At 73.1% G+C, this 57,049-nt stretch carries 51 protein-coding genes and 1 other RNA gene (2 of these 52 cut by a window edge); 22 read left to right on the top strand and 30 right to left on the bottom strand.

The genetic code is table 11. The features are described from left to right. The 7 genes from HA039_RS24460 to HA039_RS24490 all read right to left on the bottom strand — a co-directional run. Positions 1-674: the 5' portion of a DedA family protein gene (locus HA039_RS24460; RefSeq protein WP_167033434.1), read on the bottom strand. 46 nt of this gene lie to the left of the window's left edge; 674 of the gene's 720 nt are visible here — the first part of the coding sequence; its start codon is at positions 672-674; the stop codon falls past the left edge of the window. A gap of 321 nt (positions 675-995) precedes the next feature. Next, positions 996-1,451 carry a DoxX family protein gene (locus tag HA039_RS24465; RefSeq protein WP_167033437.1) on the bottom strand — a complete coding sequence of 152 codons (456 nt, stop codon included), beginning with the start codon at positions 1,449-1,451 and terminating at the stop codon, positions 996-998. Positions 1,452-1,511: 60 nt separating this feature from the next. Continuing rightward, positions 1,512-3,635 (bottom strand): FAD/NAD(P)-binding protein, encoded by a 2,124-nt coding sequence (locus HA039_RS24470; protein WP_208298699.1) that lies wholly within the window; start codon positions 3,633-3,635, stop codon positions 1,512-1,514. Between the two features lie 246 nt (positions 3,636-3,881). Beyond that, the gene (locus HA039_RS24475; protein WP_167033439.1) at positions 3,882-5,576 is read right to left on the bottom strand and encodes an alkaline phosphatase D family protein; all 1,695 of its coding nucleotides are present in this window, start codon (positions 5,574-5,576) and stop codon (positions 3,882-3,884) included. Positions 5,577-5,726: 150 nt separating this feature from the next. Then, positions 5,727-6,380 carry an HNH endonuclease family protein gene (locus HA039_RS24480; protein WP_167033441.1) on the bottom strand — a complete coding sequence of 218 codons (654 nt, stop codon included), beginning with the start codon at positions 6,378-6,380 and terminating at the stop codon, positions 5,727-5,729. Between the two features lie 286 nt (positions 6,381-6,666). Continuing rightward, positions 6,667-7,344, bottom strand: coding sequence for an HAD-IA family hydrolase (locus tag HA039_RS24485; RefSeq protein WP_167033443.1), 678 nt, complete (start codon positions 7,342-7,344; stop codon positions 6,667-6,669). Positions 7,345-7,442: 98 nt separating this feature from the next. Then, positions 7,443-8,429 (bottom strand): peptidoglycan-binding protein, encoded by a 987-nt coding sequence (locus HA039_RS24490; protein WP_167033445.1) that lies wholly within the window; start codon positions 8,427-8,429, stop codon positions 7,443-7,445. A 642-nt stretch (positions 8,430-9,071) separates the two neighbouring features. On the opposite strand from HA039_RS24490, the gene HA039_RS24495 reads away from it, so the two are divergent. Next, on the top strand, positions 9,072-11,120 hold the full coding sequence (locus HA039_RS24495) for an MFS transporter (RefSeq protein WP_208298700.1): 2,049 nt from the start codon (positions 9,072-9,074) through the stop codon (positions 11,118-11,120). Positions 11,121-11,205: 85 nt separating this feature from the next. Here the strand turns inward: HA039_RS24495 and HA039_RS24500 are convergent, their stop codons facing one another. Then, on the bottom strand, positions 11,206-11,706 hold the full coding sequence (locus HA039_RS24500; RefSeq protein WP_167033449.1) for a GNAT family N-acetyltransferase: 501 nt from the start codon (positions 11,704-11,706) through the stop codon (positions 11,206-11,208). A 113-nt stretch (positions 11,707-11,819) separates the two neighbouring features. Between HA039_RS24500 and HA039_RS24505 the strand changes: the two genes are divergently transcribed. The 3 genes from HA039_RS24505 to HA039_RS24515 all read left to right on the top strand — a co-directional run bounded on the left by HA039_RS24505 (position 11,820) and on the right by HA039_RS24515 (position 15,630). After that, complete coding sequence (locus HA039_RS24505) at positions 11,820-12,440, top strand: hypothetical protein (protein WP_167033451.1); 621 nt, start codon at positions 11,820-11,822, stop codon at positions 12,438-12,440. Continuing rightward, complete coding sequence (locus HA039_RS24510; RefSeq protein WP_167033453.1) at positions 12,440-13,117, top strand: hypothetical protein; 678 nt, start codon at positions 12,440-12,442, stop codon at positions 13,115-13,117. Before HA039_RS24505 ends, HA039_RS24510 begins: the two co-directional genes overlap by 1 nt. Positions 13,118-13,473: 356 nt before the next feature. Then, complete coding sequence (locus tag HA039_RS24515) at positions 13,474-15,630, top strand: bifunctional glycosyltransferase 87/phosphatase PAP2 family protein (protein ID WP_208298701.1); 2,157 nt, start codon at positions 13,474-13,476, stop codon at positions 15,628-15,630. Between the two features lie 61 nt (positions 15,631-15,691). On the opposite strand, the gene HA039_RS24520 is transcribed toward HA039_RS24515, so the two are convergent. Then, the gene (locus HA039_RS24520; protein ID WP_167033455.1) at positions 15,692-17,155 is read right to left on the bottom strand and encodes an SCO2321 family membrane protein; all 1,464 of its coding nucleotides are present in this window, start codon (positions 17,153-17,155) and stop codon (positions 15,692-15,694) included. Positions 17,156-17,614: 459 nt separating this feature from the next. Between HA039_RS24520 and HA039_RS24525 the strand changes: the two genes are divergently transcribed. The 5 genes from HA039_RS24525 (at position 17,615) to HA039_RS24545 (ending at position 24,744) form a co-directional block, all read left to right on the top strand. Then, positions 17,615-20,056: an endonuclease/exonuclease/phosphatase family protein gene (locus tag HA039_RS24525; RefSeq protein WP_167033457.1), complete on the top strand. Its 2,442-nt coding sequence runs from the start codon at positions 17,615-17,617 to the stop codon at positions 20,054-20,056. Positions 20,057-20,308: 252 nt separating this feature from the next. After that, positions 20,309-21,295: an alpha/beta hydrolase gene (locus tag HA039_RS24530; protein ID WP_167033459.1), complete on the top strand. Its 987-nt coding sequence runs from the start codon at positions 20,309-20,311 to the stop codon at positions 21,293-21,295. Positions 21,296-21,515: 220 nt separating this feature from the next. After that, a complete protein-coding gene (locus HA039_RS24535; protein WP_208298702.1) occupies positions 21,516-22,907 on the top strand; it encodes a glycosyltransferase family 4 protein in 1,392 nt (463 codons plus the stop codon). Next, positions 22,901-23,650 (top strand): class I SAM-dependent methyltransferase, encoded by a 750-nt coding sequence (locus tag HA039_RS24540; RefSeq protein WP_167033463.1) that lies wholly within the window; start codon positions 22,901-22,903, stop codon positions 23,648-23,650. Before HA039_RS24535 ends, HA039_RS24540 begins: the two co-directional genes overlap by 7 nt. 2 nt (positions 23,651-23,652) lie before the next feature. Continuing rightward, complete coding sequence (locus HA039_RS24545; RefSeq protein WP_425086424.1) at positions 23,653-24,744, top strand: prenyltransferase/squalene oxidase repeat-containing protein; 1,092 nt, start codon at positions 23,653-23,655, stop codon at positions 24,742-24,744. Between the two features lie 26 nt (positions 24,745-24,770). Here HA039_RS24545 and HA039_RS24550 read toward each other — a convergent pair whose 3' ends face one another. Continuing rightward, on the bottom strand, positions 24,771-25,064 hold the full coding sequence (locus HA039_RS24550; protein ID WP_167033467.1) for a hypothetical protein: 294 nt from the start codon (positions 25,062-25,064) through the stop codon (positions 24,771-24,773). Positions 25,065-25,138: 74 nt separating this feature from the next. Between HA039_RS24550 and HA039_RS24555 the strand changes: the two genes are divergently transcribed. Beyond that, positions 25,139-25,969, top strand: a complete 831-nt coding sequence (locus tag HA039_RS24555) for a maleylpyruvate isomerase family mycothiol-dependent enzyme (RefSeq protein ID WP_167033469.1) — start codon at positions 25,139-25,141, stop codon at positions 25,967-25,969. A gap of 88 nt (positions 25,970-26,057) precedes the next feature. On the opposite strand, the gene HA039_RS24560 is transcribed toward HA039_RS24555, so the two are convergent. From HA039_RS24560 to HA039_RS24575, 4 genes are all read right to left on the bottom strand, one after another. Beyond that, positions 26,058-26,975, bottom strand: coding sequence for a DUF5336 domain-containing protein (locus HA039_RS24560; RefSeq protein WP_167033472.1), 918 nt, complete (start codon positions 26,973-26,975; stop codon positions 26,058-26,060). 197 nt (positions 26,976-27,172) lie between these two features. After that, the gene (locus HA039_RS24565) at positions 27,173-28,123 is read right to left on the bottom strand and encodes an N-acetylmuramoyl-L-alanine amidase (protein WP_167033474.1); all 951 of its coding nucleotides are present in this window, start codon (positions 28,121-28,123) and stop codon (positions 27,173-27,175) included. A gap of 22 nt (positions 28,124-28,145) precedes the next feature. Continuing rightward, complete coding sequence (locus HA039_RS24570; protein WP_167033476.1) at positions 28,146-28,805, bottom strand: class I SAM-dependent methyltransferase; 660 nt, start codon at positions 28,803-28,805, stop codon at positions 28,146-28,148. A 113-nt stretch (positions 28,806-28,918) separates the two neighbouring features. Beyond that, positions 28,919-30,691, bottom strand: a complete 1,773-nt coding sequence (locus HA039_RS24575) for an MFS transporter (protein WP_167033479.1) — start codon at positions 30,689-30,691, stop codon at positions 28,919-28,921. A 283-nt stretch (positions 30,692-30,974) separates the two neighbouring features. On the opposite strand from HA039_RS24575, the gene HA039_RS24580 reads away from it, so the two are divergent. Next, entirely contained in the window at positions 30,975-32,405 is a 1,431-nt protein-coding gene (locus tag HA039_RS24580) for an MFS transporter (RefSeq protein WP_167033481.1), read from the top strand. 18 nt (positions 32,406-32,423) lie between these two features. On the opposite strand, the gene HA039_RS24585 is transcribed toward HA039_RS24580, so the two are convergent. The 6 genes from HA039_RS24585 to HA039_RS24610 form a co-directional block, all read right to left on the bottom strand. Further along, complete coding sequence (locus HA039_RS24585) at positions 32,424-33,056, bottom strand: response regulator transcription factor (RefSeq protein WP_167037543.1); 633 nt, start codon at positions 33,054-33,056, stop codon at positions 32,424-32,426. A gap of 99 nt (positions 33,057-33,155) precedes the next feature. Continuing rightward, entirely contained in the window at positions 33,156-34,493 is a 1,338-nt protein-coding gene (locus tag HA039_RS24590) for a sensor histidine kinase (RefSeq protein ID WP_167033483.1), read from the bottom strand. Beyond that, the gene (locus tag HA039_RS24595) at positions 34,490-35,218 is read right to left on the bottom strand and encodes an ABC transporter permease (RefSeq protein ID WP_167033485.1); all 729 of its coding nucleotides are present in this window, start codon (positions 35,216-35,218) and stop codon (positions 34,490-34,492) included. The genes HA039_RS24590 and HA039_RS24595 overlap by 4 nt, the downstream gene beginning before the upstream one ends. Then, entirely contained in the window at positions 35,218-36,147 is a 930-nt protein-coding gene (locus HA039_RS24600) for an ABC transporter ATP-binding protein (RefSeq protein WP_167037546.1), read from the bottom strand. Before HA039_RS24600 ends, HA039_RS24595 begins: the two co-directional genes overlap by 1 nt. 187 nt (positions 36,148-36,334) lie before the next feature. Continuing rightward, a complete protein-coding gene (locus HA039_RS24605) occupies positions 36,335-36,514 on the bottom strand; it encodes a hypothetical protein (protein WP_167033487.1) in 180 nt (59 codons plus the stop codon). A 199-nt stretch (positions 36,515-36,713) separates the two neighbouring features. Continuing rightward, the gene (locus tag HA039_RS24610; RefSeq protein WP_208298703.1) at positions 36,714-37,895 is read right to left on the bottom strand and encodes a hypothetical protein; all 1,182 of its coding nucleotides are present in this window, start codon (positions 37,893-37,895) and stop codon (positions 36,714-36,716) included. Positions 37,896-38,149: 254 nt separating this feature from the next. Here HA039_RS24610 and HA039_RS24615 point away from each other — a divergent pair, with 254 nt between their 5' ends. The 4 genes from HA039_RS24615 (at position 38,150) to HA039_RS24630 (ending at position 42,256) form a co-directional block, all read left to right on the top strand. Next, positions 38,150-39,208 (top strand): ABC transporter substrate-binding protein, encoded by a 1,059-nt coding sequence (locus tag HA039_RS24615; protein WP_167033491.1) that lies wholly within the window; start codon positions 38,150-38,152, stop codon positions 39,206-39,208. A gap of 220 nt (positions 39,209-39,428) precedes the next feature. Further along, a complete protein-coding gene (locus HA039_RS24620) occupies positions 39,429-40,265 on the top strand; it encodes a Nif3-like dinuclear metal center hexameric protein (protein WP_167033493.1) in 837 nt (278 codons plus the stop codon). Next, positions 40,262-41,005, top strand: coding sequence for a zinc ribbon domain-containing protein (locus tag HA039_RS24625; protein WP_243870250.1), 744 nt, complete (start codon positions 40,262-40,264; stop codon positions 41,003-41,005). Before HA039_RS24620 ends, HA039_RS24625 begins: the two co-directional genes overlap by 4 nt. 3 nt (positions 41,006-41,008) lie before the next feature. After that, a complete protein-coding gene (locus tag HA039_RS24630) occupies positions 41,009-42,256 on the top strand; it encodes a bifunctional RNase H/acid phosphatase (protein WP_167033495.1) in 1,248 nt (415 codons plus the stop codon). A 310-nt stretch (positions 42,257-42,566) separates the two neighbouring features. On the opposite strand, the gene eda is transcribed toward HA039_RS24630, so the two are convergent. The 4 genes from eda to HA039_RS24650 form a co-directional block, all read right to left on the bottom strand. After that, the gene (gene eda / locus HA039_RS24635; protein ID WP_167033497.1) at positions 42,567-43,199 is read right to left on the bottom strand and encodes a bifunctional 4-hydroxy-2-oxoglutarate aldolase/2-dehydro-3-deoxy-phosphogluconate aldolase; all 633 of its coding nucleotides are present in this window, start codon (positions 43,197-43,199) and stop codon (positions 42,567-42,569) included. 90 nt (positions 43,200-43,289) lie between these two features. Next, positions 43,290-44,135, bottom strand: coding sequence for a peroxide stress protein YaaA (gene yaaA, locus HA039_RS24640; RefSeq protein ID WP_167033498.1), 846 nt, complete (start codon positions 44,133-44,135; stop codon positions 43,290-43,292). Between the two features lie 94 nt (positions 44,136-44,229). Next, positions 44,230-44,802: a hypothetical protein gene (locus tag HA039_RS24645; protein WP_341830037.1), complete on the bottom strand. Its 573-nt coding sequence runs from the start codon at positions 44,800-44,802 to the stop codon at positions 44,230-44,232. Positions 44,803-44,909: 107 nt separating this feature from the next. Then, the gene (locus HA039_RS24650) at positions 44,910-45,710 is read right to left on the bottom strand and encodes a MerR family transcriptional regulator (RefSeq protein ID WP_167033502.1); all 801 of its coding nucleotides are present in this window, start codon (positions 45,708-45,710) and stop codon (positions 44,910-44,912) included. A gap of 85 nt (positions 45,711-45,795) precedes the next feature. On the opposite strand from HA039_RS24650, the gene rnpB reads away from it, so the two are divergent. The 3 genes from rnpB to HA039_RS24665 all read left to right on the top strand — a co-directional run bounded on the left by rnpB (position 45,796) and on the right by HA039_RS24665 (position 47,559). Then, an RNA gene (gene rnpB, locus HA039_RS24655) (RNase P RNA component class A) lies at positions 45,796-46,199 on the top strand. 234 nt (positions 46,200-46,433) lie between these two features. Further along, positions 46,434-46,883: a hypothetical protein gene (locus HA039_RS24660; RefSeq protein WP_167033504.1), complete on the top strand. Its 450-nt coding sequence runs from the start codon at positions 46,434-46,436 to the stop codon at positions 46,881-46,883. Between the two features lie 40 nt (positions 46,884-46,923). Further along, the gene (locus tag HA039_RS24665) at positions 46,924-47,559 is read left to right on the top strand and encodes a TOPRIM nucleotidyl transferase/hydrolase domain-containing protein (RefSeq protein WP_167033506.1); all 636 of its coding nucleotides are present in this window, start codon (positions 46,924-46,926) and stop codon (positions 47,557-47,559) included. On the opposite strand, the gene HA039_RS24670 is transcribed toward HA039_RS24665, so the two are convergent. After that, entirely contained in the window at positions 47,537-47,911 is a 375-nt protein-coding gene (locus tag HA039_RS24670; RefSeq protein ID WP_167033508.1) for a cupin domain-containing protein, read from the bottom strand. The two genes, HA039_RS24665 and HA039_RS24670, sit on opposite strands and share 23 nt — an antisense overlap. Positions 47,912-47,994: 83 nt before the next feature. Here HA039_RS24670 and HA039_RS24675 point away from each other — a divergent pair, with 83 nt between their 5' ends. After that, complete coding sequence (locus HA039_RS24675) at positions 47,995-48,510, top strand: MarR family winged helix-turn-helix transcriptional regulator (RefSeq protein WP_167033510.1); 516 nt, start codon at positions 47,995-47,997, stop codon at positions 48,508-48,510. Between the two features lie 7 nt (positions 48,511-48,517). On the opposite strand, the gene HA039_RS24680 is transcribed toward HA039_RS24675, so the two are convergent. After that, positions 48,518-49,357: an ABC transporter ATP-binding protein gene (locus HA039_RS24680; protein ID WP_208298704.1), complete on the bottom strand. Its 840-nt coding sequence runs from the start codon at positions 49,355-49,357 to the stop codon at positions 48,518-48,520. Further along, the gene (locus HA039_RS24685; protein WP_167033512.1) at positions 49,354-50,025 is read right to left on the bottom strand and encodes a FadR/GntR family transcriptional regulator; all 672 of its coding nucleotides are present in this window, start codon (positions 50,023-50,025) and stop codon (positions 49,354-49,356) included. Before HA039_RS24685 ends, HA039_RS24680 begins: the two co-directional genes overlap by 4 nt. 827 nt (positions 50,026-50,852) lie before the next feature. Between HA039_RS24685 and HA039_RS24690 the strand changes: the two genes are divergently transcribed. Next, positions 50,853-52,742: an FHA domain-containing protein gene (locus HA039_RS24690; RefSeq protein ID WP_167033514.1), complete on the top strand. Its 1,890-nt coding sequence runs from the start codon at positions 50,853-50,855 to the stop codon at positions 52,740-52,742. 107 nt (positions 52,743-52,849) lie between these two features. On the opposite strand, the gene HA039_RS24695 is transcribed toward HA039_RS24690, so the two are convergent. Continuing rightward, positions 52,850-53,956 carry a monodechloroaminopyrrolnitrin synthase PrnB family protein gene (locus HA039_RS24695; RefSeq protein WP_167033516.1) on the bottom strand — a complete coding sequence of 369 codons (1,107 nt, stop codon included), beginning with the start codon at positions 53,954-53,956 and terminating at the stop codon, positions 52,850-52,852. A gap of 314 nt (positions 53,957-54,270) precedes the next feature. Between HA039_RS24695 and HA039_RS24700 the strand changes: the two genes are divergently transcribed. Beyond that, the gene (locus tag HA039_RS24700; RefSeq protein WP_167033518.1) at positions 54,271-54,717 is read left to right on the top strand and encodes an SRPBCC family protein; all 447 of its coding nucleotides are present in this window, start codon (positions 54,271-54,273) and stop codon (positions 54,715-54,717) included. A gap of 194 nt (positions 54,718-54,911) precedes the next feature. Beyond that, the gene (locus HA039_RS24705) at positions 54,912-55,556 is read left to right on the top strand and encodes a COG4315 family predicted lipoprotein (RefSeq protein WP_167033520.1); all 645 of its coding nucleotides are present in this window, start codon (positions 54,912-54,914) and stop codon (positions 55,554-55,556) included. Here HA039_RS24705 and HA039_RS24710 read toward each other — a convergent pair. Continuing rightward, a complete protein-coding gene (locus HA039_RS24710; RefSeq protein ID WP_167033522.1) occupies positions 55,550-56,440 on the bottom strand; it encodes a PhzF family phenazine biosynthesis protein in 891 nt (296 codons plus the stop codon). The two genes, HA039_RS24705 and HA039_RS24710, sit on opposite strands and share 7 nt — an antisense overlap. A gap of 157 nt (positions 56,441-56,597) precedes the next feature. Next, positions 56,598-57,049 carry the 3' portion of an SDR family oxidoreductase gene (locus HA039_RS24715; RefSeq protein WP_243869724.1) on the bottom strand. Its footprint extends 325 nt past the window's final position, so only the last 452 of its 777 coding nucleotides appear in the window; the start codon falls outside the window, past its right edge; the stop codon is at positions 56,598-56,600.

Below are 57,049 nucleotides of genomic sequence, written 5' to 3' on the forward strand. Positions count from 1 at the left end.
GCCGGTACGTGCGCGGCCTCCGCCGAGCCCGCCCGAGCCGCCGCCTCCTGCGCGGGCCGCCGCATCAGGTACGCGGCCAGCGAGCCCGCCGCGAACAGCGCCAGGACGGACAGCGCCGCGCCCACCCAGCTCGCACCCAGCCACTGGCCGCCGAAGTAGCCGAGGCCCACGCTGTACCCGGTCCACGCGACGGCCGCCAGCGCCGACCAGGGCAGGAACTCCTTCACCTTGCCGTGCGCCGCGCCCGCGCCGAGGGACACCACCGAGCGGCCCGCCGGGGCGAAGCGCGCGATGACGACCAGGGCGCCGCCGCCCGCCTTGAGCGCGCCGCCGAGACGTTCCTGGGCGGTGGTCAGCCGGCGGGAGCGCGCGATGGCCCGGTCCAGCCGGTCGCCGCCGCGCCAGGCGAGCCGGAAGGCCGCCAGGTCACCGAGGACGGACGCGCCGGCCGCGCAGCACATCAGGAGCAGGAGCGAGGGCACCTCGCGCGGTACGCGGGCCACCTGGTCGGCCGCGTTCACGACGGTGCTCGTCCCGGCGGCCGCCGCCGTGGCGGCCGTGATCACCAGCACGCCGCTCGGCAGGACGGGCAGGAACACGTCCAGCAGCACGGAGAGAGCCACGACGGCGTAGATCCATGGGCTGCCCGTCAGCGACCCCAAACTGTCCAACACTTTTCCGACTCCCCGCCCGATCCCGTGAACAACGCCGCGTAGTCGCAGGAGTGCGGACAGGAGCAGCTTGCCAGCCATACAGCGTACGCCTGAAGGGTACGGGCAGACGCGCCGGGGTGCCCGGAATTTCCAGCCTTTCCCGGGACCGTGCCCTTACGGGGTTGACGGCCCGTCGAGAGGGCCGGTGCCGAGCGTGACGGCGCCCGGAGCCCGGCCGAGGGCCGGACGTCCGGGCGCCGTCTCACGATCTCGACAGCACGTCTCGACAGGACGTGACGGGACGTGGTGGTGCGTGGTGCGTGGTACGGGGTGGTACGGGGATCAGGCGGCCACGGGCGCCGGCTGTTCCTTCCGCTCCTCACCCGACCCGCGGCTCGCGCCGCCGGACCGGCCGGACGTGAAGAGCTGGTCCAGGGCGAAGGCGCCCGGGCCGGTGAAGACGATCAGGAGGAAGGCCCAGCAGAATATGGCCGCGCCCTCGCCCTGGTTCTGGATGGGGAGGAGCGCCTCGGGCTGGTGCACGGTGAAGTACGCGTACGCCATCGAGCCCGACGAGATGAAGGCGGCGGTCCTGGTGCCGGCGCCGAGCAGGACGAGCGCGCCGCCGACGAGTTCGATGACGGCGGCGTACCACCCGGGCCAGGTCCCGGCCGGGGTGCCGTCGTTGCCGAAGAGTCCGAAGAGCGAGGACGCTCCGTGGAACGCGAAGAGGAGTCCGACGACCACCCGGAAGAGTCCGAGCGCGTAGGGCTGGGCGTGGTTGAGGCGAGCATTCATGGGGGGTTACTCCTTCGATCATTGGTCTGGACCGATGAGGCTCCCTCACGTTAGGTATCCCTAATCAATGCTTGCAAGTTCAACATTCGACGGGCGATCAATTCGCGCCGCGTCCTGTTTCACGCCCCTGACCAGGATGTCCAAGGTGGCACGTGCCACCGCGTCGGTCTCCGAGAGCATCACGGAGTCGACACCCGGCCGGGCGCCCGCGGCCGTCACCCAGTGCACTCCCTCGGTGGGCACGCCGAGCGCGAACCGCCGCGGATGCGGCTCGCCCTGACGGTCGATCAGGTGATACGGGCGGCGTGTTACATCCAGGCCACCCGTCTCGTAACCACCGACGGTGTGCGGCCGGCACTGACCCGTCTTCAGCAGTCGCGAGAGCAACGGGTCGCAGCCGCGCCGCAGGTCCGGTTCGGGGAGCCGGGCCTCCACGAGGGTCGTCGCCCGTACGGCCGATCCCGGCACCTCGGGGGACTCGGCCACGAACACCCCGTCCTGCACGCGTACGTTCATCCGCGGCCCGATCACGTCGAGCACGCCCGCCTCGATCAGGGCGGTCATCTCCTCGACGCGGCGGCGGGGCGGGCCGATGGAGAGGAAGGCGTTCAACGGCGTGTACCAGCGGTCGAGATGGTCGCGCCGCGACGAACCGGACAGGCCCGCGTGGTCCACGATCAGCCGCAGTTCGTTCCGCAGGTCGCGCAGGACGTCGAGGGCCGCCTTGACCGGACCCGCGACGTTGCCGAGCGCGGCCTCCGCGGCGTCCCGGCGCAGATGGGTCAGCAGCCAGGCGCGGTGATCGGCCGGGTCGAGGAAGACCCGGTCGCCGTACGGGCGGGAGATCCGGTCCCAGGACCAGCGGTCCGCCGCGTCGAACCCGGCGTCGTCCAGGACGGCGGACTCCTGCGGGCTGCCGTGCGGCGCCGCGAGGAAGCGGTCCAGGAACGCGGTCAGGGGGGAGGGCGGGGAGAGGGGCAGGGACGAGGACCGGGACACGGGCTGGGGCGGGGACGGGGGCAGCGGGAGGGAGTTGACCGGGGCCTGGCCCGCGGCGGTGGCCAGGACCGTGGCGTAGAAGACGGCCTCCACCTCCTTGGCGATCAGCGGCCATATCTCGGTCAGGAAGTCCGGCCGGTCGCCGTCGTCCGCGCGCTTGCGGAACGCCGCGATCACGTCCGGCGTCAGGACGAGCGGGCGGTGCCGCTCGGAGGGTCCCTTCGCGTTGTCCCCGCGTGCCTGGTACGGGATGCCGCGCCGCGATCCCGCGTACAACTCGGGCTCCCGGCCCGACGGGTGGTATACGAGAACGCCCTCGGTGTCGCGAGCAAAGATCCCGCCACGGCCCGCCGTCAGGAGCGCCATGTGGTCGAAGAAGTTGAGACCGAGCCCGCGCAGGAGCACCGGTTCGCTGGGAGCGATCCCAGAAAGGTCGACGTCGGCGGGGTTGGAGGGCGGGACGTAGCGCAGACGGTGACGCTCCGCATACTCGGCGAGTACGGCTTGGGTCTGACCGAAAATCACCGGTAGGTGACCCTGCGCGAGCACCACGGCGGAGAGCCCGGAGAGCGTGGTTCCGTCGTCGAGCGTGAGGATCTGGCGGGGGCGGCGGAGGGCGGGGCGCCCCGGGCCGGCCGGGGCGGCCACGCGCCCGGCCGGAGCCCCGAGACCGTCGCCCGGGTCCGTCAGGCCGTTGCCCGGATCCGTGAGGTCGCCACCCAGGTCCGTGAGGTCGTCGTCGAGGCGGATCGCGCGTGCCCGGTGCACGACCACGGTCACGTTCTCCGGGGCGCGGTCCGCCGTCCGCCGGAACGCCCACTCCAGGTAGCGGCCGTACGAGGCCCGGCTCGGGTAGTCGTCGGGGCCGAGCGCCTCACCGGGCCGGTCCACGGCCCACTCGTACAGACTCGGCCCCGGCCTGATCGGCCCCTCGCACGCCACGGTCGCGTCGGTGAACACGGTGACCTGCGAGGCGACCGTGTTCATCAGCAGCTCGGCGGGCTGGTCGGTGCGCCAGACGCGGCCGGCGCCCGGCGGTTCCGGGTCGACCACGTGCACCGTCAGCGGGACGTCCGGGGCGAGTTCGGGCACGGACGCGCAGAGTCTTTCGAGGACCGAGGTGCCGCGGGGGCCGGCGCCGACGACGGCGAGGGAGTGGGGCAGGGGCTGCCGTACATCGGACAAGCTGTGGCTCCCGGGACATGGGGGGTGGTGGAAGGTGAAGGCCGCCACTGGAAGCGGATCGTCCGCTCATCATGCCGCTGGTGTACCGGGAGTCGAACCCTTGGGCGGGGGATCACCCTCTGTGGGAAGGATCACGGACGGGTTGAGGCAAGGAAATCAAGGGGGTTCGGGGAAGGGTTTGTGCGGATCGCCCATTCGGCGCCCGGGGGAGGGGTGCGAGCCGTCACCCCGGGCGCCCGCGCCGTGTCAGGGAGCCAGCGTCCGTTCCTGTACGGTCACCAGCTCCGCGCCCGACTCGCGGACGAGCGCGTGATCCAGCCGCAGGCCGGCCGACCGGCCGCGCAGGGTCAGCGTCATCAGCTGGTTGCCGAACCAGGGCCCGCCCGTCCTGCGCCACGTGACGGCCGAACGGCCGACCCGGCCGTGCCGCTTGAGCGCGCGCCCGAGCCCCCGGCCCACCCGGCTCCAGCCGAACCGGAAACCGATCTTCATCGACGCGGGGATGGAGTTGTGCACCGGCGAGCAGGTCAACTGGACGACGTGCGCGTCGGGTTGGTTCGTTCCGTCCGTCCAACGCGGTTCCGCGACGTACGCGTGGTGCACGTCCCCCGACAGCACGCACAGGGTCGCCGGCGCCCCGGGACCGCCGCCGGCCTCCGCGATCAACGCGGCCAGCCTCTCGAACGACTTGGGGAAGGCCGCCCAGTGCTCCAGGTCGGCGGCCCGGCGCAGCCATTCGCCGAACCGCGCCCACCGCGGCCCCCGTTCGCCGCCGCACAGCGCGGAGTCCCAGGACTCGACGTCGTGGATGAAGGGCGGGAGCAGCCAGGGCAGGGACGTACCGAGGAGCAGGTGGTCGTACGATCCCCGCTCGTCCAGGACCTGTTCGCGGACCCACCGCTCCTCGCCCTCGTCGAGCATCGCGCGCTCGCGCTCCTCCAGGACGCGCGCGGCCCGGGAGTCGACCATGACCAGGCGCGTACGGCCGAAGTCGCGGCGGTAGCTCCAGCGCACGCACGCCGGATCGCGGTCGGCCTCGGCGGCGAACTCCCGCAGCCGGTCCGTACCGTCCGAGCGCGCGCGGACCTCCGCGTACACCTCGTCCGTCTCCAGCTCGTCGGGGGAGAGGTTGCCGAGGTGCTGGTAGACCCAGTACGACATCAGCCCGCTGAGTACGCGCTCCTGCCACCAGGGCTTCGCGCGCATGTCGGCGACCCAGGCGTCGCTGGTGTTCCAGTCGTCGATCAGGTCGTGGTCGTCGAAGATCATGCAGCTCGGGACCGTGGAGAGCAGCCAGCGGACGTCGGGGTCGCCCCAGGACTCGTCGTACAGGTGGCTGTACTCCTCGTAGTCCGCGACCTGTTCGCCCGGCGGTTCCTTCAGGTCCCGGCGTTTCGCCAGCCAGCTCTGGGTCGCCTTCGAGGTCTCGTCGGCGTAGACCTGGTCACCGATGAGGAGCAGGACGTCGGGGCGTTCGTGGCCGCGGCCGCCCGAACCGGTGGGGACGGTGTCGCCGGTCGCGGTGGTCTCGGCGGCGATGCGCAGGGCGAGGGTGTCGAGGGCGTCCGGCCCGACCGGGTCGGGCTCGCCGCGCGGCGGGGACGCCCAGCGGCAGGAGCCGAACGAGACCTGGAGGTCCGTGGCGCCCGCGAGGGGGCTGCGGATCACGCTCGGCGGGAAGCGGGACTCCTCCGGCGGCCAGACGCGGTGGTCGTCGAGCACGACGTCGTAGGGGGTGGCGGTGCCGGGGGTCAGCCCGGTCACCGGGATCAGGGCGTAGTGGTGCCCGGCGACGGTGAACGTACGGGAGGTGCCGTACGCCCCGTCCTCGCACCGCACTTCGGCGGTGCAGGGCCGGTCGGTCTCGACCCAGACGGTCGCGGTGCCGCGGCCGTCCCAGTCGACGTACCGCAGCAGTGGTCCCAGGCGCAGCCCGGTCATGTGTGCCCTCCTCCGTCGTTCCGTACGGTACGGAACGACGGAGGGACGTGGCGAGTGGGGCGGGTGATCGGGTGCGGATCGGGGTGCGGGCAGGGGAACGTTATCTCCTCGGCCCGTCCGGTCCGTCCGGTCCGCCCGGTTTCCGTCCGGTCAGCAGCCGTTCAGTACCGACTGGAGCGCGCTCTTCTCCGCCGAGTCGACGGACAGCTTCCAGTAGTACTTCACCTGCACCCAGGCACGGACGTACGTGCAGCGGTACGAGGTGACGGACGGCAGCCAGGTGGCCGGGTCCTGGTCGCCCTTGGCCTGGTTGACGTTGTCCGTGACCGCGATGAGCTGGGGCCGCGTCAGGTCGTTGGCGAAGGACTGCCGCTGGGCGGTGGTCCAGCTGCTCGCGCCCGAACGCCAGGCCTCGGCCAGCGGCACCATGTGGTCGATGTCCACGTCGGCGGCGGCGGTCCAGGTGGCGCCGTCGTACACCGAGAACCACCGGCCGCTGGTGGCGGCGCAGCTGGAGTCCTGGACGACGTTCGTGCCGTCGCGCTTGAGCACGACCTCGCGGGTGTTGCAGGCGCCGGACTGGGTGATCCAGTGCGGGAACAGGTCACGGCTGTAACCGCTGGAGGAACCTTCCGCCTTCACCGTCAGCTGCGTGAGGTACGTCCGCGCGGTGGCGGCGCTGACCGGCGTGGGCAGGGCGGCCTGGGCGGTGGGGGCGGTGAGCAGCGTGGCGGCGGCGGCGAGGGCGCCGGAAACGGCGAGGACGGCTGCGCGGCGTATTCGACGCGCGTAGACACCAGACATGCGAACTCCCTTGAGGTGGGGGTGCGGAGAAGGCTGTACGACCGCCCGCCATCGTCGCGGTGGTGGGTTTCCTGGGGGTGGGCGTCAGGTAACAGCGTGACGACATGTGCACGTCATATCAAGAGGTGGACGCGCGTCGATCGGGAGTCGCGTGGGGGTTGTCGCGTGACGGTGGGGGGCGTGCGGGGGGCGCGGGGCGTCGCGGTGTCACGTTCCGTCAGGCCGTGGTGTGTGGGTGGATCCGGCGTTAGATGTGGTTTGGCCGTGGATCCGGTGTTACGTACCGTCAGGCCGTGACGTGCAGGCGGATCCGGCCGTCCGGGAGGGGCTCGACGCGGACGTGCGTGAGGTCCTGCGCGTGGGCCGTCGGGGCGTGCGGGAGTGCGCGGGGGCCGATGCCCACCACGCTCATGCCGGCCGCGCGGGCCGCGGTGATGCCCGCTTCCGAGTCCTCGAACGCCACGCAGTCCGCCGGGGCCAGGCCCAGGGCCGCCGCGCCCATGAGGAAGCCCTCGGGGTGGGGCTTGCTGCTGGTGACCGACTCGGCGGTGACGCGGAGTTCGGGTATCGGGAGGGCGGCGGCCTTCATGCGGGTCGTGGCGAGGTTCTCGTCCGCCGAGGTGACCAGGGCGTGGGGCAGGTCCGCGAGGGACGCCATGAAGGCGGGGGCGCCGGGGACGGGGATGACGCCGTCCGTGTCGGCGGTCTCCTGGGCGAGCATCGCGCGGTTGTCGGCGAGGTTCTGCTCCACCGGGCGGTCCGGGAGCAGGACGGCCATGCTCGCGTGCCCCTGGCGTCCGTGGACGATCTTGAGCGCCTCGTCCGGGTCCAGGCCGTGCTCGACCGCCCAGCGCCGCCACCAGCGCTCCACCACGGCGTCGGAGTTGACGAGGGTGCCGTCCATGTCCAGGAGGAGGCCGCGGGTCGTCAGGACGGTCGTGGTGGGCGTGGTGCTGGCCGGCATCGGGGTGCTCCAGGGGGCGGGGGAAGAGTCAAGCGGCCCCGGCCGCCGGTCAGGGAGTACGTCCGGAGCCGCTTTGTTTAGTCATTGTACAAAGTCGGTCAGTGGCGTCGGCCGGGGCCCTGGTGATCACGTCCCTGTCCGTCGCCCTGGCCCTGTCCCGACCCGTTCCCCGTCGCCGGTTCCGCTTCCAGGGACCGGCGGGTGTCGGGGCCGTACACGCCTCGCGGGTCGCCGCCGATCTTCCGGTAGATCTGGTACGCCGCGACCGCCACCTGCACGCGCTGGTCGAACTGGCCGTCCGGGGTGCCCTGGTAGAGCCGTATCCCGGCCAGGCGCTGCTGGAGGTCCGCCACCGCGGGCCCGGAGTCGCCGAGGCGCAGCCCGTTCGCGGCGAGGCCGGAGGGCGGCGCGAAGCCTTCCGGCGGTGCGTCGGCGGGGCGCTCGGTGGCGGGCGGGGCCGTCTCGGGGCGTTCCGACGGTACGGCCTCCGGCGGCGCGGAGGCCTCGGTCGAGGCGCCCGACTGCGCCGATGCCGGCGATTCCGACGCGTCCGGGGACGGGGAGGCGCCGGCCGTCCCGCGTGTCGCGTCGGGGGAGGCGGTACGGGAGGCCCCGGCCGGGTCGCCGGACAACGCGACGTCGGGGCCGGCGGCCGTCGGCCGGGAGCCTGCGAGGCCCTCGTCCAGGTGCGCGGAGTCGGCGTCCTCGCCGGAGAACAGCCCCCCGGCGAACGCCGCGGTCCCGAGCACCGCGACGGCGGCCGCGCCCAGCGCCACGGCCTTGAGGGGGCGGCGGCGACGGGGGTGGCGCGCGGCGCGGCGTGCGGCGGGCGGCCCTGCCGGGGGCTCGGCGCCGCTCGCCCCGGACGCGGACGGTGACTCCGCCGCGGCCAGGGGCGGGAGGGGGCCGGCGGTGACGAACGGTTCACGCGTCTCGTCGTTCCCGGTCGGGAGGGTCACGTACGGCCGGATGCGCCGCTCGTCGAAGACCTCGGCCGCGGCGATCTCCTGACTCCGCCCGGCCCGATGGGCCCGCGCGACCCGCCCGGCACAGAAACACCCGGGCCCACCGCCGACAGCGGTCACGGCCCCACACTCAGGACACACCCGCGCCCCACCCTGCCGCACCTGAGCACCCCCCTCCACCCAAGGAGCAACCCCCGGTTCCTGACCCCCCAGCCTTGCCGCACCGCCCTGGCCTACCCCAGCGCCCTGATCACCGGCCCGCCCCGACGCGTTGTCCGGGCTCGTGGCTGTCGCCGGGCCTGTCCCCGCACCCGGGCCTGCCCCGGCACCTTGGTCGGCGGTGCGCCCCTGCACGGCGTCCGGTTCCGTGGCTGTCGCCGCGCCCACGCCCGCCTCGGCGCCCAGTCCCGCGCCCGGCGCGGCCCCCGCCGCCGGGTCGGCGGCATGAGCGACCCCCGCCCGCGCGGCCGACTCCACCGCCGCCCCCGCAGCGTGAGCACCCCCCGCCCCCGCGGCCCGAGCGCCCTCCGCGTCCGCCGGCCTTGTCGGTGCCGGGCCGTCGTCGTGGCCGTGGCCGTTCCGGTTGTTGTTCACAGTCGGATCCCTCCCCTTGGAGCGGCGATTATGCAGGCCCCCTCCCACCGCCCCGTCGGCGGCCGGGCGACGCGCCGGGGGGTTGGGCGGGCATAACGGGACGCAGCGGACAGGATGGGGGGCCGGGCGGGGGTGAAGCGGTGGGGGCGGAGACGAAGGAGGCGATCCATGGCTCAGGACGCGAGCGAGCGGGCCGTGAGTCCGGCGCCCGGCGAGGGGCAGAGTCCGCGGACCGTACTGGCCGCCATCAGCGCCCTCCTGATGGGCCTTCTGCTCGCCGCCCTCGACCAGACCATCGTCTCCACCGCCCTGCCCACCATCGTCAGCGAGCTGGGCGGCCTCGACCACCTGTCCTGGGTCGTCACCGCCTACCTGCTCGCCTCCACCGCCGCCACCCCCCTCTGGGGCAAGCTCGGCGACCAGTACGGCCGCAAGAAGCTCTTCCAGACCGCCATCGTCATCTTCCTCATCGGGTCGATCCTGTGCGGCATCGCGCAGAACCTGCCCGAACTCATCGCCTTCCGCGCCCTCCAGGGCCTCGGCGGCGGCGGGCTGATCGTGCTCTCCATGGCGATCGTCGGCGACATCGTCTTGCCGCGCGAACGCGGCAAGTACCAGGGCCTGTTCGGCGCCGTCTTCGGTACGACCAGCGTCCTCGGCCCGCTCCTCGGCGGGTTCTTCACCCAGCACCTCAGCTGGCGCTGGGTCTTCTACATCAACGTCCCGATCGGGATCGTCGCGCTGCTCGTCATCTCCGCCGTCCTGCACATCCCGGTACGCCGGACCAAGCACACGATCGACTACCTCGGCACCCTCCTCATCGCGTCCGTCGCCACCAGCCTCGTCCTCGTCGCCTCCCTCGGCGGCTCCACCTGGGCCTGGGGCTCCCCGCAGATCATCACGCTCGCCGCCGTCGGCCTCGTCCTGCTCGCCGTCTTCCTCCGCGTCGAGGGGCGCGCCGCCGAACCCGTCCTGCCGCTGCGCCTCTTCCGTATCAGGACCTTCACGCTCGTCGCGGTCATCAGCTTCGTCGTCGGCTTCGCCATGTTCGGCGCGCTGACCTTCCTCCCGACGTTCCTCCAGGTCGTCCAGGGCGTCAGCCCCACCCTCTCCGGCGTGCACATGCTGCCCCTCGTGGCCGGGCTGCTCATCACCTCCACCGGATCCGGCCAGATCGTCAGCCGCACCGGCCACTGGAAGGCCTTCCCGATCCTCGGCACCGCCGTCACCGCCGTCGGCCTCCTCCTGCTCCACCAGCTGAAGCAGGACAGCGGCACCGCCGAGATGAGCGCCTACTTCTTTGTCTTCGGCGCGGGCCTCGGCCTGGTCATGCAGGTCCTGGTCGTCGTCGTGCAGAACTCCGTCAGCTACCAGGACCTCGGCGTCGCCACCTCCGGCGCCACCTTCTTCCGCTCCATCGGGTCCTCCTTCGGCGTCGCCATCTTCGGCACGATCTTCACCAACCTCCTGCACAGCAAGCTCCAGGACACCCTCGCCGGCCGCCCGCTGCCCCCCGGCGTCAGCGCCGACGGGCTCGCCGAGGACCCCCGCGCCGTCGGCCGCCTCCCCGCCGCGCTGCGCCCCGACGTCCTGGACGCGTACGCCACCTCCATCACCGACGTGTTCCTGTACGCCGTGCCGGTCGTCCTCCTCGCCTTCGCCGTCGCGTGCTTCCTCAAGGAGGACAAGCTGCGCGGCTCGGTGACCGCGCCGGAGGCCAGCCAGACCCTGTCCGCCAACCCCGTCGAACGCTCCTCCCGCGACGAGGTCGCCCGCGCCCTGTCCGTCCTCGGGACGCGGGAGGGCCGCCGCAGGATCTACGAGGACATCACCGCGAAGGCCGGGTACGACCTCCTCCCGGCGGCGAGCTGGCTGCTGCTGCGGATCCGCCGCCGGGGCGCCGTCGAGCCCGGGCCGCTCGCCGCCTCCGTCCCCCTGCCGGTCACGGTGGTCACCGACGCGGCCCGCCAGCTGGAGGAACGCGCCCTCGTCCGCCGCGAGGGCGTCCAACTGACGCTCACCGCGAAGGGGGCCCACGCGGGCGAGGTCCTCGCGGACGCCCGCCTGGAGTCGCTGGCGGAGCTGCTGGGCGACTGGTGGACCCCCGAACGGCCCACGGACCTGGTCCAGTTGCTACAGGAGCTCACGGCGGAGCTGTGCGGCTCCGACGGCGAACGCCCGCGCGGCCCGGACGCGCCCCGCGACCACGCCGCCTGAACGGACCCGTGGGCGAGGGCGGTCGCCGGACGGGCGCGGCCCTCCCGGGTCAGCCGGTGACCCGGTCAGCCGGCCGGTGACCCGGTCAGCCGGTGAGCTGCTTGCCGTACCAGATCTCGCTGTACGGTCCCGGCTCCCCGTACGCCGCGATCTCCCCGTACCCGTGCTTCCCGTACAGCCCCCGCGCCTCCACCAGGTCGAGCCGGGTGTCGAGCACGACCCGCCGCGCCCCGAGCCGCCGCGCGGCCGCCTCCAGGGCCGCGAGCAGCGCGCCGCCCCCGCCGGTGCCGCGGGCGGCCGGGCTCACGTACACCCGGGTCAGTTCGGCGGCCGGGAGGCGCGCGGGCCCGCCCGGCAGCAGCATCAGTCCGCCGCAGGCCGCCGCCTCGCCGCCGTACCGGCCCACCACGAACTCCCCGGTGGGCGGCACGAGCAGGTCCGGCGGGTCGTCGGCGAGCCCCGCGTCGACCTCCGCCTCCGTCGCCGGGCGGTGCCAGTAGCGGCCCGCCACCTCGGCGTAGTAGGCGCGGCGCAGGCGGGTCGCCTCCGCGGTGGCGAACGACTCGGGACGTACGGACCAGTTCATGGTCCTTTCCCTACCGGGGACCCGGACCGTTTGGCCAACGGATTACGGGCAACCCGAATGCCAGAAGTACTTGTTCACGAGCCGGGACGAGTAGAGAGACAGGAAGGCAAGCCATGTCCACAGTCCTGATCGTCATCGGTCTGATCGTGGTCTTCGTGATCATTGTCGGCGCCGTCCTGTACGCCGGACCCGGCAAGAAGGGCGGCCGGGGCGGGCTCAAGCGCCGGTTCGGCCCGGAGTACGACCGCGCCGTGGCGCGGCACGACGGGGACACCAAGGCCGCGGAGCACGAACTGGCCGAGCGGGTCAGCCGCCACGGCGACCTGCGGACCCAGCCCCTCTCCGCCGAGCAGCGCGAGCAGTACGTGGCCGGCTGGAGCGGACTCCAGGAGCGTTTTGTCGACGCCCCCCAGGAGGCCGTCGCCCAGGCCGACCAACTGCTGGCCCGGCTCGCGGCGGAGCGCGGCTACCCCGACACGGCCTACGACGACCAGCTCGACGCCCTCTCCGTCCACCACGCGCACGAGGTGGACGGCTACCGCAGGGTCCACCACGTGGCCTCCGACGCCGGGAGCGGCGCGAGCACGGAAGAACTGCGCGAGGCCATGGTCGGCGCGCGGCAGCTCTTCGAACAGCTGATCCTGGCCCGCCCCGGGGAGAGCGGTGGCGACCGCCACGGGAGCGCCGGCCGGAACCGGAACCTTTCGCTGCGACCCAAAGGGAGTGGTGCGTGATGACGTACGACCCGAGCAAGCCCGCTAAGACGACCGACACGACCGATACGACCGCCACGGGCGACACGACCGACGCCACCGGCGACCACGGCAACCGCTCCGACCGCCCCGACCGGGTCGGCGCCCCGGACCGTACGAGCACCCCGGACCGCACGGGCGCCACCGACCGTACGAGCGGGACCGACCGTACGAGCACCCCGGACCGCACCACCGGAGCCGAGCGGCCCACCGGCCCTCCCGCCACCCCCGAGGTGCGCGAAGGCCGCGAGGTGAAGAGCCCCGTCCGTACCCCGGAGGCACCGACCCGTACCACCGGGGACACCGCCACGGACCGCACGGCCACCGGCACCCCGGCCGGTAAGACCCCCAGCGCCGCGAAGACGGATCACTCGAAGGCGCGATTCTTCCCGCAGGACGAGAGCGACAAGCTGACCCAGCGTCTCCAGGACGCGCTCAGCTCCTTCGTCGACGGGCCGAGGCGCTCCGTCGAGGAGGCCGCGGGTGTGCTGGAGGAGACCGCCGAACGGCTCGGCAAGGCCCTCGCGGAGCGCCCCCGTTCCTTGCGCGCCGACTGGGACACCCCCGGTCAGGACAAGGACGGCGGCACGGACACCGAGGACCTGCGGCTCGCTCTCCAGAGCTACCGCGAGGTGACGGAACGGCTGTTGCGCATCTGACGCGCGGCTGAGGCACGCCCCCCCGGGGCGCGGCCCGACAGACCAGGAGGCGGCGGGCAAGGGACGGCCCGCCGCCTCCCTTCCGTGTGTCCGCGTACCGCTCGCGGGCGCGTCGTGGTTCGGGCCGGGGCGCGCCGGGGTGCAGGATTCCCTTCTGGAGTGATCCGGATCAGGCCGGGTCCGCGTCTCCGCCGAGGACATGAGCCCGCTCGCGGGCGCCTCAGGCATGCGCTCGCGCGTGCGCCCATGCGTGCCCCGGGCCGGGGCGCGGGCGGGGGCATCGGGACAAAAAAGGGATGACGGTCAGGCGAAGAGGGGGTTGCCTGAGTCTTCCCGGAAGGGTGGTGCGAGGCTCTATGCCCCAGGGATGGCGTTTTCGGACGGAGGGTCGGCGCGGCGTGGCGAATGCGGAGCACAGCGTGAACGGCGGCGTGGCGGCGGGCTCGGCGGGGGCGAGGCTCGGCACCGTACGCGCCGTGCTGTGGCTGATCGCCGCCGTGCTCGCGGTGAGACAGACGGCGGCGGTCCTCAGACGCCCGCCCGGTGAACGGCTGACCGATCTGGAGACGTGGGTCGGTGACAACGGCGTCCTGCACGTGACGGGTTCGCTGTACGACACCAAGGCCTTCACCGGCACCCCGTTCTCCGGGCTGGTGCTCAAGCCGCTGACCCGCGCGGCGCAGGAGAGCCTCGGGATCGCCTGGACGCTCGGCACGCTGCTGCTCGTCGTCGCGCTCGGCCTCGTCGTCGCCCGCGCCCTGCCGGGCCGCGCCTCCCGCCGTACGGACCTGCTCGCCGCGCCCCTCGCGATCAGCCTGCTCATGCTGTCCCTGCCCGTGCGCAACAGTTTCAGCCTCGGCCAGACCAGCATCCTGCCCGTGCTGCTCGTCCTGCTCGGCTGCTTCGTCGTCCGCGGCGAGCGGGGCTCCGGGGTCCTCATCGGCATCGGGGCGGCCCTCCAGCCGACCGTGCTGCTCTTCGCGCCGCTGCTCTGGTTCACCGGCCGCAGACGGGCCGCCGTGACGTCGGTGTCCACCTTCGGGCTCTTCACGGCCCTGGCCTGGGTCGTCATGCCGGCCGACTCGTGGACGTACTGGATACACCATGTGGCGGGCGCCGGCCTCGGCGAGAGCGCCGACAGCCTCGCCAACCAGTCCCTGCACGGCGCGCTCCTGCGCGCGGGCCTCGAAGGGCCCCTGGAGATCGTCCTCTTCCTCCTGCTCGCCGCCGGGGTGGTCTTCCTGGGCCTGCGGCGCGCGGTGCGCTACGCGCGCGACGGACAGCTGTTGCTCGCCGTCGCGCTGACCGGCTGCGCGGCCGTCGCGATCTCCCCGACCGCGTGGCAGCACCAGTTGCTCTGGGTGCTGCTGGCCGTGGTCGGCCGGGTGGGCACGAAGGCCAGGGACCGGTTCGTGTGGCCGGCGGTGGTGGTCCTGGTGATGACGCTGCCGGGGAAGATGCTGCTGCCGAACATGGCGGTGCTCCACCCCGTACGGGACAACGCGCTGCTGATCGTGGCACTCGCGGCGGCCTGCGGGGTGCCCTTCCTGTCCCGTACGTCCCCGTACTTCGCCCGGCCCGTGCCGACCGAGTACGCGCGGCCGGTACCCTCGCGCTGGAAGCGCGTCCCGTTCGCGCCGTTCTGGCGGCGGGTGGTGAACCGCCCGAACCTGCTGCTGGAACTGCTGGTCATCCGGGTCGGCTACTCGGTCTACGCGAAGATCCGGCTCGCCGCGACCGGGGGCCGGGCGACGGCCGAGGAGCACGGCAGGCAGGTCCACTCCATCGAGCGGGCGCTCGGCATCGACATCGAGCACTGGGCCAACCGCGCGACGGTGAAGGCGGGGTGGGCCGAGGACTTCTTCAACTTCTACTACTCGACCTTCCACTTCATCGTGCCGCTGACGATCCTCGGCATCCTGTACGTCCGCCGCCCCGCGCAGTACCGCTGGGCGCGCTCGTCGCTGGGCTTCGCCACGATCCTGGCGCTGGTCGGCTTCTGGTTCTACCCGCTGGCCCCGCCCCGGCTGATGCCGGGCATGGGCTTCATCGACACCGTGCACGGCCCGCAGGACCTCGCGAGCCCGGACTACGGCGCGCTGACGAAGCTGACCAACCAGTATGCCGCGATGCCCTCGCTGCACTTCGGCTGGTCGCTGTGGTGCGGGTTGATCATCCTGATCCTGGCCCCGAAGTGGATCAAGCCGCTGGGGCTGCTGCACCCGCTGTTCACGGTCTCGGCGATCATCGGGACCGCCAACCACTGGGTGCTGGACGCGGTGGGCGGCGCGACGGTGGTCGGTACGGGCTTCGCGCTGACGTATCTGCTGTCGGGGCGCCGCGAGTTGCTGCCGAAGGCGGTGGGGGCGGTGAAGCCGGACCCGTTCCCGGCGGGGGAGCCGGTCGGGAAGCCGGTGAAGTCCGTGGAGGCGGCCGGTGCGGCCGGGGCGCCGGCTCCGGACCACCCCGGAGCCCCCGACCCCGCCGGCGCGGCGCGCGAACCGTCGCCCTGAGGTCTCTGCTGAATCCTGGCGGACAGGCCCGACCCTGACGACCCGGTCGGGTCGGGGCCGGTCAGAGTTCCTGGTGCTGGCCGGTCCTGCCGCGGGTGCTCAGCAGGTAGCCGATCGCGATCCCGGCCGCCAGGCCGATGCCGATGACCCACACGATGCCGAACCCGGTGCCGCCGAGACCGCCGTTCCGGATCTCGGCCACCGGCTGGGCGGTGATGCTCGGTACGGGGGTGGGCGCCGGCCCGGTGGCGTTCAGCAGCCGTACCAGGTCGAGCCCGCCGAAGTCCCTCGGGTCCGTGCCCGTCGTGTGGGCGGCGAAGATCAGCTGGGCGTAGGCGGCGGGGCCGTTCTCGGCCGCCCAGGGGCCGGCGTTCTTCTTGAGCCACTCCAGCGCGCCCGCCGCCTGGTTCGCGTACCCGGACGACGCCAGCGCCGCGACCGCGTCGGCGGTGCTCCCCGGGTCGGCCAGCGGCGTGCTGTCCGACGTGCCCGGCACCGGCGGCCGGTCGAGGTGTCCGGTCGCCGCCAGCGCGGACGCCAGGTAGGCGGCGCCGTTGCGGGCCGCGCGCTCCGGGGTGAGGCGGCCCGTCCTCCGGCAGGCCGGCGCGGGGCCCGCCTTCACCGGCGCGACCACCATGCGCTTGCCGACCCCGGCGAGCACGGCCGCGGCCGTGGCGTCGTTGTCGGCGACCGGCCGGGCCGTACCGGAGCCCTGTCCCTCGGGGGCCCGCTGGTAGGCGAAGCCGCCGGTGGCGCCCGTCCCCGCGCCGCCCTTGCCACCCTTGCCGCACGGCACCGCGAGGCCGAGCAGGGCGTCGTAGGCGTGGTGGCCCTCGGGGGACCGGAACGAGCTGGGCCGGATGCCGGTGGCGCTCAGGGCGCCGATCACCAGCGAGGTGGAGTTCGCGTCACTGGGGCCGCCGGGCCTGTGGCCCCAGCCGCCGTCCGCGTTCTGCACCCCGCGCAGCCAGTTGAGGGCGCTCAGCATGACGGGCCGCTGCCCGCCGAGGGTGGAGAGCGCCTGCACCGCCGCCGCGGTGGCGTTCGGGTCGGTGGCCGTGTCCGCGTCGCACGGGGCGGCGGGGTCGGCGCGGTACGTGGGGAACGCGCCGCTCGCGCACTGCTGGCCCTTCAGCCACAGGATGGCGCTCTTGGCAGGCCGTTGACCCGCCGCGTACTGCCCCAGCATCGCCAGCGACTGGCGCCACACCCCGTCCCGCGCCGGGTCCTCGGTGCCGTACAGGCCCGGCGGAAGCGAGCTGGGCCGCGGCGCGGACAGGCCGGCGTGCGCGGCGGGGGCGGCGGGCGTCGAGGTGGAGGACGTGGTCGGCGCGCCGTTCGCGGGCGGGGCGGAGGGGGCCGGGGTCGCGGAGGGGGACGGCGGGGAGGAGGGCGCCGGGGTCGCGGACGGCGCGTCCGGGGACGGGGCCCGTACATCTCCGCCCGCGACGGCCGTCTGAGCGAGAGTCACGCACAGCACGGCGGATGCGGCGAGTACGGCCGCACTGCGGCGAACGGTGGTCATGGCGGGCTGGGCCTCTCCTGCGGGAGCCGGGCTCAGGCACACTCAGGCACCAGGCTCCGGCCCCGTAAACCTCGACGATGCCGGCCACCGGCGGTTTCCGGTGGCGCGAGCCGGTCTCGACCGTGGGCGGGACATCCGGCTACCGCCGGTATTGCCCCGGCTTCTCCCCGTACGGACAGATGACGACTCGCACACTGTACCGGCCCCGGCCCAACTCCCCCCGGGCGGAGGGCCCTCGTGGCGCGCCTCCCGCGAGGCGTTCCGGCCGGGCGCGGGCCCCGGGGATCGTGCGCGCCGCGCACGGACGCGCCCTTCCGGATCGCCCGGCAATCAGGTTAAATCCGGCGAACACTAGGGAAACACTTGGCCTTTGGGCGGAAAGGGCTCTTGTTGCGAGCATATCTACGCGCGTATCTTGAGCCGACTTTCAGCCTTCTCACAGCAGAGAAAGGGCTCCCCGTGCCCTCATCCATACCCCCGGCCCTGCGCGGCCGGCGGGCCCGACTGGTCGCTCTGACGGTTCCCGTCGGCCTGGTCGGTTCGCTCATCGCGCTCCCGTTCACCGCCGAGGCCAGCCCCTCACCGGACGCCGTGATCTCGGAGGTCTTCGGCGGCGGTGGGAACAGCGGCGCCAGCCTGACCAACGACTTCATCGAGCTGGGCAACGCCGGTGACGGTCCCTTCGACCTGACCGGCTGGTCCGTCCAGTACCTCAGCGGCGCGCCCACCAGCGCGTCCAAGTGGCAGGCCACGCCGCTGACCGGGGCCGTCCCCGCCGGTGGCAGCTACCTGATCCAGGAGGCCAAGGGCGCCGGCGGCGACACCGCCCTGCCGACCGCCGACGCCACCGGGACCATCGCGCTGTCCGCGACCAGCGGCACGGTCGCGCTCGTGCACTCCACCACCCCGCTGACCTGCGTGACCGCCGCCGACTGCGCGGCGGACGCCGGCATCAAGGACCTGGTCGGCTTCGGTACGGCGACGGTACGGGAGACCTCTCCGGCCACCGGCGCCGGCAACACCACCTCGGTCAGCAGGAACGCCACGCTGACCGACACGGACAACAACGCGGCCGACCTGACCGGTTCCGCGCCGAGCCCCCGTAACAGCGCGGGCACCGGCGGCGGCGACGGCGGCGGCGACCCGACGCCCACGCCGAGCCCCAGTGACACCACGCCCGGCGACCTCCGCATCCACGACATCCAGGGCGCCACCCGGATCTCCCCGCAGGCCGGGGCGACCGTCGGCAACGTGCCCGGTGTGGTCACCGCCGTGCGCGCCACCGGCTCGTCGCGCGGCTTCTGGTACCAGGACCCGCAGCCCGACAAGGACGCGGCGACCAGCGAGGCCGTCTTCGTCTTCACCGGCTCGGTCACCCCGCAGGTGAAGCCCGGCGACTCGGTCCTCGTCAGCGGCAAGGTCAGCGAGTACTACCCGGGCGGCGCGGCCGCCGGCGGCCAGTCCGTCACCGAGCTGACCGCGCCCAAGACCGTCGTGCTGTCCTCCGGCAACCCGCTGCCCGCCGCCGAGGCCATCGACGCGCGCACGATTCCGGAGACGTACGCCCCCGACGCGAAGGGCGGCAACATCGAGCCGCTCACGCTGCTGCCGCGCAAGTACGCCCTGGACTGGTTCGAGTCCCGGGAGGGCATGCTCGTCCGGGTCGGCGACAGCCGCATCGTGGGCGCGTCCAACCAGTACGGCGAGACCTGGATCACCACCAAGCCCCGCCAGAACCCGACCGAGCGCGGCGGCACGCTGTACAGCGCGTACGACGAGCAGAACTCGGGCCGCCTGCTGGTGGCCTCGCTGACCGGCACGAGCCTCACGGCCAACGTCGGCGACACGCTCAAGGGCGTCACCTCGGGGCCGATCGACTACAGCAACTTCGGCGGGTACTCGCTCCAGGCGACCACGCTCGGCACCACGAAGTCCGCGGGGCTCCGCCAGGAGGTCGCGAAGAAGGCCAAGTCCGACGAGCTGGCCGTGGCCACGTACAACGTCGAGAACCTCGACCCGAGCGACCCGCAGGCCAAGTTCGACCGGCTGGCCGTCGGCATCGTCAAGAACCTCGCCACGCCGGACATCGTCAGCCTGGAGGAGATCCAGGACAACAACGGCGCGACGGACGACGGGACGCTGAGCGCGGACAAGACGCTCGCGCAGTTCACGGCGGCGATCCAGGCGGCGGGCGGTCCCGCGTACTCGTGGCGGTCCGTCGACCCGCAGGACAAGACGGACGGCGGGGAGCCCGGCGGCAACATCCGCAACGTGTTCCTCTTCAACCCCAAGCGCGTGAGCTTCGTCGACCACCCGGGCGGCGACGCGACGACGGCCACGAAGGTCGTCCCGGCGGGCAAGCACGGCAAGGACATCACGCTGTCCGTGTCGCCGGGCCGCATCAACCCGACGTCGGACGCGTGGCTGAACAGCCGGAAGCCGCTGGTCGGGGAGTTCACCTTCCGCGGCGACCAGTACTTCGTCATCGGCAACCACTTCAACTCCAAGGGCGGGGACCAGCCGGTGTACGGCCGCTTCCAGCCGCCGACGCTGAGCTCGGAGACGCAGCGGCTCTCCCAGGCGAAGGAGGTCAACACCTTCGTGTCCGGCCTGCTGGCCAAGGACCGCAAGGCGAAGGTCGTCGTCCTCGGTGACCTGAACGACTACCCGTTCTCGGCGCCGGTCGAGGCGCTCACCCACGGGCGGGTGCTGACGGACCTGATGTCGACGCTGCCCCGGGACGAGCGGTACAGCTACGTGTACGACGGCAACTCGCAGACGCTGGACCACATCCTGGTGAGCCCCGGCGTCGGGAAGCTCTCGTACGACGTGGTGCACCTGAACGCGGAGTTCTCCGACCAGGCGAGCGACCACGACCCCCAGGTGGTCCACATCGGCTGAGCCCGCCGGTACCTTGGCGCGGCCCACCAGCACCCTCGATCGCCGGACGGGCGTCGTGGGGCCGGTGGGCCGCGCTTCCGGGTGCCCGGGTTGCGCTTACCGATGTCCTCGGCCGCGCTTCGGTCGCGCCCGGGCTGGGCCGCCGCCTCGCGGAAGCGCCCACCCGGCCGGCCACCGCGCCCGGGCGCTCCAGCCCGCCCCCGGGCGTAGCCTGAATGTGGAGCTGGACGTTCCTTTTCTGGAAGGGCCGCGATGGACGCCCCCCTTGATCCCGAACTGGCCGCCTGGGTGGGTGCGGTGCCCGCGACGGACCTGCGGGACGTGCGGGCCGCCCGGGAGCTGGAGCGGCGGACCCTGGAGCGGCTGCCCCCGTACGAGCCCGGGCGGCGGCTCACCGTCACCGACATCGCCCTCCCCGGCCCCCGGCGCGGGGCCGCCGCGCCCGACGTGACCGCGCGCGTGTACGCCCCCGCCGGGCGCACCGGCGCCCTGCCCGGCCTGCTCTACCTCCACGCGGGCGGGTTCGCGCTCGGCGGCGTGGCCAGCGTGGACAGCCCCGCCCGCAGGCTCGCGGACCGCGCGGACGTCGTGGTCGTGAACGTCCGCTTCCGGCTCGCCCCCGAGCACCCGTACCCCGCGGCCCTCGACGACTGCTACGCGGCCCTGGAGTGGGCCGCCGGGCCCGGCGGCGAGGCGTACGGCATCGACCCGGACCGGATCGGCGTGCTCGGCGAGAGCACGGGCGGCGGCCTCGCCGCGGCGCTCGCGCTGCTCGCCCGGGACCGGGGCGGCCCCCGGCTCGCCGCGCAGTTCCTGGACGCGCCCGTCCTGGACGACCGCCTGGACAGCGTCTCGATGCGGACCATCGCCGACGCGACGCTCTGGCAGGCCGCGAACCAGCCGCTCGTGTGGAGCTACTACCTCAGCGGCACGGCGGAGCCCGGCAGCGTCGACGTCCCCCTCTACGCGGCGCCCGCCCGCGCCTGGCCCACCGACCTGACCGGACTGCCGCCGGCCGGCGTGACCACGTACCAGATCGACCCGGTACGGGACGAGGGCCTGGGCTACGCCCTGCACCTGATCGAGGCGGGCGTCCCGACGGAGGTGCACCACTACGGCACGGCGTTCCACCTGGCCCACGCGCTGCCGGGCACGGCCATAGGCGCCAGGATCCACGCGGACCGGGTGTCCGCGATACGCCGCCTGCTCACCACCCCGCCCCCGGCGGCCGCCGCGTGACCACCCCGCGCTCCGCCGCCGCGTGACCGCCCGCCGCCGCGGCCCCCGCTCCGCCGTGGTGTTAATCACCCGATCCGCCCCCTCCAGCCGCGCTACCTGCCGGTAGATTCGGAGGTTGCCGACGATCACGTCCGCGAGTTGTTCGAGTTCCGTGCGGACGGTTACGCTCCGTCGGATGCCGTGGGAACCACGGTGTGAGCAGGGGAGAAGGGGGCCGAGTGTGACCGCTGAGGCCGTCGCGGCGGGCACCGGGTCCGGGGTCGGGGAGTCCGGGGCGGATGACCGGCCGCTGCGTATCGCACTGCTCAGTTACAAGGGCAACCCGTTCTGCGGCGGACAGGGCGTCTACGTCCGGCACCTGTCGCGTGAACTCGCCCTCCTCGGGCACTCCGTCGAGGTGATAGGCGCCCAGCCCTACCCCGTCCTCGACGCCGGCGTGACCCTCACCGAGCTGCCCAGCCTCGACCTCTACCGGCAGCCCGACCCCTTCCGCACCCCGAGGCGCGGTGAGTTCCGCGACTGGATCGACGCCCTGGAGGTCGCCACGATGTGGACCGGCGGCTTTCCCGAGCCGTTGACGTTCTCGCTCCGGGCCCGGCGCCATCTCCTCGCCCGCCGGGGCGAGTTCGACGTCGTCCACGACAACCAGACCCTGGGGTACGGGCTCCTGGGCGATCTGGGCGCCCCGCTCGTCACGACCGTCCACCACCCCATCACCGTGGACCGGCGGTTGGACCTGGCCGCGGCCGCCGACTGGCAGCGCCGCGCCTCCGTACGCCGCTGGTACGGCTTCACGCGCATGCAGAAGCGGGTGGCCCGCCGGCTGCCGTCCGTCGTGACCGTCTCCGGTTCGTCCAAGCAGGAGATAGGCGACGACCTCGGGGTACGGGCGGACCGCGTCCACGTCGTCCCCATCGGCGCGGACACCCAGCTGTTCTCGCCCGACCCCGCCGTGGCCGAGATACCCGGGCGCATCGTCACCACCTCCAGCGCCGACGTCCCGCTCAAGGGCCTGGTCCACCTCGTCGAGGCACTCGCCAAGCTCAGGACCGAACACCCCGCCGCCCACCTGGTCGTGGTCGGCCGCCGCGCCGAGGACGGCCCCGTCGCACGCGCCCTGGAGCGGTACGGGCTGGAGGACGCCGTCGAGTTCGTCAAGGGCATCTCCGACGCGGAGCTGGTCGACCTGGTCCGCGGCGCCCAGATCGCCTGCGTGCCCTCGCTCTACGAGGGCTTCTCCCTGCCGGCCGCCGAGGCGATGGCCACCGGCACCCCGCTGGTCGCCACCACCGGAGGCGCGATCCCCGAGGTCGCGGGCGCCGACGGCGAGACCTGCCTCGCCGTGCCGCCCGGCGACGCGGGCGCGCTCGCCGCCGCCCTCGGACGGCTGCTGGACGACCGGGAGTTGCGGGCACGGCTCGGCGCGGCGGGCCGGGAGCGCGTGCTCGCCGGCTTCACCTGGGCCAGGGCCGCGCAGGGCACCGCCGAGCTGTACCGCGCGGCGATCGCCGCGCGGCGGGACCGTACCCGGCGGGACCGCGCACGGCAGGACCGACCCGGGCGGGACCGCACCACCCACCTCCCCGACCGCGAAAGCAGGACCCTGTGCTGACCGTGGACTTCACCCGTTTCCCGCTCGCCCCGGGCGACCGCGTGCTCGACCTGGGGTGCGGCGCGGGCCGCCACGCCTTCGAGTGCTACCGGCGCGGCGCCCAGGTCGTGGCGCTCGACCGGAACGGCGACGAGATCCGCGAAGTGGCCAAGTGGTTCGCCGCGATGAAGCAGGAGGGGGAGGCGCCCGAGGGCGCCACCGCCACCGCGATGGAGGGCGACGCGCTCAACCTGCCGTTCCCGGACGAGTCGTTCGACGTCGTCATCATCTCCGAGGTGATGGAGCACATCCCCGACGACAAGGGCGTGCTCGCCGAGATGGTCCGCGTCCTGCGCCCCGGCGGCCGGATCGCCGTGACCGTGCCGCGGTACGGCCCCGAGAAGGTGTGCTGGGCGCTGTCCGACGCGTACCACGAGGTCGAGGGCGGCCACATCCGCATCTACAAGGCCGACGAACTCCTCGGCAAGATGCGGGAATCGGGCCTCAAGCCGTACGGTACGCACCACGCGCACGCGCTCCACGCGCCGTACTGGTGGCTCAAGTGCGCCTTCGGCGTGGACAACGACAAGGCGCTGCCCGTCCGCGCGTACCACAAGCTGCTCGTCTGGGACATCATGAAGAAGCCCTTCGCCACCCGGTTCACCGAGCAACTCCTCAACCCCGTCGTCGGCAAGAGCTTCGTGGCCTACGCGACCAAGCCGCACCTGCCGGCGCCCCGCCCGGCCACGACGGACGCCGCGTGACCCTGCCCGGAGCCGGCCCCGGCCGTACCGAACACCTCGTCCTGCCCGGGGTCCTCACCGACGAGCAGGCGGCCGAGACGGTCGCCGGCATCCTCGCCGCCCAGCGGCCCGACGGCGCGATCCCCTGGTTCCGCGGCCACCACCTCGACCCCTGGGACCACGTCGAGGCGGCCATGGCCCTGGACGCGGCGGGCGAACACGAAGCGGCCGGGCGGGCCTACACGTGGCTGGCGGCCCGGCAGAACGAGGACGGGTCCTGGTACGCGGCGTACCCCGACACCGACGAGACCGGCCGCACCGGGGGCCACGACGACCTCGCCCGGGAGACCAACTTCTGCGCCTACGCGGCCGTCGGCGTCTGGCACCACTACCTCGCCACCGGCGACGACGGCTTCCTCGACGGCATGTGGCCGGTCGTCCACGCGGCCGTCGAGTTCGTCCTCGCCCTCCAGCAGCCGGGCGGTGAGATCGGCTGGAAGCGCGAGGCCGACGGCACGCCGGTCAACGACGCCCTGCTGACCGGCAGTTCGTCCATCTACCAGGCGCTGCGCTGCGCCCTCGCGATCGCCGAGGAACGCGAGGAGCCGCAGCCCGACTGGGAGTTGGCGGCCGGCGCGCTCGGACACGCGATCCGCGACCACCCGGAGCGCTTCCTCGACAAGAGCCGCTACTCGATGGACTGGTACTACCCGGTCCTGGCCGGCGCGATGACGGGGACCCAGGCCAAGGCGCGGATCGAGGACGGCTGGGACCGCTTCGTCGTACCGGACCTCGGCGTGCGCTGTGTCTCGCCCAACCCGTGGGTGACCGGCGGCGAGAGCTGTGAACTCGCCCTGGCGCTCTGGGTGGTGGGGGAGTCCGACCGGGCGCTGGAGATCCTCCAGTCCATCCAGCACCTGCGCGCCGGGGACGGCATGTACTGGACGGGGTACGTCTTCGAGGGCGACCGCGCCGTCTGGCCCGAGGAGCGGACCACCTGGACGGCGGGGGCGCTGCTGCTCGCGGCGGCCGCCCTCGGTGGGGACGAGGCGACCACCGCGGTGTTCGGCGGCGAACGGCTGCCGTACGGACTGGAACCGGACTGCTGCGGTTGAACGCCGGGTGAGCGGCGTCGGTGGCGTCAGTGGCGGCGCAGCCGGCTCGCCAGCGCGTGGCCGATGAACAGGTAGACGACGGCGGCAAGACCGTAGCCACAGACGACGCGGGCCCAGGCCTCGTCGAACGTGAACAGGTCGTAGGACCAGCCGGCGAGCCAGCGTGCCGCGTCCTGGATGAAGTTCACCAGTTCGTTGGCCCGGTTGGCGTCCAGCAGGTACATCAGGATCCAGAGGCCCAGGATGAAGGCCATGATGTCCGCGATGACGACGATGATCGTCGCCGCGGAGCCGCTTCCACTGCGCGTCGTTGAGGACATGTCGAACGTGTTGCCGATTGCGGGCGCGTGAAACCCGGTGGGCGCCCCGGGCCGCCGTCCCTAGGATCCCTCCCATGACGCGCCTCGGACATGACCGCTATTGCGACGAAATCGTCGGCCAGACGGACCGGTTGAGGGACGCCCTGACGGGCGCCGACCTCTCCGTGACCGTACCCGGCTGCCCCGACTGGACCCTGGGGCAGCTGGCCCGGCACGTGGGCGGCGCGCATCGCTGGGTCGAGATGCTCGTACGGACACGGGCCACGGCGGACATCCCCGAGGAAGAGGCCCCCGGCGCGCGGGGCCCGGACGACGCCGACCCCGCGGCACTCGACGCCTGGCTGGAGGAGGGGGCGCGGAAGACCGCCGCGACCCTGCGGGCCGCGGGCCCCGACGCCGAGGTGTGGAGCTGGGCATGGGAGCACACGGCGGGCTTCTGGGCGCGGCGCATGGCCCTGGAGACCGTGGTCCACCGCGCGGACGCCGCCATGGCCGCCCAAGTGCCGTACGAGGTGGAACCGTTGATGGCGGCGGACACGATCGACGAGTGGCTCCGGATCCTGGCCTTCGCCCAGGCCGGCGGCGACCCGGAAGCGGCCGACCTGCGCGGCGGCGGCCGCAGCATCCACCTCCACGCGACGGACACGTCGGGCGACCACCTCCAGGGCGGCCACTCCCAGGACGACCACCCCCAGGGCATCGACGCCGAGTGGCTCATCGAGTTCGGCGAGGACGGGTTCACCTGGCGGCACGACCACCGGAAGGCGACCGTCGCGCTGCGCGGACCGCTCACCGACCTCATGCTCGTCCTCCAGCGCCGCCTGCCCGCCGACAGCGGCCGGGTGGAGGTGCTGGGAGACGCGAAGCTGCTCGACTTCTGGCTGGAGCGCACGTCGTTCGGCTGACCGGCCGCGCGCCGCGCCGCCCCCGTACACACGGGTGGCCCCCGCCCTGACCGGGCGGGGGCCACACACGTACGACGACCTGATCCGGTCAGCCGCGCTGGATACCACTCGTGTCCTGGAGGACGCCGCGGCGGCCGTCCTGCGTCTGGGCCACCAGGCCCGAGCCGCGCTGCTCCACCGCGAGGTACCAGGTGCCGGGCGCCAGTTCGGCGATCGGACCGGGCGAACCGTCCTCCCCGTACAGCGGCCTGGCCACCGGCACCGCGAACCAGAACGGCGCGAAGTCACCCGCGCCGGAACCGGCGGCGGCGCCCGCGGCCGGAGCCGCGCCGCCCTGGGACTGCTGACCCTGCGGCCCGCCCCCCAGGGACTGGCCCTGCGGCCGGCCGCCGAACGGCCCGCCCGCGCCGGACTGGCCGCCCTGCGCGCCGTACGGCTGGGACTGACCCGGCTGCGCGCCGTAGGGCTGCTGGCCGCCCGGGTAGCCGTACCCCTGGCCCGGAGCGCCGGGACCGCCGGGCTGCCCACCGTACGGCTGCGGGGCCGGCGGCTTCGGGGCGCCGAGGAGCGCCACCTTGAGCGGCGGTACGAGCGGGGTCGCCACCGCGGCGCCCGCCATGATCAGCGTCGCGACGAAACCGAGGATGAGCCCGGCCCCCGCGTCGACGCTGAACCCGGCGGGGAGGATCGCGGAACCCGCCGGGTCGAAGAGCGCGCCGAGCGCCGTCCACGCCGCGAACACCGTGAACGCGACGCCGAACGGGGCCAGTTCGATGCCCGCGACCTTGAGCGGCCGGGGCAGCGCGCGGGAAACGACGATCAGTGCCGCGCCGATGAGGCCCGCCAGGTAGATCCCCAGGATCAGGACACCGTTGTCCCAGGCGGTCGGCGCGTTGTCGCACTCACTGCCGTCGCAGCCGATCGTGTTGAGGAACGAGGCGATGAACAGCAACACCGCTGCACCGATCACCACGCCGTCGCCTCGTGTGAGGGAGCGGAAGTTCACGTAACAATCCTTCGTCAGTCGTCTCGTCGGGGCGGTCTCGTGGGCCGCCGTCAGGCGGTGCGAAGCTCGGGGGCGGCTCCCCATCGTACGGATGAATCTATCGCCTGCCCGGGCGGGGCGTCTGCCGGGTGCCACGACCTCCGGGGCCCGTCGACGGGACGGTCCTGGGCGGAGGACACCGCCTCCGCGCACACCCCTCAGGGCGCCAGGAAGCCGCTGATGCCCTCCGCGAGCCCGCGCGCCGCCTTCTGCCGCCAGTCCGCGCTGGTGAGGAGCGCCGCGTCCTTCGGATCGCGCATGTTGCCGCACTCGACGAAGACCTTGGGCACGGTCGAGAGGTTGAGGCCGCCGAGATCCTTGCGGACGTCCAACCCCGTACCGTCACCGATGTAGTTGGAGGGCGCGCTGCCCGTGACGGCCGCGAACCGGCCCGCGATGTGCTCGCCGAGGTCGCGCGAGGGGCCCACGATGGGCGTGGTGTCCGCGCCGCCGCCCTTCACCAGGCCGGGCAGGATCACGTGGAAGCCGCGGTTGCCCACCGCCGAGCCGTCCGCGTGGACGGAGACGACGGCGTCGGCCTTCGCGCGGTTGCCGATCCGGGCGCGCTCGTCGACACACGGGCCGAACGGGCGGTCGTCGTCCTGGGTCAGGGTCACCGTCGCGCCCTCCTTCTTCAGGAGGTCGCGCAGCCGGTGCGACACGTCGAGGGTGAACGCGGCCTCGGCGTAACCGGCGTTGGTGGCGGTGCCGGTGGTGTCGCACTCCTTGCTGGTGGGCCCGATCTGCACCTGCTTGTTGATCTCGGCGGTGTGCAGGTGGTTACGGGTGTTGTGCCCCGGGTCGATGACCACGACCTTGCCCGCGAGGGGGCCCTTCGCCGGGTCGGTGGCACCCGGCGAGGCGGGGCCGGAACCGCCGGGCTCGGCGTCGCCGGGGACGCCGTCGCCGAGCAGGGTGCCGGAGCGGCCGGTGGGCGAGGCGCTGGCGGTGGCCGCCGCGGCGTTCCCGCCGTCGTCGCCGGATCCCCCCAGGCCCTGCCAGACGAGCACGCCCACCACGGCGGCCGGCACCAGGGTCGCGACCGTGAGGGTGAGGGGGTTCAGGCCGAAGCGGCGGCGGGGCGCGGGCTGGCTCTCGTCGTACGACACGCCGTGATCGTAGACCTCGGGCTCAGAGTCCCGCCGCCGTACGCCGCAGGACACGCAGCGAGTCCGTCGCCGAGACCTCGGTGAACGCGCCCGAGGCCAGGGCGCGGCGATGGACGCGGTACGGGGCCTGGCCGCCGTCCGCCGGGTCGGGGAACACGTCGTGGATCACGAGCAGGCCGCCCTCGGCGAGGTGCGGGGCCCACCCCTCGTAGTCGGCGTTCGCGTGCGCGTCGGTGTGGCCGCCGTCCACGAAGACCAGCCCGAGCGGCCGGCCCCAGACCGCCGCGACCTGCGGGGACCTGCCGACCACCGCGATCACGTGGTCCTCCAGGCCGGCGCGGTGGAGCGTACGGCGGAAGGCGGGCAGGGTGTCCATCAGCCCGACGCCGGGGTCGACCAGCGACGGGTCGTGGTACTCCCACCCCGGCTGCTGCTCCTCGCTGCCCCGGTGGTGGTCGACGGTGACGGCCACCGTCCCGGCCGCGCGGGCCGCGGCGGCCAGCAGGATCGTGGAGCGCCCGCAGTACGTACCGACTTCGAGGAGCGGCAGGCCGAGCGCGGCCGCCTCGGTCGCGGCCGCGTGGAGGGCGAGCCCTTCGTGGACGGGCATGAACCCCTGGGCGGACTCGAAGGCCTGGAGGACCTCCGGCTCCGGGGCGATCGCCTGGGTCCCGGCGGGCATGGGCTCTCCTCACGGTGGTGCGGCTGGTGCGGCTGGTGCGGTGTCCATGGTGCCGTACGCCCCCGACCGCGCCGCCCATGTCCCGTACCGCAGGATCGCCGGATCAGCTCAGCTCAGGACGGCACCCGCTCCTGCGCGCCCTCCGCCAGCACCAGGTCGATCTCCACCGGCACCCCGCCGCCCGGGTACACGGCCGGGCACGCGAACGGCGCGTACCCCGTGGCCGTCCCCGCCAGCACGAAGGGGCCGTCGGACGGCGGGAGCAGCGTGTAGCCGCCGTCCTCGCCCGCGACGGTCAGCCCCGCCTGCCGCCCGTTGCGGTCGATCAGGGTGACGTTCGCCCGCGCGACGGGCACCCCGTACGCGTCCAGCACCCGGCCCCGGAAACCGCCGGACCCGGCGACCAGGGTGGCCGCGCCGAGCGCCTCGCTCCCGCCCGCCGCGTCCTTCGCGGCCCGCCGCCCCGCCGCCTGCGACGGCAGGAAGGACGCCAGTACCAGGCCGCCGATCACCGCGGCCGTCGCGATGACGAACGAGATCCGGAAGCCGTGCAGCGTGGGCACCGCCACCCCGCCGACCTGGACGGAGGTGTGCGCGAGGACCATCCCGATGACGGCGCTCGACAGCGACGTACCGACGGACCGCATCAGGGTGTTGAGCCCGTTCGCCGCACCCGTCTCCGACGGGTCGACCGCGCCGATGATCAGCGCGGGCAGCGAGGAGTAGGCCAGCCCGATCCCGGCGCCCACGACGACGGAGATGACCACGGTCTGCCACACGGCGCTCATCAGGCCGAGCCCCGCGCCGTACCCGACGCCGATGACCAGCATGCCGAGCATGAGGGACACCTTGGGCCCGTACTTGGCGGAGATCCGGGCGTAGAGGGGAGCGGTCAGCATCATCGTCAGGCCGAGCGGCGCCACGCACAGGCCCGCGACCACCATGGACTGCCCGAGGCCGTAGCCGTTGGACGCGGGGAGCTGGAGCAGTTGCGGCAGGACGAGCGTGATGGCGTAGAACGCCACCCCGACCATGATCGAGGTGAGGTTGGTGAGCAGCACCTCACGGCGGGCCGTGGTGCGCAGGTCGACCAGCGGGGCCGCGACGCGCAGCTCCATCAGGCCCCAGAGCAGCAGGATGACGGCGGCCAGGGCGAAGAGGCCGAGCGTGGTGGCCGACCCCCAGCCCCAGTCGCTGCCCTTGGTGATCGGCAGCAGCAGGGCGACGAGTCCGGCGGAGAGCCCGATCGCGCCGAGCCAGTCGAACGTGCCCGCGGCCCGTACCGACGACTCCGGTACGAGGAAGAACGCCAGGCCCATCGACAGCACGCCGAGGCCGGCCGAGCCGAAGAACAGCGTGTGCCAGTCGGAGTTCTGGGCCACCACCGCGGCGGCGGGCAGGGCGAGTCCGCCGCCGACGCCGATGGAGGAGCTCATCAGGGCCATCGCCGAGCCGAGCTTCTCGCGCGGCAGCTCGTCGCGCATGATGCCGATGCCCAGCGGGATGGCGCCCATGGCGAAGCCCTGGAGGGCCCGGCCGACGATCATCACGAGCAGGTTGTCGGTGAAGCCGCAGACCAGGGAGCCGACGACCATGACGGCGAGGCTCGCGAGGAGCATGCGCCGTTTGCCGAACAGGTCGCCGAGGCGGCCCATGATCGGGGTGGAGATGGCGCCGGCGAGGAGCGTGGCGGTCATGACCCAGGTGGCGTTGGCCGGCGCCGTGTGCAGCAGGGTGGGCAGGTCCTTGATGACCGGGACGAGAAGTGTCTGCATCACCGCGACGGTGATGCCCGCGAAGGCGAGGACGGGGACGATGGCGCCGGTTCCGCGCTCCCGGGTGACCGGGGGAGTCCCGGCGAACTGATCGTGCGTCGTCTGCGGCATTCGGGCGGCCTCCGGCAGGGAAGAGTGCGGGCATCGGTGTGCCGGCAAAGTGGATGCAGTGTGAACCTTCTCTCGGGCCCCGGTTATTCCGGACTCCTCTCCGGTTTTTCCCGGGCGGGTGGTTTGGTGCGCAAATGCCCCTGAATCTCCCCCTGGTGGCGTCGGCGTGCCGTCCCCGCGGCGCCCGGCTTCCTGACACGCCGTCACCGGACGGGCGGTACGGAGAGGTCGTACGTCCAATTCCCGATGTACGGGCCGCCGGGGGCCTGAGACCATGACCGCCATGGCCCGACCCTCCACGGAAACCGACAGCGCCCCGATATCCGCCCGCACCTCCGCCTCCCCCCGCACCTGGCCGGTGATCCTCACCGCCTGTGCCGGACAGTTCCTCGTCGTCCTCGACGTGTCCGTGGTCAACGTGGCGCTGCCCTCGATGCGCGCCGACCTCGGGCTGACCGCGGCGGGTCTGCAATGGGTCCTCAACGCGTACGCGATCGCCTTCGCCGGCTTCATGCTGCTCGGCGGCCGCGCGGCGGACCTCTTCGGCCGCAAGCTGATGTTCCTGACGGGCCTCGCGGTCTTCACCCTGGCCTCCCTCGCGGGCGGGCTCGCCCAGGAGGGCTGGCAACTGCTCGCCGCCCGCGCCGTGCAGGGGCTCGGCGCGGCCGTCCTGGCGCCCGCCACGCTCACGATCCTGACCGCCGCCGTGCCCCCGGGCGTCGCCAGGACCCGGGCCATCGGCACCTGGGCGGCCGTCGGCGCCGGGGGCGGGGCGGCCGGCGGACTGGTCGGCGGGGTCCTCACCGACCTGCTGTCCTGGCGCTGGGTGCTGCTGATCAACGTGCCGGTCGGCGCGCTGGTCCTCGTCGGCGCCGTGGTGTGGCTCACCGAGAGCCGTACGGAACAGCGCCGGCGGCTCGACCTGCCCGGCGCGGTCCTGGTGACGGCCGGCCTCGCCCTCGTCGCGTACGGCATCGTGCAGACCGAGGAGAAGGGGTGGGGCGCGGCGCCGACCCTGCTGCCGCTCGCCGCAGGGATGCTGCTGCTGGGGCTGTTCGTGGTGGTGGAGGCGCGGACGAAGGCGCCGCTGATGCCGCTCGGGCTGTTCCGGGTACGGGCGGTGTCGGCGGCCAACGCGGCGATGTTCGTCTGCGGCGCGGCCTCGTTCAGCACCTGGTTCTTCATGACGGTCTACATCCAGAACGTCCTGGGCTACACGCCGCTCGATGCCGGACTGGCCCTGATCCCCAGCTCGTTGAGCATCGTCCTCGGCTCCAAGCTGGCGCCCCGGCTGATGGCCCGGATCGACGCGCGTGACCTGGCGGTGCTCGGGGCGCTGATCGCGGCGGCCGGGTTCGGCTGGCAGTCGACGATGACGGCCGACGGGACGTACCTCTCCGCCGTCCTCGGCCCCGGCATCCTGATGATGGTGGGCGTGGGCCTCGCCACGACCCCGTTGGCGGCGCTGGCCACGGCGGGCGCCGCGCCGGGCGAGGCGGGCCTGGTCTCCGGCCTGGTCAACACCGCGCGCACGATGGGCGGGGCGCTGGGCCTGGCCGTCCTGTCGACGGCCGCGGCGGCGCGGACGGCGGGCGGGACGTCGCCGGAGGCGTTGACCGACGGCTACGCGCTGGCGTTCAGGACCGGGGCCGGGGTGCTGCTCGCGGGCGTGGTGCTGATGCTGGTGTGGCTGCCGCGGCGGACGGAGACGTGACGGGGCCGCTGCCCGCTGTCAGAGCCAGCCCTGACGGCGGGCCGCCCGTACCGCCTCCATGCGGTTGCGGGTGGCGGTCTTGCCGATGGCCGACGAGAGGTAGTTCCGTACGGTCGACTCGGACAGGTGCAGTTTCGCCGCGATGTCGGCGACGGTCGCCCCGTCGGCCGACGCGTTCAGCGCGTCCCGCTCGCGCGCCGTGAGCGGGCTGGGCCCGGCGCTCAACGCGGCGGCGGCCAGGGCCGGATCGATGACGGTCTCGCCCGCCAGCACCCGGCGGATCGCCCCCGCCAGCTCCTCCACGGGCCCGTCCTTGACCAGGAAACCCGCCGCCCCCGCCTCCATGGCCCGGCGCAGATAGCCGGGCCGCCCGAACGTGGTGAGGATCAGGACCCGGCAGCCGGGCACCCGGTCCCGCAGCAGGGCGGCGGCGTCCAGCCCGCTCAGGCCCGGCAGTTCGATGTCCAACAGGGCCACGTCGGGGCGCGAGGCGAGCGCGGCCCCCAGGATGGCGTCACCGGCGCCCACCTGCGCGACGACCTCCATGTCCGCCTCCATCCCGAGCAGCAGCGCGAGAGCGCCCCGCATCATCCCCTGGTCCTCGGCGAGGAGGACCCGTATCTCCGGGGCCGGGCGGTGGTCCTGCGGCATGTCCGTCACGGCCAACAGGGTAGGCGGACGGGCGGGTCGGCGGGCAGGCCCGGGAGCGGGCCGGCCGGCGTCCGGCGAGCGGGTGGGCGCGGGGGTGGGTCAGCAGTTGCGGGAGCGGCCGGCCGGGCCGTCGGGCAACCTCAGGCGCGTGCGCGCCGTCCGCCACCGGCTCCCGCGCCGGGCCGTGACCCCGTCTACGTCTGCGTCGGCGTCGGCCGGTCCGGTCGCGGACAGGTCGGTGGCCCGTGCCGAGGAGTCCACCGGGAGGACGGCCGTCACGCGGAAGCCGCGCGCCGGTGCGTCCCGGTCGCCCGCCGGGCCGGTGTCCAGGGAGCCGCCCGCCGCCGCGAGCCGTTCGGTCAGGCCGCGGATGCCCGTACCGGCGTGGGGAATCGGTGCGTCCCCGTTGCCGCCCGTGGTGCTGTCGCCGTCCCCGGCGCCGAGGTTCGTGAGGTCGGCGAGTGGCCCCACGCCGTCGTCCGTGACCTCCAGCCGGACCTGATCGGCCGAGCCGTCGAGCGTGATCACGCAGTGGGTCGCGGAGCTGTGCCGTACGACGTTGGTGACCGCTTCCCGTACCACCCACCCCAACAGCACCTCGGTCTGCGGCTCCAGCGGCGGGCCCGACAGCCGGACGAGCGGTTCGACGCCCGCCGCCGTCAGGGCCGAGCGCGCCCGGTCCAGGTCGGCCGAGAGGCTGCCCTCGCGGTAGCCGCTGACGGCCTCGCGGATCTCGGTCAGCGCCTGCCGGCCCACCGACTCGATGTCGGAGACCTGCGTCAGCGCCGAGTCCAGGTCACGCGGCGCGATCCGGCGCGCGGCCTCCGCCTTCACCACGATCACGGAAAGGGTGTGGCCCAGCAGGTCGTGCAGGTCGCGGGAGAACCGCAGCCGCTCCCGCTCCACCGCGGAACGGGCCAACTCCTGCCGCGTCTCACGCAGTTCCGTCACGGTCTCGGCGAGCGTGAGGATCGCGGCGGTCACCATCATCGAGATGAACGTGCCGTACGCGATGGTGATCGCGTCCCAGCCCTCGTGGCGGGCCGCGACCGCCCCGGCCGCCGCGGTCAGCGGGAAGCCCACGTACCCCAGGAGCCGGCCGCGCAGCACGCTCCCGCAGGCCAGCCCGAAGAGCGGGAAGAACATCAGCCAGCTGCCGCCGTACCCGCCGGCGAGGCCGAAGGTCGTCACCGCCATCGCGCCGAGCAGCCACCACGTGGTGGAGCTGTTCCGGACGGCCGGGACGAACGACCGGAACACCACCGCGATGTAGAGGGAGTTGAAGACGAGCAGCCCGGCGCCGCCGATCCAGGGGCTCGGGGTCTCCCCCTGGACGAGGTTGGAGAACGAGCCGAGCCCGAGCAGCAGCCAGGGCAGCAGGGCGTACCCACTGGGCGGCCCCGGCCGGCCCCGTTTCGCGCGTGGTTCGGGCCTCATGCCGTCCTCGCCGACCTGCGGTACGAGAGCACGGCGTACGAGCCGAACACGGCGAGCCACCCGAGCAGCACCGTGATCGTGACCACGCCCGGTGCGTGGCCCGCCGTCGCGGACCAGCCCAGGTCGGCGAAGCGGTTGGCCGGGGTGTACGCCGCCACCGACCGCAGCCAGGCCGGGAACGCGTCGATCGGGAACCAGAGCCCGCCGATCACCGCCAGCAGCATCAGTGACCCCATGCTCACCGCCCCCGTGGTCTGGGCCGACAGCCGGTAGCCGTTGCCGATGCCGAGCAGCGTGAACGGCAGCGCGCCCGCCCACAGCAGCACGACCAGGGCGACCCACTGCCCCGGCGCGAGGCGCACGCCGTTGACCAGACCGCCCGCCGCGAGCACCGCCAGCAGGGTGGGCAGGACGGTCACCGACGCGCTCAGCGCCCGGCCCGCCACCACCCGGCGGGGCGACATCGGGGTGACACGCAACTGCCGTAGCCAGCCCTGGGACTTGTCCTCCGCGATGCCCGTGCCCGTCGACACCGCCGCGCCGAGCGCGCCGTACGCCGCCATGCCGACCATCGCGGAGACCTTCCACTCCATGGCCGCCGAGCTGTTGTCCGCACCGATGTTGGTGAACAGCAGGTACATCAGCACGGGCCCGCCGGCGCCGAAGACCAGGAAGCCGGGGTCGCGCAGGGTTCTGCGCACTTCGAGCGCGATGTAGGCGCGCATCACACCTTCTCCTTCGTGAGGGCGACAAAGGCGTCCTCGATCGTGGCCGGGGTCACTTCGAGCCGGCGGATCGCGCCCCGGGCGGCGAGCGCCATCACGGTCGCGTCCGAGCGGTCGGTACGGAGCAGGGCCCGGCCGCCCCGCACCTCGACGGACACCACACCGGGCAACTGCCCCCACGCGTGCGGGTCCTGGGGGTCGCCGGGCGCCAGGTCGAACGACACCAGGTGGCCGCCGGCCGCGCTCCTGATCCGCTCGCCGGTCCCGTCGGCGACCACCCTGCCGTGGTCGATCACCACGATCCGGTCCGCGTTCCGGTCGGCCTCCTCCAGGTAATGCGTCGAGAAGAGGACGGTGTTGCCCCGCCCGGCGTACGCCCGCATGGAGTCCCAGAAGGCGCGCCTGGCCTCCACGTCGAGCGCGGCGGTCGGCTCGTCCAGGACGATCAACTCCGGCCCGCCCGCCAGCGCGACGGCGAACCGGACCCGCTGCGCCTGGCCGCCCGAGAGCTTGTCGACGCGCCGTCCCGCGAGGCCGGTGAGCCCGGCGAGGCCGAGCACCTCGTCCACCGGCAGCGGACGCGGGAACGTGCTCGCGACGAACGCCACCAACTCCCGTACCGTCACCCGGCGGATGGGCCGGCCGTCCTGGAGCATCGCCCCCACGCGCCCGGCCGCGACGGCCCGCGCGGGCGTCTCCCCGAAGAGCCGTACCGTCCCGGCGTCCGGCTCGTCGAGGCCGAGGAGCAGCCCGATGGCGGTGGACTTGCCCGCGCCGTTGCGGCCGAGCAGCGCGACGGTCTCGCCCCGGGGGATGGCGAGATCGGCCCCGTCGACGGCCCGTACCGTACCGAAGCACTTGACCACGCCGGTGAAACTCACGGCGAGGGTGGGGGAGTTGGCGCCGGGACCCGTCGCCGTGTCGGCCATTGGTCCCGCTGTCCGTTCCGCTGTCCGCGTCATGGCTACGACGCTACGGAACGCGGGTACGGCCCCGGCAGAGGTACATGTACGGACTCGGGCAGTACAAATGTCACTCGGGTGCCACTCGGGGACACGCCGAGGGGCCGCCGCCCACCGCTGCCGGTGGTGCGACGGCCCCTGCCGGGACGGTTGTTCAGGCCGCCCTGCTGTTCTCTCCCTGGCGGCGGTGCCGCCCGTACGCGGGGGACGCCGTGTCCTCCGCCGGAGCCGCGCCCCCTCGGTGTTTTCCGATGCCGCCGTCGTCGCCCCGGTGGTCGGCCGCCGCCTGCGGGACCGGCCGCTCCTGGGTCGTGTCGGTTCGGGCTTCAGACATGTGGGAAGTCACCCCGTCGTGATCGCTGCTGGTCAGGTCGTTCCGCTGCTACGCGCAGGAGCCGGCCGCCCCGCACCGTCCCCGGCACGGTCGTGGTCACTGTCCACACCACGCGCGCACACCACGGTCACCGACAGCGTTCGGTCGGTACGGCTGCGTGGCCCCGGCGAAAAGTCTAGGCCCGCCCTCCGGACCGGACTCAGCCAGGTGCCCCGCGGCCGGTGAGCGGTGCCTGTTGCAGGGGTACCGGCCTGCACATCACAGGAGTACGGGAGGCGGCGGACGGTTCCCCGTCGGGCCGTTCCGCTTGTGCCGGTTCTGTGATCGCGCGCGGCCCGGACGGCCGGGGGACGTCCATCGGCGCCGTCAGCCGCGCCACCCCGCACGGCACCGCCGCCGTCGCGTACGGCAGTCGCAGCCCGCCCTCCCGGGTCCACAGCCCGGCCCCGGCCAACCACCCCTCGGGGGCGGGGCGTTGGTGCAACTGACGGCCCGCGGGACGCCACACCCCCAGCCAACTGCCCGCCGCCCCGTCGATCCGCAGCGCCACCGCGCAGCTCTCCGGCATCAGCACCTGTCCCGGCTGGACGGCGAACGGGGTCACCGCGCAGTCCGCGAGCCGCAGGCACTCGGGGAAGCGGACCGGCCGTTCGCTGCCCCACACCCCCCAGCCGAGCCGGTCGTGGCCCGCCGCGTCCGACCGGATCAGCAGCAGCCCGCTGTCGGGGTCGGCCAGCAGCAGCCGGTCGTTGCTCTCCTCCGTGATCCGGAGCAACTCCGTGACCTCGCCGCCCCGTTCGAGGTCGACGACCACGGCCTTCACCACGCCGTCCCGCTCGCGGTCCAGGGCGAGGAACCGTCCCGTACGGTCCAGCCAGACGCCCCCCGAGCAGTGGCCCGCCACCTCCGCGACCCGCTCGGGGCCGGACGCGCCGCCCGCCACCTGCCACACCGTGGTCGTGCGCGCCCCGGCCCGCAGGGCGTGGACGCGGCGGCCGTCCGGCGACGGCGGCAGGACCGTCAGCTCGCCGGCGTCCGGCCCCTCCCCGTACTCGACGGCGCCCAGCGGCAGTTGGCCCGTCCCGGGTCCTGTCGGGTACAGCAGCGAGAAGTCATGGCGGTCCGCCACGCGGCGCCGGACCAGTACCCGTCCGTCGGTCAGCGGGACCACGTCCGTGTCCGGCTCCTCCGGCTGGTCGAGGGGGAGCGGTACGGCGTAGGGCTCGTGCCCGTCCAGGGTCCAGCGCTCCGCGAACCACGCGTCGGGTCCGCCCTCCCCGAGCGCCAGCCGTGCGGCGTAGGTGCCGTCCGCCGTGATCGCGAACGGGTTGCGCCGTACCGCTCCGTCCTCCGTCGCCTTCTCGATGGCACAGACCGTCATCGGTTGGTCACCTCCGGCGACGAAGCTAGCCATCGCACTTCCTGCCGAACAATGCGAGACCCCCCTCTTCATACATAAGGGTGGCGATGGGGGGATTCGCCTGAGAGTGCGGGGGTGGTTGTGCTGTCGGCGGTCGACATGGTTAAGGTAAGGCTGTCCTAAGCGAATCGTTCCGCCTGGCCACGAGCCTTTCCTCCCCGCCGTCCCCGCCCGTCCCGTCCCCTCCCTCCCCTCCCTCCCTCAGGAGAACGCAGATGTCCGTACGACGCCGTGGCGCAGCCGCCGTGGTCGCTCTCGCCGCCGCACTCACCCTCGCGGCGTGCGGCAGCGGTTCCTCCGACACGTCTTCCGCCAAGTCCTCGGGCGCCTCCTCCGGGGCCAAGGCCGACGCGGCGGGCAAGGCCGCCGTCGCCACCGGCGGCGAGGACTTCGCGAGCGCGGCGAAGAAGACCGCGGCCTTCGGGACGGACGCGAAGCCGGGGCAGTTCCCGCGCACGATCACGCACGCCATGGGCAAGACCGTGATCGAGGCGCGGCCCCAGCGCGTGGTCGTGCTGGACGTGGGCGAACTGGACAACGTTGTCTCGCTCGGCATCAAGCCGGTCGGCTGGGCGGCCACCCTGCCGGGCGACAAGCTCCCCCCGTACCTCGCCAAGCAGGCCGGTGACCCGAAGAGCGTCGGCACCATCAGCAGCCTCAACCTGGAGGCCATCGCGGCCCTCAAGCCCGACCTCATCCTGGGCAGCCAGCTGCGCGCGGCGGACAAGTACAACGAACTGTCCAAGATCGCGCCGACGGTCTTCTCCATCCGGCCCGGCTTCACCTGGAAGGAGAACTACCTCCTCAACGCCAAGGCGGTCGACAAGCTCGCGGAGGCTCAGGCGAAGCTCGCCGACTACCGGAAGAGGGTCGCCGCGCTCGACACGGCCCTCGGCTCCGACCGGCCCACGATCTCGATGGTCCGCTTCCGCCCCGGGCAGCTGCGGCTGTACGCGGAGAGCTCGTTCATCGGCCAGATCCTCAAGGACGTCGGCCTGCCGCGGCCCAAGAACCAGCAGATCCAGGACCTCGCCGTCGAGATCAGCCCCGAGAAGATCGACGAGGCCGACGCCGACTGGATCTTCTGGGCCACGTACGGCGATCCGTCGAAGACCGACGAGGCCGCCGCGACCTCCAGCCCGCTGTGGAAGAACCTCACCGCGGTGAAGAACGGCCACGTCAAGGCGGTCAACGACGAGACCTGGTACCTCGGCCTCGGCGTCACGGCAGCGGACCTGGTCCTGAACGACCTGCACACGTACCTCGCGAAGTAGGCGAGTCCCCTCGTCACGCGGGAGCCGCTGGGCGGCTCCTCACGGAACGGACGCGAGGCTGACGGCCCCGGGCCCCGGTGACTCTCCGGCGCTCACCCGACGACATCGGGTGAGCGCCCGGCCGCCGTCACGGGCCGGCCCGTGACGCCCCGTACCCCCGTGGTCCCGCGGCCCCCCACGGCATGGTCGGTGGGGTACGGCGGGCAGGTAGCCTTTCCCCGTGCCCCGACTGTCCGAAGTCCTCGCCGAACTCGACACCCTCTGGCCCCCCGAGCGGGCCGAGCAGTGGGATGCCGTCGGCACGGTCTGCGGTGATCCCGACGCGTCCGTCACCCGGGTCCTGTTCGCGGTCGACCCCGTCCAGGACATCGTCGACGAGGCCGTGGAGCTGGGCGCCGAGCTGATCGTCACGCACCACCCGCTCTACCTGCGTGGTACGACGACGGTCGCGGCGTCCACCTTCAAGGGCCGCGCCGTGCACACCCTCATCAAGCACGACATCGCGCTGCACGTCGCGCACACCAACGCCGACACCGCCGACCCCGGCGTCTCCGACGCCCTCGCGGGCGCGCTGGACCTGCGGATCGTACGACCCCTCGTACCGGACCCCACCGACCCCGCGGGCCGCCGCGGCCTCGGCCGGATCTGCGAACTCGACCGCCCCGCCACCCTCCGCGACTTCGCCGCGCGCGTCGCCCACCGGCTGCCCGCCACCGCGCAGGGCATCAGGATCGCCGGCGACCCGGCCGCCCTCGTCCGTACCGTCGCGGTCAGCGGCGGCTCGGGCGACAGCCTCTTCGACCAGGTCAGGGCCGCGGGCGTGGACGCGTTCGTCACCGCCGACCTGCGCCACCACCCGGTCTCCGAGGCCACCCACCACTCGCCGCTGGGACTGGTCGACGCCGCGCACTGGGCCACCGAATGGCCCTGGTGCGAGCAGGCCGCCGCCCAGCTCGACGAGATTTCCGACCGCCACGGCTGGGACCTGCGGGTCCACGTCTCGAAGACGGTCACCGACCCCTGGTCCGCCCACCTCTCCTCAGGAGCCCCCAACTGAACGCCGACCCCGCCGACCAGATCCGCCTCCTCGACGTCCAGGCGCTCGACGTCCGGCTGTCGCAGCTCGACCACAAGCGCGGCGCGCTGCCCGAGCACGCCGAGATCGAGTCGCTCACCAAGGACCTCGCGCAGCTGCGGGACCTCCTCGTCGCCTCCCAGACCGAGGAGAGCGACACCGCCCGCGAGCAGACCAAGGCCGAGCAGGACGTCGACCAGGTGCGCCAGCGCGCCGTACGCGACCAGCAGCGCCTCGACTCCGGGACGGTCAGCTCGTCCAAGGACCTGGAGAACCTCCAGCGCGAGATCGTCTCCCTCGCCAAGCGGCAGGGAGACCTGGAGGACGTCGTCCTCGAAGTGATGGAGCGCCGCGAGTCCGCGCAGGAGCGGGTCGCCGAGCTGACGGAACGCGTCTCCTCCGTCCAGGCCAAGACCGACGACGCCGTCGCGCGCCGCGACGCGGCCACCGAGGGGCTGGACGGCGAGGCCGCGACCGTCACGAAGGAGCGCGAGGTCGTCTCCGGGACGCTCCCCGCCGACCTCCTCAAGCTGTACGAGAAGCTCCGCACCCAGCAGGGCGGGGTGGGCGCCGCCCGCCTCTACCGGCGCCGCTGCGAGGGCTGCCAGCTGGAGCTGAACATCACCGAGGTCAACGAGGTCAAGGCGGCCCCGCGCGACGAAGTGCTGCGGTGCGAGAACTGCCGCCGCATCCTGGTCCGTACCGCCGACTCGGGCCTCTGACCGATGACCGTTCCTACGGCAGACACCCCGACGCCCGCGCCCACCTTCTACGTGGAGGCGGACGGCGGCTCGCGCGGCAACCCGGGGCCCGCGGGGTACGGGGCCGTCGTCCTCGACCCGCGGACGGGCGAGGCGCTGGCGGAGACCGCGGAGTACGTGGGCGTCGCGACGAACAACGTCGCCGAGTACAAGGGCCTGATCGCGGGGCTCACGGCGGCGAAGGCGCTCGACCCCGACGCCCGGGTGCACGTCCGGATGGACTCCAAGCTGGTCGTCGAGCAGATGACCGGCCGCTGGAAGATCAAGCACCCGGACATGAAGCCGCTGGCGGCGGAGGCGGCGCGGATCCTGCCGGCGGACCGGGTGACGTACGAGTGGATCCCGCGCGAGCGGAACAAGCACGCGGACCGGCTCGCCAACGAGGCGATGGACGCGGGCAAGCAGGGGCGCCAGTGGGACGCGGCGTCGTCCACGGCGGCCCTGGACGTGGGCGCGGCACGCTCGGCGGCGAAGCTCGCGGGGCCCGCGCCCACCGGGACGGAGGAATCGCCGGCGTCGGCCAAGACGGACACCTCGACGGTCGCGGAGAAGGACACCTCCACCGGCTGGGGCGGGTCCGCCGACCTGGGACCGCCCGCCACCTTCGTCCTCCTCCGGCACGGCGAGACGGCGCTCACCCCCAGCAAGCGCTTCTCCGGCAGCGGGGGCACCGACCCGGAACTGTCGCCCGTCGGCCGCCGCCAGGCGGAGGCCGCCGGCGCGGCGCTCGCCGCGCGCGGCACCGTCCAGGACATCGTCTCCTCGCCGCTGCTCCGTTGCCGCGAGACCGCCCAGGCGGCGGCCGACCGGCTGGGCCTGGACGTCGTCATCGAGGACGACCTGCGCGAGACGGACTTCGGCGCGTGGGAGGGGATGTCGTTCGCGGAGGTACGGGAGCGGTACCCCGACGACCTCAGCGCCTGGCTCAGCTCACCGACCGTGGCCCCCACGGGCGGCGGCGAGAGCTTCGCGACGGTGGGCCGCCGCGTCGCGGCCGCCCGCGACCGCCTCCTCGCCCGGTACGCGGGCCGCACGGTCCTGGTCGTCACGCACGTGACGCCGGTGAAGGAGCTGGTACGGCTGGCGCTGGGCGCACCGCCCGAGTCCCTGTTCCGGATGGAACTGTCGGCGGCGTCGGTGTCGGTGGTGGCGTACTACGCGGACGGCAACGCGTCCCTGAGACTCCTGAACGACACCTCACACCTAACCTGAATCCCCACCACTCCAAGCCCGTCCACCGGACGGCCCCTCCAAGCGGCTCCGCCGGGCGGTCACTCCAAGCGGCTCCGCCGCAAGCCCGCCGGGCGGGCCCCCACTTCAAGCCCGTCCGGCGTTTGAGGACATCGGTAACCCGCGCCCCCCACGCGCGGCCACCCGGCGTCCCCGCCCCGGTCAAGTCCCGCCAGCGGCCGACCACTTCAAGCGGCTCCGCCGCAAACCCCGCCGGACGAGCCGCGACTTCAAGCCCGTCCGGCGTTTGAGGACATCAGTAACCCGCACCACCCACCCACCGGCACCACCCTCACACCCCCAAAGAACCCCCTCGCAACCCACCCGCCCCCCGAGCCAACCCCTCCACCCGCCCCCAGTCCCGCGCGGCCAGCGCATCCGCCGGGATCATCCACGTCCCCCCGACACACCCCACGTTGGGCAGCGCCAGGTACTCCCGCGCCGACTCCGCCGTGATCCCGCCCGTCGGGCAGAAACGGGCCTGCGGGAGCGGGCTGCTCAAGGACTTGAGGTACGCGGTACCCCCCGCCGCCTCCGCCGGGAAGAACTTCATCTCCGTCACCCCACGCTCCAGCAACGCCACCACCTCCGAGGCCGTCGACACCCCCGGCAGGAACGGCACCCCGGACTCCCGCGCCGCGTCCAGCAGCCTCGGCGTCCACCCGGGGCTGACCAGGAAGCGCGCCCCCGCCGCCACCGAGTCGGCCACACCCGCCGGGGTGATGACCGTGCCCGCGCCGACCACCGCGTCCGGCACCTCCTCGGCTATCGCGCGGATCGCGTCCAGCGCCGCCGGCGTCCTGAGCGTCACCTCGATCGCGGGCAGCCCGCCCGCGACCAGGGCGCGGGCGAGCGGGACGGCGTCGGCGGCGTCGTGGAGAACCACCACAGGGATGACGGGCGCGAGGTCGAGCAGGGAGGTCATGGCGTCATCCTGCCCCGCGTGCGCAGAGCACGCAACGAGCGTTGCGCACCACGCAACGCGACGGAACGCACCGCACACCGAAGCGCCCCCTCAGTGGATCTCCCTGACCACCACGTCCAGCGCCCACGTCCGCCCAGCCCCAACCCCGGCGCCAGCCCCAACCCCGGAGCCCCCCGCCCCCGCCGGAGCCGTCACCTCCACCACGTACCCCAGGTCCCGCAACGCCTCCACCAGCCCCGCCGGCGTCCTGGGCCGGGCCCCGGCCATGAGCAGGTCCCGGACCAGCCGCCCCTTCGTCGCCTTGTTGAAGTGGCTGACCACGGACCTCTTCTCGACCCCGGTCGCCTCGTCCACCTGCGCGTGCAGCACCCGTACCGTCGCCGTACGCCCGGCGAGCGCCCCCTCGGGCTTCCACGCCGCCGCGTACGCCGACGAACGCAGGTCCAGCACCATCCCGTCACCCGCCGCCTCGGGCACGACGGCCCGCATGGGCGTCCGCCAGTACGTGCCGAGCGCGCCGAGACCCGGCAGTCTGACCCCCATCGCGCACCGGTACGGCGGGATCCGGTCGCCGATCCGTACCGCACCCCACAACCCGGAGAAGACCAGCAGCGACTTCCCCGCGCGGCGCTTCGCGGCGGTGTCGAGGGTGGCGAGGCCGAGCGCGTCGTACAGCACACCGGTGTACAGCTCCCCGGCGGGACGCGCCCCGGCCGTCCGCAGGACGACGTTCTTGGCGATCTCCCCGCGCAGCCCCTCGGTGAGTCCGAGCACGTCACGCGCCTTGTCCTCGTCGGCCGCGCACAACTCCACCAGCTCGTCCAGTACGGCGGCCCTGGCCTCGGCGAGACCCGGCAGCGACAGGGACTCCGGCTTCAGGGGCGCGCCGCGCCCGGCGGCGGCCTTCCCTTCGGACGGGGGGAGCAGCACGAGCACGGTGGTTCTCCTTCGGGGACGTACGGGGCGAAGGGCGCCCCGGCCGCCAGGGTAGGCGACGAGCGCCCGGCGGCGGCCCACGCCCGCCTCGCCCTCAGGCCCCCGCGGCGCGAAGCACCCGTACCAGCTCCTCGGCCTGGTCCGCGTGGAAGCGGATCACCCGGGCCCGGCCCGTGCGCCCCAGGGGCCGCACGAACGTGACCGGCTCGGTCAGCTCCACCCTTACGGACGTCTGGCTGCCGACCACCAGGTCCAGCACGCCCTCATCTGCGCACTGAATCAACCCCCCACTCGGATAACGCCGCTCCACCCGCACCGAGGCGATGCGTTCGCGAGCGATCAGGAGATCGAAGAGCGCGCCGTACCGGATCCTCAACGAACCGTCCGCGCCCGCCACATGGGGCCGGGTGACGCACCCGGCGTGCAGGGCGAGCACGGCCAGCACGGTGTAGACGTCGAGGACGAGCATGATCCGGTGCACGAGGGGCCACGGGGTGAGCAGGACGGTCAGGACCACCGTCTCGACGACCGAGACGAAGAGGAGCCCGTACATCATCGCCGTCTGCGGCCCGGTGTACGGGGCCGCGTGGTCGCCGTCGCGTACCCCGTGCGTCCGGCGCGCGACCCAGCGGGCCAGGCTGCCGACGCCCCGTACCTCATGCAGCAACAGCCGCCGCACGGAAGGCGGAAGGAACCCCGGGACCGACCCGAGAACGACCCCCCACATCCCACGCGCCCCACCCCCGGCACGCCCCACGGCCCGCCACCTGACCCTCACGAGCTCCCCCTCCCCACACCCTGCTCCCCATCCCCGCCCGCAACTCCCTCTTCCCGAGCCCGCGTTCGCCCCCGCTCCGTCAACGCCTCCATGATCCGGCGGACGACCTCCGCCTGGGCCGGGGCGAAGTCGGCCAGCAGGGCCGCGCCGAAACCGGCGTCCATCGGATCCCCCTCGACCGGCATCGCGTCGACCAACGTGTCGGGCACGGCCGCCGAGATCGCCGCGGCCAGCGCCGGGATCCGCGGATCGTCGCGCGGCGCCTCGGCGAGGTCGTCCAACCGCCGGTAGAGCGCGAGCACTTCGGTGTCGTGCGTCAGCGGATGGAGGGCCTCGTACACACGCCGGTCCCCGTCCGCGGTGTCGAAGAGCGTCAGCAGTTCCCGGTCCTTCGCGGCCATGGGGGAGTCCGTGGCCGGGAGCGTCCCCAGCAGCCGCGCCAACGCCGGCGACACCGGCCCGGCGCCGCCGGACAGCGGGCCCGCCATCAGCTCGGCGAGCCTCGCGCGCCGCTCCTGGATCGCCCGCTCCTCCCGGGCCAGATCGGCGTCCAGCTCCGCGAGCACCTCGGCCAGCTCCCGCCCGGCGTCGTCGGCGAGCACGTCCCGTACCTCGTCCAGGCCGAGCCCCAGCTCGGTGAGCCGCCGGATCCGCGCCAGCAGGACGGCGTCCCGCACCGAATACTCCCGGTAACCATTGGCCCGGCGCACAGGCTCGGGCAGCAGCCCCCGGTGGTGGTAGTGCCGTACCGCCCGCGGGGTGACCCCGACCAGCGCGGCGATCTCTCCGATCCTCATACGCCGAGTAGAAACGTTGACGCAGCGGCAAGGTCAAGCGTGCGGGGCCCGCCGCCACGCCGGGTAACATGGTGGGCACGGCAGACGAGCCGGGCGGACGGCCGCGTCAAGATCTCCGATCTTGCCGAGGAACGTCCGGGCTCCACAGGGCAGGGTGGTGGCTAACGGCCACCCGGGGTGACCCGCGGGACAGTGCCACAGAAAACAGACCGCCGGGAGCTTCGGCCCCCGGTAAGGGTGAAACGGTGGTGTAAGAGACCACCAGTGCCCAGGGTGACCTGGGCAGCTAGGTAAACCCCACCCGGAGCAAGGTCAAGAGGGGCCTCCGTAGAACGAGGCCCTGCGCGGACGCTCGAGGGCTGCTCGCCCGATGTCCGCGGGTAGACCGCACGAGGCCGGCGGCAACGCCGGTCCTAGATGGATGGCCGTCTCCCCGGCCGCCGCGAGGCAACCGGGAGACAGAACCCGGCGTACAGCCCGACTCGTCTGCCGCCAAGGGCCCCTGACCGGCTGAGTGCCGGTCAGGGGCCCTTTCCGGCTCACGTGGCCGTCGGAGGCGAAGCGGGACCAGATGTCCGGGATGGTGTCGTTGTCGACGTCGGGGATGCCGATGGCGGTCGAGACGTCGGCCTCCGTGGTGAGGGAGTTCAGTGCGGGGCTGATGGGCAAGGTCGACTTCTAGCGCTGGAACGAGCGGTTGGGCGCGTACGCAAAGGTGAAGTGATGGCTGTTTCCTCGGAGTTGGGGTTCTTCGACGGGCGGAGCTTCAGCCTGTTCGACTATCGGCACGGGCACGCGCAGGTGGTTGTGCGTGGGTTTCCGCCGTTCGGCGACGCTGTGGTGGAGAGCGGGGAGGGTGTGGTGCTCGACCTGTGTTTCCTCGGTGTCCAGCGGATCTCCTGCTGGAAGGACATCGGTCCCGTTCATCTCCGGGTCGCGGACACCGCGGAGCGGGCCACCTTGGAATCCCGTATCGGGCCGGTCAGGAGGAGGGAGGTCTTCCTGCTCGAACCGGGCTCGATCGAGAGTTATGTCATCGCCGGGCGTGTGGTGTGGGCCGAGTTCCTGATTCCGTCCCCGTTCACGCTTCCCAGCCCGCTCGACAGCCAGAACCGGGAGGAGGCGGCGACGTATCGGCCCGTCGGTGGCTTCAAGCACTCGACTCGGGCGTAATTGCCTACCGGGAGCGGGGCTGAGGGCGGAGACTCGGGGCGTGGCTGACATGGGGGTGTTTCGGGAGGCGGTTGTCGCTTGGGCGGGGGGTGGGGACGGGGGGCTGGCGCGGGAGTTGGTCGGGCGGGTGGGTGTTCGGGGCGTTGTCCTGGTGGAGGGGCCCAGTGATGCCGCCGCCGTGGAGGCGCTGGCCGTGTCGCGGGGGCGGGATCTGGTGGGCGAGGGGGTTTGCGTGCTGCCGATGGGCGGGGCGATGAGCGTGGGGCGGTTCGTCCAGGTTCTCGGGCCGCCCGGGCTCGGGTTGCGGCTCGCGGGGTTGTGCGACGAGGCGGAGCTGTCCTTCTACGTCCGGGGCCTGGAGCGGGCCGGGGCGACGCGGGACGGGTTCTTCGTCTGTGTGGCGGACCTGGAGGACGAACTGATCCGCGCGCTGGGTACGGATCGGGTGGCGGAACTGGTCGAGGCCGAGGGTGATCTGCGCGCCCTCCAGACCTTCCTGCGCCAGCCTGCCCAGCAAGGTCGTCCGTCACAGCAGCAGTTGCGGCGCTTCCTCGGTACGAAGAAGGGGCGGAAGATCCACTACGGGCGTGTCCTGGTCGAGGCGCTGGAGCCCGGCCGCGTACCGGCTCCGCTCGACGACCTGCTCGCCTTCCTCAACGCGCCCAGGGTGGGCTGATGGTGCTGCCGTCCGCCAGGCGGGCCGTGAGGCCGACGCTGGTGGTCACCCAGATGTGGGTGGGGGTGTCGGTGGTGTTGGCGACGGCCACCTTGGAGCCCGAGGGGGCCACCGCCGCGTCGCCCGGGGCGAGTTCGGCCGTCTCGGTGTCGATGGTGAGGCGCAGGCGGCCGGACAGGACGTAGAACGTCTCCTCCTCGCTGATCACATGGGCCGGAGCCACCGTTCCCGCCGGGACCTCGCCCCGCCAGGAGGCCAGCTCCCGGCTGCCGGTGGCGGGGCGGACGTACGAGACGAAGCGGGTGCCGTGGATCTCGTGCACGACGGCCTCGTCGGCGCGGATGAAGGGCATGTGGGCAGCTCCTTAGGGTGAGATAGGCAAGGGGGTTGTCTTGTTTACATAGACAAGCTGCTTGACGAGTTATAGTCAAGCCCATGGACGACCCCGCCCCCCTGGCCTTCTCCGCGCTCGTACTGGGACTCTCCGGTCAGCTGGTACGGGAGATCCACGCGCGCGTGGTCCAGCAGGGGTTCGACGACCTGCGGCCGGCGCACGGCTTCGCCTTCGTTCGCATCTCCTGGGGCGGCGCCACCACCGCCGACCTGGCGGAGCACCTGGGGGTCACCAAGCAGGCCGCCGCCCAGTCCGTCGAGGAGCTGGTGCGCAAGGGGTACGTGGTACGGCGCCCCCACCCCCACGACGCGCGTGCCCGCCTCCTGGAGCTGACCGAGACCGGGTGGGCCGCCACCCGGGCCGCCGACCGGGCCGCCCGGGACGCGGTCGCGCCCTGGCGGGAGACGCTGGGCGAGGCGCGCTTCGGGGAGCTGGTCGCCGATCTGGTCCGGATCGCTCCGCGGGGACTGGGACCGGGGCCGGGGCCGGGATCCGGGCCGGGGCCGGGATCCGAGCCGCGGCCCGGATCCGCGCCAGGGCCTGCCCGCCCCGTCTGACCTCCCGTCACCCGCCCCCGAGCACCCGCACCCGCGCCGCCGCGAAGCGGCCCGCCCTCGCGCTCCATCGGCCGTCGTCCCGGCGGACGTTGATCGGGTGGTGGAAGGCCGCCGAGACGTTCTCCGTCGTCACGACCAACTCCGCCGCGCCCGACGCGACCACCCGGCCGTCGTCGATGAGCAGGGCGTGGGTCGTGGAGGCCGGCAGTTCTTCGAGGTGGTGGGTGACCAGGATCGACGCGAGGTCCGGGTGGGTGGTGTCGAGCAGGTCGATCGTTTCGAGGAGCTGTTCGCGGGCGGCGACGTCGAGGCCCGTCGACGGTTCGTCGAGCAGCAGCAGGCGCGGGTCGCACACGAGGGCGCGGGCGATCAGGACCCGGCCGCGTTCCCCCTGCGACAAGGTGGGCCACTTCTCGTCCGTCTTGCCCGCCAGGCCCAGGGTGTCGATCAGGGCGTCGGCCGCGGCGAGATCGGCGGGCCGGGGGCGCCACCTCGGGGGGCTCTCGATCGAGCCGGTGAGGCCCGTCAGGACCACCTCGCGCACGGTCAGCCGGGACCGCAGCGGGTGGCGCGGGTTCACATGGCCGATCGTACGGCGGAGCGCCTGGAGCTCGACCCGCCCCAGCCGCGCGCCCAGCACGTCGACCGTTCCCGATGTCGGGTGCGTGACCGCGCCGCAGAAGCCGAGCACGGTGCTTTTCCCGGCGCCGTTCGGGCCGAGGAGGGCCCAGTGCTCGCCCGCGTGCACGGCGAAGCTGACGCCGTGCAGGATCTCCTTGCCCTCACGGCGGAACGTCACGTCGTCCAGCTCCACCACCGGGAGCTGTCCAGGCCTGGCCGCGTTCACGCGAACGCCTCCTTCAAACTGGTCAGATGGGAGCGGCTCGACTCGGCGGCCGCCCGTGGGTCCCGGTCCGCGACGGCCTGTACGAGCGCCTCGTGCAGGGCGTGATCGGCCTCCTCGGAGGCGAGGGGCCGCAGCCCGAGCATGTCGATCATCGCGGTGCGCACCCGTGGGACGAACCCGTCGAACAGGTCCGTGAGGACGTCGTTGTGGGCCGCCGCGACGACCGTACGGTGGAAGGCCATGTCGGCGTCGACATGCGCGTCGACGGCTTGTCCTTCGGTACGGCGTTCCCGCAGCGCGCGCCGTATCGCGCGCAGGTCGGCGGGGGTACGGCGGACCGCGGCCAGCCCCGCGCCCTCGGCCTCGATCGCGATCCTGGCCTCGATGACCGACACGATCGACGCGCGGCGCAGGACGGCCTCGCGGTCCTCGGGCACGTCGAGCGCCGTGACGTACACCCCCGAACCCTGCCGGGAGTCGAGGACCCCCTTCCCGGACAGCTCACGGACCGCCTCGCGCAGGGTCGAGCGCCCTACGCCGAGCTGGGCCGCGAGGGTCGTCTCGCCGGGCAGCCGGTGGCCGAGCGGCCACTCCCCGGCCCGCAGGCGTTCCAGCAGGACATCGGCGACCTGGGCCGCCAGGGGATGGCGGCGGACGGGTGACGGCATCAGTGGCTCCTCCGCTGGCTCCTCCGCTTGTCTGAGGAGTTATACCATTCCGGTCCGCCACCGATTCCCGGCCGCCCCCTCCCTGACCCGAGCGCGAAACCGAGCACGAAACCGAGATCGACGGACTCGGACATCTCGGCGACCGCGCCCGGAAGAGCCGCCACTTCCGGGCGCGCGGGAACCCCTGGCCGTCCCCGTCCTGTCGTCAAGGCCCGAGAGCCAAGTCGATCGCACTCCTCGCGCGACCGGAGATCCCTGCGCGAGACAGAACGACGGGCCGGCGGGTTCGCGTTCCCGGCTGGCCGTAGCCGCTCGGGGCGGGGAGCGATCCGCGCTTCGGGGGGAATAATGGACCGCGTTCTCTCACCCCTCAGCGAGCCGCCCCCGGGGCGGAGTTGGGCCGTGAGAAGTGAGGCGGGGGCGAGGGAAGTGGCGGGTGTGCGCGGAGGGGGCGGATCGCGGGTGTCCGGTAGCCGGTACGGCCCCGCGCGGGCCGGCCCGCCGCGGCGGCGGCCCGCCAGGCGGAGGTACTGACACGACCTCAGGGACGGCCCGGCGGCGGGCTATGCTGCCACCTGGCCGAAGGCCCTGACGTACCCGCTGAACAGGGGCGACTCGACTCCGGAGCGCGAACGGATCGTGCCGGGCGACCCGGTCGGCCCGGTGCGCGACGTCCCGTCCGGCGCCTCGGCGGCGACGCCCCGCGCATCGATCTCCCCGGGTCATCCGCCCCGTCGTGGGTCGTCGGTCCCACGACCCACGGCCACCGTCATGTCACTGTCCGCGACGGTCTGCGACCGTCTACGAGCAAGGGAAAGGAGTGACCTGTGCCTCCTGAAATAGTTGGGCGCGAAGGCGCTCTCGCCGGACGACGAATCCCGGTCGGCGACGAGCCGATCACCTTCGGGCGCAAGGGCGACAACAGCGTGGTCATCACGGGTGGCAGCGCCTCGCGCTTCCACGCCGAGGTGGTCCGCGAGGCCGACGGCTACGTCCTGCACGACCGGGGGAGCAGCAACGGCACGCTGGTCAACGGGAAGCGCGTGACCTCGCACGTGCTGCGGCCCGGCGACCTGATCAAGATCGGCGACGAGACGTTCTGTTTCGAGGTCGCCGACGCCATGGAGACGATCATGGATCTCTCCCTGATCGAGTCGCTCATGGCCTCTACGCCGGCCGTCGAGCCGGGCCCGGTCCTCAAGGTCACGATCGCGGGCGGCGGACCGGTCGGACTGAGCCTCGCCCTGCTGCTGGAGCACCTCCTCGGCCCCCAGGTGGCCATCACGGTGTACGACGGCCGCTGGGTCCGGGAGGACGAGCGGATCGTATGGAAGAACCAGGGCCAGGGGAACGTACGGCGGCAGCAGGTCGTCACGGTCCAGAGCCGCCAGTACCTGAATCTGCCCGAGGAGATCCAGGCGCGCCTCTTCACCCCCGAGGCGTACTCCGAGATGTGGCCCGCGGGCCCCGACTCGATCCGTGGCTTCAACCCGCGGAACATCCGCATCGCGCACGTCGAGGACAAGCTGCTCGAGATAGCGAACGAGAAGTCCGGGAGCATCACGCTCGTTCCGGAGAGGTTCGATCCGACCGAGCGGCACGACACCCTGGTCAAGGACCACGTGCTCGCCATCTGCGAGGGCGGCCGCTCCCGGACGCGTGACCACTTCACGTCCAAGTTCGGCAACGCCGACACGTCGATCTACTCGCTGGACGGCCACCACGTCCAGGACGTCGTGCTCGGCCTGCGGGTGAAGTCCGACCTGACCGACCCCATGACCGTCCTGCTGACCGTCGCCCAGAACCGGTTCCTCCTCAACGCCCTGCGCGGCGAGGGCTTCCTGAACATGCGCCTCACCGACGAGGAGGCCAAGGAAGTGGTCGGCATCGACCCCGTCCGGCACGTCTTCGAGGACTGCATCGCCTCGCGCCCCTGCGTCATGGGCCGCGACGAGGACGGCGACTTCCACTGCTCCACCCACGGCACGCTGTTCCTGCCCGCGCTGGTCAGGGGATCGGCCCTGTGGAAGCGGGTGATCGAGGGGCTGGCGCTCTTCGGCATCTCCGAGGGGAACCTCAGCGCCGTCACCGCGTTCCGGCTGGACATGGTGCAGCGGCCGCGCTTCACCGCCCACCTGTACTCGGCGACGTCGGCCACTCCGGGAACGTACGGATTCCTCCTCGGCGACGCGGCCAACGCGATCCACTTCTGGCCGGGGCGCGGGCTCAACAGCGGCCTGGCGTCCGCCATCTCGCTCGCGCGCTCGCTCAAGAACAGCTGGCGGGGCAGACCCTTCCGCGACGCCGACTTCGTCCGCCACGAAGCGGCGATGTCGATGCTCCAGTACCGGCACAAGAGCCGGGCCTGGAAGGCGATGGTGACCACCGACGAGGACGGCGTCACCGCCGCGATCAAGGACAAGATCGCGCGGAGCATCGCGGCGGCGGAAGCGGCGGACGACCTGGACAAGGAAGCCGACATCGAGGCGCTCATGGTGCAACTGCGCGCCATCCGGGACCGGTTGGCGCCGCGCATCCCCGGCATGCCCGACGACACGGTCCTGAGGGACCATCTCGGCACGATGAGGAGCGAGACCCTGCGGACCCTGCTGGAGAGCGGGGCGTGGGACACGATGATCGTCGGAGGGGAAGAGGTCGACATCGACATCTTCTACCGTGAGGACTCCCCGGTCGCGGCGAAGAAGACCCTGCCGTAATGCCGTAATGCCGTGAGGCCGTGAGGCCGTAACAGGGAGCAAGTAAGAAGGAAGCACGCGGCCCGGTTCCCCCCGCCGGGCCCGGTTCCCCCGCGAAGGGGTACGGGTCAGGTCCGTCCCGCGCCGCTGTCCGCGGGACGGGTGGTCAGCCGGGCGGCGGTCCGGGTGAGGTCGAGGATCTGCCGCAGGAGATCGGTGCTGCCGCCGCCGCTGCCGACCGGGTAGCGGCGCAGATCCGCGTCGTACGCCTTCCTCGCGAGGGCCAGATGGCGGCCGCGGAAGACCACTATCACGCGCAGCAGCCGCGCCAGCGCCTCGCTGTTCGCGCGCAGCGCGGGCATCCTGCGCGCCGCGTCGTCCGGGTTGTCGCCGAAGGCCTCCACCAGCCGGGAGACCACGGACGGGACCCGGCTCCAGCGCGCGTACAGGTCGCGCCAGCGCGGGAGCGCGTACGGCACCGAGTCCCGGACGAACTCGGCGTACGCGGGTTCGCTGTGGTCCGAGGCCCAGAGCGCCTGGTCGATCAGCCACAGCGGGACCTGGGCCGCCGCCGGCCCCATCAGGACCCGGTCGCCGACCGTGATCTCCTCGAAGTACGGGCGGAGTCCGAGGGCGAAGAACTCCGGGGTGACATGGGCGACGACCAGGTCGATCGCGGTCACGATCCGCTCGACGTGAGCGGTCAACTCCTCCGCCGACCGGCGGAATTGGGCGTCGTCCGGCGCCGTGTCGCTGAGCGTCGCGGCCAGTTCGATGCCCGCGCGCAGGTGCGGGAAGACCAGCCGTACCGACTCCTGGAGGCGGGCCTCCTGGGCGTCACCGGTGTACATGCGCTGCCGCTCGCCGACCGGGTTCCAGGTGCAGTAGTGGTGCACGGTGTCCCGGGGCACCAGGTCGGTACGGCGGCCGAGTTCGAGCAGGACGGGACGTAACTCCGGTACAAGGGAGAGGGGTTCGGGTCCGTGGCGCTTGATCGAGCCGAGGAACAGGCCGAGGTCGCGCATCGCGGCCGCACACCGCTCGGCGGAGTACGCGCCGACCGCGTCGAGCGCCGGTACGAGGCCGCGCAGGGCGGCGGCCAGGGCGGGGACGTCGGCGCGGGCGTTCTGCTCGCGGAGCGCGGAGAGGGCGGGGTCGGCGGCCAGCGGGTCCAGCTCCCGCACGGTCGCCGTGCGTATCGGGCTTCCGAGGTCGACGCCGGTGGGATGCGACATGACTGCCTCCAGATCGTCGGACCGGCTCCGGTGGCGGCCCGAGCCCGCATTCTCTCCGCTCGGCGCCGGCGGGGCCGGGGGGCCGGGCTCCGGCGGGTCTGTGCGGGCTCCGGCGGGCCTGTGCGGCGACCGGAAGGGGCCTGTGCGGCGGGACCGGAAGGGGGCCGTGCGGCGAGTCGGCCGTTTCAGGTGGTGGAGGAGGGGCCGGACCCGCGAGAATGGGGGTACGGCAACGGCCCGCTCCCGCGGGCTGCCTTTCCCGCCGGGCCGGGCTCACTTGTGCCCCACGTTGCTTGAACGATCTAGGAGTGATCATGGCTGGACAGTTCGAGGCGACCACGGAGATCAACCGCCCCATCGAGGAGGTCTTCGCGTTCCTGGCGGACGGTACGAACGACCCCAAGTTCAGCCCCCGGGTGCAGCAGATCGTGAAGTCCCCGGAGGGCGCCACCGCGGTGGACACCGTCTTCCTCAGCACGGTGAAGGACGCCGGGATGACGACGAAGCGGGAATTCCGCATCAGTGAGCTGGAGGCGCCCACCCGGATCCGCTGGACCGAGACCTCCAAGAACACGGTCACGGCCACCGAGGGCGGCTACGACCTGGAGTCCCTGGAGGGCGGCAGGACGCGGGTGCGGATCTACAACGCCCTGGAGGGCCACGGCATCGGCAAGCTCCTCGTCGGCGTCGCGCTGAGCGCCGCCCGCAAGGACGCGCCGGCGTTCGCCCAGCGGATCAAGAAGGCCGTCGAGGAGTCCTGAGCCTGCGCCGGCGGGGGTGGCGGGGTGCGGCGCCGGGCTACGGATGACTTCGCCCTTTTGTTCATGACATGGTGCGTGTTCTCGCTCACTGTCCCATTTGGGTGAGTATCTGAGAAATTCGTGTAGCGGTCACGTACTGATGGGGGAGGCGCGCCGCCGCAGGGACGGGCGCCCACCCCACGTCAGGAAGCGCCATGAACCACCTCCAGGGCAAGAGGAAGCTCTCCACCTCGGCGGGACTCGGTCTCGCCGTCGCCGCGCTCGCCGCGTTCGCGGCCGCCTGCGGGTCCGGGAGCTCCTCGTCGAGTCCCGCCCCCACCCCGTCCGCGCACTCGTCCGCCCGGTCCGCCCAGTCCGCTGTACAGGCTGCGGGATCGGGTAAGGGCTCGGGTACGGGCTCCGGCTCGGGTACGGCGGTGTCGGTGGACGCGCGGAGCGGCAGCCTCGGCACGTACCTCACCGACAGCGCCGGCAGGACCCTCTACCTCTTCGCGTCCGACACCGGCTCCCGTTCCACCTGCGACGGCGCCTGCGCCGCCCAGTGGCCGCCGCTGACGGCGTCCGGCACGGCCAAGGCCGGTTCGGGGGTCACCGGGGGCAAGCTGAACACCATCGCGCGGAGCGACGGCTCCCGGCAGGTCACGTACAACGGGCACCCCCTCTACTACTTCAAGGGGGACAGCGCGGCGGGCCAGACCAACGGGGAGGGCCTCAACGGCTTCGGCGCGAACTGGTACGTCGTCTCGCCGACGGGCGACCGGATCGCCCCGGCCGCCTCCTCTTCGGCGCCTTCGTCGGCGTCGTCCGGCGCCGGTGGTTACGGCTCCGCCGGTTACTGAGGGAGCGGGGGCGAGGGGATGCGCGCGCCGGCGCCGCCTACCCGTACGCGCGCGTCGCCCGCCCTCAGCTCGACCGTCAGCACGCCGGGGCGGCCCATGTCGGCGCCCTGGTGCAGGGTGAGGGTCGCCGTGTCCGGCACGATGCCCAACTCCCGGGCGTACGCGCCGAAGGCGGCCGCCGCGGCGCCGGTGGCCGGGTCCTCCACGACGCCGCCGACCGGGAACGGGTTCCTGACGTGGAACACGTCCGCCGACTCGCGCCAGACGAGCTGGACGGTCGTCAGGTCCCGTTGCCGCATGAATGTTTCGAGGCGGTCGAAGTCGTACGACAGGTCCGCGAGGCGGGCCCGGGTCGCGGCGGCGAGCACGAGGTGGCGGGCGCCGGCGAACGCGATGCGGGGCGGCAGGGCGGGGTCCAGGTCCGTGGCGGGCCAGCGGAGTGCGGCGAGGGCCTCTTCGACGTCGGGGGCGGGGATGGGGGTGACGTGGGGGGTGACGCTGGTGAGGGTGGCGGTGGTGGTGCCGGTGGTGGTGCCGTCGCCCGGCGTGCGGGTGACCGTGACCGGCACGGTGCCGGCCGGGGTCGCGAACACGAACTCGCCGGGGCCGACGCGATCGGCGAGCGCGATGGCGGTGGCGACGGTGGCGTGGCCGCAGAACGGTACTTCCGCGCGGGGGCTGAAGTACCGGACGGTGTAGGCGCGTCCGGGCTCGCCGAGTCCCTCGGGCGGGGCGGTGAGGAACGCGGTCTCGCTGTAACCGAGGTCGCCCGCGATGGCGAGCATGTCGGTGTCGGTGAGGTGGGTGGCGTCGAGGACCACCCCTGCGGGGTTGCCTCCGGTGGGGGTGGTGGAGAAGGCGGTGTATCTGAGGGGAGCGGGCATGTCGTTGTCAACGCGGTGGTGGTTGGCGTCCATTCCATGGCTCGGGTGGTGCCCGCGTCGCGGTCACTGTTGTCCTCAATCGCCGGACGGGCTTGTTCGTGCCCGCTGCGGCGACGAATCAAGCCCGTCCGGCGTTTGAGGACATCCCGGGGTGGGGTCAGCCTCGGCCGATCAGGGGCATTTTTGTGGCCATCACCGTGGCAAACTGGACGTTCGCGGACAAGGGCAGGCCCGCCATGTACACCACCATGTCCGCGACGTCGGCGACCTCCATCACCGGCTCCACCGCCACCTCCCCGTTCGCCTGCGGAACGCCACTTCGCATCCGTTCCGTCATGTCCGTCGCCGCGTTGCCGATGTCGATCTGGCCGCACGCGATCCCGTACGGGCGGCCGTCCAGGGACAGGGACTTCGTCAGGCCCGTCACGCCGTGCTTCGTGGCGGTGTACGCGATCGAGTCCGGGCGCGGCGCGTGCGCCGAGACCGAGCCGTTGTTGATGATCCGGCCGCCCCGCGGATCCTGCGCCTTCATCTGGCGGAACGCCCCCTGCGCGCACAGGAAGCTGCCGGTCAGGTTGGTGTCCACGACCTTCCGCCACGCCGAGTACG

It is taken from the genome of Streptomyces liangshanensis (assembly GCF_011694815.1).
GTDB lineage: Bacteria > Actinomycetota > Actinomycetes > Streptomycetales > Streptomycetaceae > Streptomyces > Streptomyces liangshanensis.

Coding starts and splice junctions, on each gene's coding strand:
- HA039_RS24465 (WP_167033437.1), bottom strand. CDS start 1,451: ATGAATGCTCGCCTCAACCACGCCCAGCCCTACGCGCTCGGACTCTTC.
- HA039_RS24475 (WP_167033439.1), bottom strand. CDS start 5,576: ATGACCGGGCTGCGCCTGGGACCACTGCTGCGGTACGTCGACTGGGAC.
- HA039_RS24480 (WP_167033441.1), bottom strand. CDS start 6,380: ATGTCTGGTGTCTACGCGCGTCGAATACGCCGCGCAGCCGTCCTCGCC.
- HA039_RS24485 (WP_167033443.1), bottom strand. CDS start 7,344: ATGCCGGCCAGCACCACGCCCACCACGACCGTCCTGACGACCCGCGGC.
- HA039_RS24495 (WP_208298700.1), top strand. CDS start 9,072: ATGGCTCAGGACGCGAGCGAGCGGGCCGTGAGTCCGGCGCCCGGCGAG.
- HA039_RS24500 (WP_167033449.1), bottom strand. CDS start 11,706: ATGAACTGGTCCGTACGTCCCGAGTCGTTCGCCACCGCGGAGGCGACC.
- HA039_RS24505 (WP_167033451.1), top strand. CDS start 11,820: ATGTCCACAGTCCTGATCGTCATCGGTCTGATCGTGGTCTTCGTGATC.
- HA039_RS24510 (WP_167033453.1), top strand. CDS start 12,440: ATGACGTACGACCCGAGCAAGCCCGCTAAGACGACCGACACGACCGAT.
- HA039_RS24515 (WP_208298701.1), top strand. CDS start 13,474: ATGCCCCAGGGATGGCGTTTTCGGACGGAGGGTCGGCGCGGCGTGGCG.
- HA039_RS24520 (WP_167033455.1), bottom strand. CDS start 17,155: ATGACCACCGTTCGCCGCAGTGCGGCCGTACTCGCCGCATCCGCCGTG.
- HA039_RS24530 (WP_167033459.1), top strand. CDS start 20,309: ATGGACGCCCCCCTTGATCCCGAACTGGCCGCCTGGGTGGGTGCGGTG.
- HA039_RS24550 (WP_167033467.1), bottom strand. CDS start 25,064: ATGTCCTCAACGACGCGCAGTGGAAGCGGCTCCGCGGCGACGATCATC.
- HA039_RS24555 (WP_167033469.1), top strand. CDS start 25,139: ATGACGCGCCTCGGACATGACCGCTATTGCGACGAAATCGTCGGCCAG.
- HA039_RS24570 (WP_167033476.1), bottom strand. CDS start 28,805: ATGCCCGCCGGGACCCAGGCGATCGCCCCGGAGCCGGAGGTCCTCCAG.
- HA039_RS24575 (WP_167033479.1), bottom strand. CDS start 30,691: ATGCCGCAGACGACGCACGATCAGTTCGCCGGGACTCCCCCGGTCACC.
- HA039_RS24580 (WP_167033481.1), top strand. CDS start 30,975: ATGGCCCGACCCTCCACGGAAACCGACAGCGCCCCGATATCCGCCCGC.
- HA039_RS24585 (WP_167037543.1), bottom strand. CDS start 33,056: ATGCCGCAGGACCACCGCCCGGCCCCGGAGATACGGGTCCTCCTCGCC.
- HA039_RS24590 (WP_167033483.1), bottom strand. CDS start 34,493: ATGAGGCCCGAACCACGCGCGAAACGGGGCCGGCCGGGGCCGCCCAGT.
- HA039_RS24595 (WP_167033485.1), bottom strand. CDS start 35,218: ATGCGCGCCTACATCGCGCTCGAAGTGCGCAGAACCCTGCGCGACCCC.
- HA039_RS24600 (WP_167037546.1), bottom strand. CDS start 36,147: ATGGCCGACACGGCGACGGGTCCCGGCGCCAACTCCCCCACCCTCGCC.
- HA039_RS24605 (WP_167033487.1), bottom strand. CDS start 36,514: ATGTCTGAAGCCCGAACCGACACGACCCAGGAGCGGCCGGTCCCGCAG.
- HA039_RS24610 (WP_208298703.1), bottom strand. CDS start 37,895: ATGACGGTCTGTGCCATCGAGAAGGCGACGGAGGACGGAGCGGTACGG.
- HA039_RS24615 (WP_167033491.1), top strand. CDS start 38,150: ATGTCCGTACGACGCCGTGGCGCAGCCGCCGTGGTCGCTCTCGCCGCC.
- HA039_RS24630 (WP_167033495.1), top strand. CDS start 41,009: ATGACCGTTCCTACGGCAGACACCCCGACGCCCGCGCCCACCTTCTAC.
- eda (WP_167033497.1), bottom strand. CDS start 43,199: ATGACCTCCCTGCTCGACCTCGCGCCCGTCATCCCTGTGGTGGTTCTC.
- HA039_RS24650 (WP_167033502.1), bottom strand. CDS start 45,710: ATGAGGATCGGAGAGATCGCCGCGCTGGTCGGGGTCACCCCGCGGGCG.
- HA039_RS24660 (WP_167033504.1), top strand. CDS start 46,434: ATGGCTGTTTCCTCGGAGTTGGGGTTCTTCGACGGGCGGAGCTTCAGC.
- HA039_RS24670 (WP_167033508.1), bottom strand. CDS start 47,911: ATGCCCTTCATCCGCGCCGACGAGGCCGTCGTGCACGAGATCCACGGC.
- HA039_RS24675 (WP_167033510.1), top strand. CDS start 47,995: ATGGACGACCCCGCCCCCCTGGCCTTCTCCGCGCTCGTACTGGGACTC.
- HA039_RS24685 (WP_167033512.1), bottom strand. CDS start 50,025: ATGCCGTCACCCGTCCGCCGCCATCCCCTGGCGGCCCAGGTCGCCGAT.
- HA039_RS24695 (WP_167033516.1), bottom strand. CDS start 53,956: ATGTCGCATCCCACCGGCGTCGACCTCGGAAGCCCGATACGCACGGCG.
- HA039_RS24700 (WP_167033518.1), top strand. CDS start 54,271: ATGGCTGGACAGTTCGAGGCGACCACGGAGATCAACCGCCCCATCGAG.
- HA039_RS24705 (WP_167033520.1), top strand. CDS start 54,912: ATGAACCACCTCCAGGGCAAGAGGAAGCTCTCCACCTCGGCGGGACTC.
- HA039_RS24710 (WP_167033522.1), bottom strand. CDS start 56,440: ATGCCCGCTCCCCTCAGATACACCGCCTTCTCCACCACCCCCACCGGA.